This is a genomic window from Sphingobium sp. BS19, from assembly GCF_027925545.1.
Taxonomy (GTDB): domain Bacteria; phylum Pseudomonadota; class Alphaproteobacteria; order Sphingomonadales; family Sphingomonadaceae; genus Sphingobium.
Map to the genome: position 1 here is coordinate 56,269 of NZ_BSEF01000016.1, position 51,288 is coordinate 107,556.

Sequence of the window (51,288 nt, forward strand, 5' to 3'; positions counted from 1 at the left end):
CGCTTGGGAGCGAAGGGCTCTCTGCACGTACGGCGGCGGCATGGATGGTAAGAACGCTCGTAGAGCGGGCCGGAGGCGACGTCATGCTGTCCCAGCCCGGTGATCCGGTACTCCTTTTCGGGGTAAGTTTACCGATGGCAGTTCCGGTTTCCTGACAACACTTTAACGCTGATTTAACTACATTTCTCCAATGATGTGCCCAAGTGGATGCATCGGACGGGGTAGATGGACGAATTACTCGGCGAGTTTATTTCGGAAACGCAGGAAACGCTGGAAGCGTTGGCCGGGGTCGTTGTCGAGTGGGAAGCCGATCCGTCGGATCGCGATCGCCTCGATTCCATATTTCGGTTCTTTCACACCGTGAAGGGAAGCTGCGGGTTCCTGAACCTGCCGCGTTTCGAACGCCTTAGTCACGCGGCCGAAGACGTGCTTTCGGAGATACGTTCCGGCCGCAGCGTCCCTGACCCGGCCACCGTCAATGCTGTGCTTGCAGTAATGGATCGCATCGGTGAGCTGGCAGAAGCGGTGGCCTCCGGCGTTTCTTTGCCATCCGAGAATGACGACCTGCTCATTGCAGCGTTGCGGCAGGATAGTGCGGTGGCGGGAAAGACCGTTCCCACCGTGGGAAGCCCTGCACCGCCACTGCAAAAAAGTGGATCTTCAATCAACTCCCTACGCACGATCCGCTTGCCGCTTACGCTGATCGATCAATTGATGAATGGCGTGTCCGACATGGTGCTGGCGCGCAATGAGCTTTCCCGCAAGTTGCGTGACCATATATCCGATCCCGACATCGACAGCGCATTCGAGCGACTGTCCACCTGCGTTGCCGACATGAGGGACGCAATTTCCAAGACACGTATGCAACGAGTCGATCGTCTGTTTGCTGCTGTTCCTCGGATGGTGCGCGATTTGGGTCGGGAACTGGGTAAGCGCATCGACCTCGACCTGGAGGGCGGCGATGTCGAAATGGATCGCGAAATGGTCGAGATGGTGCTCGATCCGCTTACGCATATCGTTCGAAACAGCATCGATCATGGCATTGAGACGCCCGTTCAGCGAGCTGCATCTGGAAAGCCGGAGCATGGGACGCTTCGTCTGGTGGCGCGTCAATCGGGCAATCAGATCGTCATTGAGATAAGCGACGACGGCAAAGGTATCGATACCGATGCGCTCGTTCGCAAGGCGGTGCAGAATGGCACGGTGACGCCAGACACGGCAGCGCGCATGACCGAGCAGGAAAAACTCGACCTTATATTCCTGCCCGGGTTGTCCACGGCCAAGTCGGTGACGGCTGTTTCCGGGCGTGGCGTCGGGATGGATGTGGTCCGTGCCAATGTCGAGCGGATCGGCGGCGTCATTGCACTTGAGAACCAGCCGGGCCGGGGTTTGAAGATCACTCTGCGTGTCCCTTTGACCCTTACTATCATCCCCGGCCTGATCGTGACTGCTGGCGGACAGCAATTTGCTATTCCGCGCTCTGCGATTGTCGAAATTCTCCATGAAAACAATGCAACATTGTCGATCGCCCGGATCGGAGGGGCGTGTATCGCAACCATTCGTAACACGCGGCATTCGATGATCGATCTTGAAGATGTGCTTGGCCTGCCTCGCCATTATCAGGCTGGCCCCCGCACGGTTATGGTCGTTCGTTCAACGTCTGGTGTCCCGTTCGCAATGGGCGTGGCGAGTGTGGACAATCACGAAGAATTGGTAATTCGGCCTGCCTCTCCGCTCATCATGGCGACAGGTATGTATGCCGGGATGACACTGCCGGATAACGGCCAACCCATGCTGCTGCTCGATGCCGGGGGGTTGGCGAATACCGCCAATCTCTCCAATGTCGACGAAGATAGGGGGAATCAGGCCGTCGATCTGGGCAAGCCCGAAGCCCGTCCTATCGAAATGCTCAGCACCCTGCGGTTCGAGGAACTGACGGGTGAGGAGCGGCTGGTGCGGCTCTCGTTAGTCGAGCGGGTAGAGGATATAGATACTGGATTGTTCGGCCTGTCCGGCGGAAAGGCATTTGTGCACGTCGACGGGCGCTTGCTGCGGGTTGCGAACGGACATCACACATTCGACCAGCCAACGGTAACGGCTCTTCGCCTGCGCGATGGCGACCGGGAAGTGTGCTACCCTGTTGCTCGCGTCACCGATATTGTGCAGGTGCCGTCTACTCCGGACATGGCCCTGTCGGAAGGCTTGATAAGCGGGGTCGTGCTTATCGACGATGCCCATCTGGAAATTCTTGACCCTTTCACTCTGTTTGCTGGCGTTCCCGACGAACCGGTCGCGCCGATCGATGTCCCGCGGTGCATTCTTGCTGAAAGTGACGATGTTTGGGCGAAGGAGATCCTGTCGCCGCTGTTAAAACAAGCAGGATATGATGTGCTGATTGGAATGCCAGAGGGCCATGCTCTTCGGCCAGACGATGTTATCCTGTGTGTGAACGCGGATACTGCCAAGGCTCTGTCTACGGATCGGCCCATCGTTCAACTTCGATCGGCAACGAAACCGCACAGCAATGAAGATCGCAGCATCTACCGCTATGATCGTAACGCAGTGATGGCAGCGATCGATTCCGCTCGGCGTGGGGGCGTGGCATGATGAACCAGCTTTATCTTTTCGCCTGTGTCGCCGGCACTCCAATTGCGGTGCGGACCGAGGAAATAGAGGCAGTCGTCAAACTGACGGATATATCGCCCGTGCCCGGCATGCCGCCTCACATCGCGGGCTTGTCAGCGCTTCGCAGCCGCGTGCTGACGATGATCGACGTCGCTGCGCTGATCAGGGGCGTTCCAACCCCCCACGAGCAACGCGAACTGGCAATTATCGCTGACATCAGCAGTCATAGCTACGGCCTGATCGTCGAGGGCATCAGTGACATTTGCACCGTATCCGAAGGCCCGTTGCCGCTGCGTGGACGTCTTTCGCCAGCATGGATGCCGTTTGCCCAAGCGATTGTGGAAAACGAAGGAGAGCCGCATCTACTGGTATCGTTAGCAAGCTTCATCGATCCCGCGCTCACCCTGGCGGCATAACTGCGAAAGATATGAAGTCGTTTACGATTCTCTCAGTTTTCAACGCTACCCCTCTGTTTACGCATTGAAATGCCATAAAAAGGTCTGGCTCCATGAAGAAATGCCTCGTCGTAGATGACTCAAAGGTTATCCGTAAAGTTGCGCGCCATATACTGGAGTCGCTCGACATCAACGTAACGGAAGCATGCGACGGTCGGGATGCCCTTACCCAGTGCGAAGCATCCATCCCTGACGTGGTTTTGCTGGACTGGAACATGCCGGTCATGTCCGGCATGGAATTCCTCCAGGAACTCTCCAGAACCAAGATGGCGGCGCGGCCCAAGGTGATTTTCTGCACAACCGAAAACGGACTTGGCCATATCAAGGCGGCGGTTGAAGCAGGCGCAGACGAATATGTCATGAAGCCATTCGATCGCGACACGTTGGAAAGCAAGCTGCAGATCGTCGGCATTATCTAACTTGCCTTTGTCGCATTGCTTGTTGCCGCAGTCTTAAGGTTCTCACCCATGTCCTCAGATATCACGGCGATTGCACGGACCAGTAAGGAAGGTTCGCCATACCGCGTTCTGATCGTGGACGACTCTGTGGTCGCTCGAACGGTTCTGGAGCGCATCTTGGCGGCTCATGGCGGCTTTGTCGTAACCCAAAAAACCAGCAACGCCCAACAAGCGCTGGATGCTCTTTCCCGCGAGCCGGTCGATCTTGTTTTGCTGGATGTAGAGATGCCAGGGCAGAGCGGGATCGTTGCTCTTCCTGCTATTCTAAAGGCCGGGCGAGGAGCGAAAGTCATCATATTGTCGGCAATTTGCGAAGAGGGCAGCGCTAAAGCGGTCGAAGCTCTTGCGCTTGGCGCGAGCGATATCCTTTCAAAGCCCGATCACGGATCTTTTGGCGATCAGTTCGCTCGTGCATTGCTCGGGCGGATCGTTCGGATCGTAGGATCGGAACACGAAGACACTCCCGCTTCGATACGTCTACGGGCTGATAACGGGCACAGCAACATTTCCTGTTTGGGCGTAGGCGCGTCTACCGGAGGCATACACGCTCTGGGCCAATTGTTCGCCGGGATGACCGCGCCGCTGGGTGTTCCGATCCTGATCACGCAGCATCTGCCGCCAACGTTCATTCCTTACTTCGCGAAACAACTGGCACGCATGACGAACCTGCCTGTGAAGGTCGCAGAGGATGGCGAGGTGTTGACCCCCGACAAGGTATATATCGCGCCGGGTGAGGCCAACCTGGGATGTCGTCGCAATTGGAATGGACAAATCATCGTCGCGCTTTCCGCCGACCGGACGCCGTTAAGTGCGCTCCCAGCGGTCGATCCTATGTTTATGGCAATGGCGCGATGCTATGGTTCTACGGCCACTGGCGTGGTCCTGACGGGTATGGGGAGGGACGGGACGGTCGGTGCCGGTCATATCGTCGACGCCGGCGGGATGATAATCGCGCAGGACGAACCCACCAGCGTTGTCTGGGGCATGCCCGGATCCGTAGCGCGCGCGGGGTTGGCCACCGCTTTGCTACCGCCGGAGAAAATTATGGCGTTTGTTGCACAGCATTCGATGGTCATGGCGTGAGCGACGCTGCCCCCTGCACCACCTTCACGGGCGCAATGCGCGTTCTTGCGGGCCTGCTCGAATCGCGCACCGGGCAGATCTTGTCTGAAAACCGCATCTGGAGGATCGAAACTGCACTAAAGCCGATACTGCGAGCTAATGGCCTGACCGATCTGGAAGCACTTGTCTCTCGGTTGCTATCGGGGATCGAGCGGCAACTGAGCGACGATGTCGTCAATGCGTTGCTGAACAACGAAAGCAGCTTTTTTCGCGACTTGCAGACTTTCGAGATGATCTCCCGTGAACTGCTGCCCCATATTCAGGCCACTCGTCCGGACAAGGTTTTACGTGTTTGGTGCGCAGGATGCTCGACTGGGCAGGAAGCTTACTCGCTGGCAATTCAGTTTCAGAAGAATGCGGAGTTATGGCGCGGATGGCGTATCAGCATATTGGCCACCGATATTTCGACCGCTGCAATCGCGCGGGCGCAATCGGGTATTTTCTCGCAGATCGATGTGCAGCGCGGACTTGCGATCACCGACCTTCTTGCCTGTTTTGAGCCGGTCGGTGACGATTGGAAGATCAACGAAGACTTACGTCGCATGGTCGATTTCCGCACCGATAACCTTCTAGAGCCCAAAGTACCGGGGGGGCATTATGATCTGATCCTGTGCCGTAATGTGCTTTTGTACTTCTCGCTGGAAATGCGGCGCAAGGTTTTTGATCGACTGGCGCAGTATAGTCGCCCCGGTGGCTATCTCATGCTTGGTGCGGGCGAGACCGTCATTGGCCAGACCGATGATTTCCTGTCCAGCCGCGAATTTCGGGGAAGTTATGAACGCCGTGGCGGCCTTGGCGAGGTGGCTGAACATACTATTCGCCGCGCGCGTTGAATTAGCCTGTCTTACGGAAGCATTTGAGTTAGGGAGAGCGTATGCCTCCTGCTCAAAATCCCGTTTCTCCTCGCAACTTTGGAGCGCGTGACTGGGCCATTATTGTTGCGATGAACGTGGCGTGGGGGCTGAACGTCATCGCGGTCAAGTTCGCCATTGAGATGACATCGCCCTTGACTGCGGCCTTCCTTCGTCAAGCTTTGGTGGCGTTGGTTTGTATCCCATTTCTCCGGTGGGTGCCTGGCAGGATGCGGCTTGTCGGGCTATACGCTGTACTGACCGGCGCGCTTTTCTACATCCCGATCAACGTGGCATTGGCGATTTCGGATAATGTGGGCGCGTTGGTCATTGCGAGCCAATTGGGTGCCCCCTTTGCCGTGGTGCTGTCCGTCATTTTCCTCAAGGAGCAGATACGGCTCCCTCGCATCGTCGGGCTGATCCTCGCGTTTTCCGGTGTTTTGATCGTGGGCTTCGATCCCGCAGTCTTGCATGAGTTGCTTGGCCTTACGCTGATGGCGCTGTCTGCGCTTATGTGGGCGATCAGTTCGCTATTGACGCGCCACATGCGCGATATACGCATCACAACGCTGTTCGCCTGGCTTGGACTTGCAGGCGCCGGGATATTGGGGCCGCTGGCTATGCTATTGGAACCACTGGCAATGGCTAATTTGGCGTCGCTTCCAATCGCTGGATTGGGCTGGATAGCATTCTCAGCAATCGGATCGACACTGATCGGTCATGGCGGACTGTCTTGGCTTGTCCAGAGGCATCCAATTGGCGCCGTAATGCCATATACCTTGATTGCGCCTTTGCTCTCGATCATTGTATCGTCTGTGATATTCGACACGCCGATCACAGGGATGATGATGTTGGGAGGAGTGTTCGTGCTGATAGGTGTAGCGATTCTAACGATCCGTACCGCTAAACGTGGCCAGATAATCGAGGTATCGGCGTGATTGATACCAGCATGATCGACACCCCATCGCCTAACTTCGATGAGCGTAGCGCACCGATATCATTGTTAGTATTGCATTATACAGGCATGCCGGACGCCGCGAGCGCCATCAACTGGCTCGCTAACCCAGAATCCAAAGTGTCCGCGCATTATGTCGTCACGGAAGATGGCAAGATCATCCGAATGGTGGCCGAGGATAAACGGGCGTGGCACGCTGGGAAGTCGCACTGGCGGGGCGTGTCGGACATTAATTCGGCGAGCATCGGCATAGAAATTGTCAATCCGGGCCATGAATGGGGCTATCGACCTTTCCCCGATACGCAGATGCAGGCTCTGGTACCGCTCGTAAACGATATCGTGCAGCGCTATCGGATTACCCGAGGCAATGTCGTCGGCCATAGCGATATTGCCCCTGCGCGAAAGCAAGACCCGGGCGAGCTGTTTCCCTGGCACACACTCGCGCGTCTGCGGCTCGCCTTGCCGAGACCGACTAAGAATTTGATGGACCCGCACTGGACCGACAGCGGGTTTATGCTCGCACTCGAACGCTTTGGCTATGATATCACCGATCAGACGGCGGCGGTTGTTGCGTTTCAGCGACGTTTTCGGCCCGAACTGATCGACGGGATCGTGGATGGCGAATGTCGGGCCATCCTTTTGGCGCTGTTGCTCCCCAAGCCAAGAGGGGATGACTGACACAAAAAACCGCGCTAGGGGCATAGCGGCCAGGGGGCCGGGCGACCGCGGCGTAGGAATACGGCGAGGAAAGTCCGGGCTCCACGAAAAGACGGTGCCAGCTAACGGCTGGCGAGGGTAACCTCAGGGACAGTGCAACAGAGAGCAGGTCGCTAAGACTTCGGTCCAGTGACAGTGAAAGGGTGCGGTAAGAGCGCACCGCGTCCCCGGCAACGGGCGACGGCATGGTAAACCCCACCGGGAGCAAGACCGAATAGGGGCGGCGCGGCGAGCAATCGCCAAGGCATTTTTCGGCCTGGACCGCCCGGGTTGGTTGCTTGAGGCCATGAGCGATCATGGCCCTAGAGGAATGGTCGCCCAGTCATCGCAGGATGATGGACAGAACCCGGCTTACAGGCCCCCTGGCACTTCCTACGAGTTTCTTTTGCGCACTTCCTTTCTTTGAGGTGCCGCAGCGGCTACGTTGGCGCGATGTCCAGAGCAAAACGATCGAACGACTGGGGTTTCCCCCGATGGCGCAGCTATGGTGCGGCATCGGAAGCGCAGCAGGTGCGCATGTGCGATCGCCACGGGTGCGACCGCCCCGGCAATTGCCCCGCACCCAAGTCTCCCAACAGCCCCGAGCGCTGGTATTTCTGTTCCGAACATGCGGGCGAATACAACCGCAACTGGGACTATTTTCAAGGACTGGATGCGGAAGAGCGTGCATCACGCGAGCAAGCCGAACAGCGTGACGCCGGCGGGTTTCAGGGTAGTGCTTTCTACGGCTGGGGCGGCCCTGGGGATGGTACGCGGTCGCGGGACGAGATGCGGGCGCTCGCGGTGCTGGAACTGGAAACCGACGCCGATTTTGAGGCCGTGCGCAAAAGCTGGCGCTGTCTGGCCAAGGTCAACCATCCCGATGTCCGCCCCGGCGACAAAGATGCGGCCGAGCGGTTTCAGGCCATTCAGGCGGCATATGATGTTCTGCGCGTCGCGGAGGAGCGCAGAACGTGGAAACCCACTGGGTCTTCGGCTGGGGACCGCGCGTGAAAGCCAGTGTGCGGTCCAACTGGAAAACCGCCATTCTAGTGTGTCGCAAATGCTCGAAGAAAGTCGATGGTGGCTTTGGACCCAAGGGCAATCAACCTCTCGGCAAGGCGCTCAAGAAGCATCTGTCGCTCAAAAAAGGACGAAAAGGCGACGCCGGTATATTGGACGTCGGTTGCCTTGGCATTTGTCCCAAGGGCGCTGTGACGGTTGTGAACGGTGCAGCCAGCCGAGACTGGCTGCTCGTTAAGCCAGGTACGGATCTTGACGCTCTTGCCGCAGAATTGGGTTTGGTCGAGACCAGAGCATGATCGTCACCTCACCCCTTACGGCGTGACATGAAAGCCAGTCTTTCGAACATCATCACATCCTGCTCATTCTTCAACAATGCGCCGTGCAAGGGGGGAATAGCCTTGCTGCTATCCTGCGACTGAAGCGTATCGAGCGGCAAATCTTCAGCCATAAGCAGTTTGAGCCAATCCAGCAGTTCGGATGTCGAAGGCTTCTTTTTCAAACCCGGCACGTCGCGAATATCGTAGAAGATATCCATCGCGCGGTTCACCAGGATTTTCTGAATGCCGGGGAAGTGAACGTCGATGATCGACTGCATCGTCTCGCGATCGGGAAACTTGATGTAGTGGAAAAAACAGCGGCGCAGGAATGCGTCGGGCAGTTCCTTCTCGTTGTTTGACGTGATGATGACCACTGGGCGTTCCTGCGCCGCAATCGTCTCCCCTGTTTCATAGACATGGAACGCCATCCGGTCGAGTTCCTGCAACAGATCGTTTGGAAATTCGATGTCCGCCTTGTCGATTTCGTCGATTAGCAGAACGGGCAGGGTGGGGGACGTGAAAGCCTCCCACAATTTGCCTTTGCGGATATAGTTGGAAATATCGTGGACGCGCTCGTCGCCCAATTGTCCGTCGCGAAGACGCGCAACTGCGTCATATTCGTATAGGCCCTGGTGCGCCTTCGTCGTGGATTTCACGTTCCACTCGATCAGCGGCGCGCCGAGGGCCGTCGCGATTTCCTGCGCCAATACCGTTTTGCCGGTGCCCGGTTCGCCTTTGACAAGAAGTGGACGGCGAAGGAGAATCGCAGCGTTAACGGCAACCTTCAGGTCAGCCGTAGCCACATAATCGGGAGTGCCTTCAAAACGCATGATCTGTCCGTCCTCCATTGCAACGCATTTGGACTAGGGGCGGAGGCAGCAGCATGCAAGCCTCGCAGGGCTTGCCTCATGCAATTAGCTTTGCTGGCGAATGCTCGCGCGGGCCTGAAGCAAATCCCACAGTCCGCGGTGCTGGCCAAGCAACTGGCGGGCACCGAAGTGCAAGGCACGGGTAATATTTTCATCCGTACCGAGAGCCTTGGCAACCGCGAGGGTCGCAGAGGATGTCGGGATAAGCGAGGGGGGTGGTTCGATGCCGACGCGAAGCGCCGCCACTTCCAGAACTTTACGAACAGCGCGCCAGTCCAGCACGAGTGCGATGGCAGCGCCCATGGCGCAGCCTCGGCGATCCGATTGCGCGAGCATGTCGAGGGCATGACGTTGTTGCAGGACAGTCGCGTCGCATTGATCCTGCCCCGACGTGCTCGGCAGTGGACCGACAGCAACGGTCACCTGCGTCAGAAATGCGCGTTCCGCAGCGAAAGCATCGGAAGCCTGGAGCAACCATGACCGAGCGGCGTTATCCACCGTGCGTGACGCTGCATGATCGATTACGCCAGGGTGCCTGCCATGCAGCATGCACAGATAGTGCGCGGCATCCGCCAGATTGGCGATCGATGCCGCCAGTCGGCTCGCGCTTGCCGGATGAGCATAGACATGTGCGCCCGTGCCGTCTGCGGCAACAAGCGCGGCGATTACGTTGCCGACATCGCCCTCTGAACTGCGCGGAACCGCTGTGCCCATTACTAACCCCAAATTCGCCGGGTCGGACGGGGCGGCAAACAAATAGCCGCCTGCCGACCGGCAATTACCTGCCTAGACTTACGCAGAGGGGGGTAAAGACCAAGTTAAACGGTGTAAAAGAACAGCAATATTTTCAAGCCGGTTTACTGGTCGAGGAAACTGCGCATTTTGCGGCTGCGGGAAGGGTGCTTGAGCTTGCGCAACGCCTTTGCTTCGATCTGGCGAATACGTTCGCGCGTCACGCTGAACTGCTGACCGACTTCTTCCAGCGTATGGTCGGTGTTCATACCGATCCCAAAGCGCATACGTAGCACGCGTTCCTCACGCGGCGTGAGCGATGCCAGAACGCGCGTTACGGTTTCCTTCAAATTCGCCTGAATGGCGGCATCGACGGGGATGATCGCGTTTTTGTCTTCAATAAAGTCGCCCAGATGGCTGTCTTCCTCGTCACCGATTGGGGTTTCGAGAGAGATCGGCTCCTTGGCGATTTTCATCACCTTGCGGACCTTTTCGAGCGGCATCGACAGACGCTCGGCCATTTCTTCCGGCGTTGGTTCGCGGCCCTGCTCGTGAAGGAACTGGCGGCTGGTGCGGACCAGCTTGTTGATCGTTTCGATCATGTGGACAGGGATACGGATCGTCCGTGCCTGATCGGCAATCGACCGGGTGATCGCCTGACGGATCCACCATGTTGCATAGGTCGAGAATTTATAGCCGCGACGATATTCGAACTTATCGACTGCCTTCATCAAGCCGATATTGCCTTCCTGAATGAGATCCAGGAACTGCAGGCCGCGATTGGTATATTTCTTGGCGATCGAAATCACGAGGCGCAGATTGGCCTCGACCATTTCCTTCTTGGCGATACGCGCTTCACGTTCGCCCTTTTGCACCATGTTGACGATGCGGCGGAATTCGCTGAGCGCCATGCCGGTCGCCTGAGCGATTTCGCCGACTTCATTGCGAATGCGATCGACCGCCGCGCCTTCGTTGGTGACGAAAGCCGTCCATTTCTTATCGAGATTGGCAACGCTGGCCATCCAGCCCTCGTCGAGCTCATGGTTGATATAGCGGTCCAGGAAATCCTTGCGCGGCACTTTATGACGCTCGGCCAGACGCAGCATCTGACCGCCCAGCGCGGTCAGGCGGCGGTTATAGGCGTAGAGCTGATCGACCAGATATTCGATCTTCTGCTGATGGAACTGCACGCTCTCGACCTGCGCGGTCAGGTCTTCACGCAGTTGCTGATACTTCGCTTCGTGCTTGGCCGAATAGGCATCGCCGTTGGCCATCGCATTCAGACGCGATTCCTGCGCCTTCGAGAAGGCCCGGAAGATATCGGTGATGGTCGCAAACTTCTCCAGCGCGATAGGCTTGAGCTGCTCTTCCATCTGCGCGAGGCTGAGCGTGTTGTCTTCCTCATCGTCTTCCTCGACGCGCGGCGCGCGGCGTTCGGTCATCGAATCTTCATCTTCGTCCGCATCGGCGGAGGCCTCTTCAGGCTCTTCCTCTTCCTTAAACGAAGGGCCGGCGGTCTTGGCGCTGATTTCGCCGTCGTCGTCCTCTGCGCCTTCTTCCAAGCTCTCCGGCGCTGGGTCTTTCGACAGCATCGCGTCCAGATCGAGAATTTCGCGAAGCTGCATTTCGCCGTTGTTCAGCGCGGTCGACCATTCGATAATGGCGTTGAACGTGGTCGGGCTTTCACAGAGGCCAAGGATCATGGTGTCGCGACCGGCTTCGATCCGCTTGGCGATGGCAATTTCGCCTTCGCGGCTGAGCAGTTCGACTGCGCCCATTTCGCGCAGATACATGCGAACGGGATCGTCGGTACGATCGACCGTTTCCTTCTTCTTTTCCGCTACGGGGCGAGAGCCTTCGTCCTCGCTGTCATCGGCTTCATCGTCGGCGGCATCGTCTTCACGCTGCTTTTCTTCGTCGCCGTCCTCGGACGCTTCTTCGTTTTCGACGATGTTGACGCCCATGTCGTTGAGCGCGGACATCACGTCCTCGATCTGCTCGGAGGACATCTGGTCCTGCGGCAAAGCGTTGTTCAGTTCGTCATAGGTGATGTAGCCGCGCTTCTTGGCACGCGAGAGCAGCTTTTTTACGGATGCTTCGTTGAGGTCGAGCAGCGGTGCATCGCCGGTATCGGTATCTTCGGTGGTAGTGCCTTTATTAGCCTTGCTCGCCATGTACTCGCCTTAACCCCGTGGTTCGCAGAGGAACCGCTAAACTGTGTCTTCGGGCTGCATCAGATCCGCCAGCCGTTGCTCATGGTCCGCTTTCAATTCGCGAAGTTTCTGCTGATGCAGATAACTTGCTTCATCCAGCGTTTCGCCCATGGCACGGGTGGCATCAGCCAATGCCGCATCAATCTCCGGTCCTGCCGCGATTACTCGAATGGCCTCATCGAGATCGCGTCGAGCGCGAATCTCATCGGCCTTCTTTCGGGTAAAAGTGAACGTAAGCGCGTCGGCCCGGAGCAGCCCTTTCGCCCTATTATACAATTCACCTGTCCCCAATATGGTAAGGAGGCCATCTGTTTCAACACTTTCTTCGCGTAATGCGCCCGACAACAGCTTTTCCATAAGCTTAGCCAAGGTCGAATCGCCGATTCGCAGTGTCGAGAGTTCTTCCTGATGCTCTTTTATCCGGTCAGGATAGCGTAACAGTCCGGCAATGACCCCGCACAGAAGCATTCCCTCGGTCCCGCTGGCGCGAATCGCGCGCGTCTCGCTGATGGGCGGAGCGATGGGTGGCTTCCACTGGCCTTTGCGATCCATCGCGCCGCGCTGCGGGCGGGGAGCGTTAGGCGTGAAAGCGCGCCGGGCGAAAAAGAGGGCGTCGTGCCGCTCGCGGAAAATCTGGGCGTAATGCGCGCGCACGTCGCCGTGCGTCATCGCTTCTGTATATTCCGCCAGCTTCTGCTTAAGCGCGGCACGTTGTTCAGGAGTATCCAGCGGACCCGACGCAATGGCGTGATTCCACAGGCGGTCCACCAACGGTTCGGCATCCCCTAGCACGGTTTCGAATGCCGCAGCGCCCGAAGCACGAACCAGATCGTCAGGATCTTGCCCCTGCGGCAAGGTCGCGAACGCCAGGCTGTGGCCAGGGCGCAGAAGGGGCAGGGCGCGCATGGCGGCGCGAATAGCTGCCTTCTGACCTGCCGCGTCGCCATCGAAGCATAGCACCGGCACTTCGACCATTTTCCACAGCCGCTCGATCTGATGCTCGGTCAAAGCGGTGCCCAGCGGCGCGACGCATTCGGCAAACCCGGTCTGCGCCAGTGCGATTACATCCATATAGCCTTCGACCACGATCACGCGGCCCGACTGGCGCGAAGCAGGAGAAGCGCGATCGAGATTGTAGAGCGTGCGGCCCTTGTCGAACAATGGCGTGTCGGGGGAGTTGAGATATTTGGGTTCGCCCGCGCCCAATATGCGCCCGCCAAAAGCGATCACCCGACCGCGCGGATCGCGGATTGGGATCATCAAGCGGCCACGAAACCGATCATAGCTGTCGCGTTTGGCGTCGCCCGTCGCTTCCGGGTCAATCAACAGCCCTGCTTCGATCAGGCGCGGCTCGCCATGCGTTTTGAGCGCCTCTTTCAACCGCCCGCGCGTGTCGGGCGAGTAGCCGAAGCCGAACGCCTTGATCGTATCGGCGCGCATTCCCCGCGTCTTGAGATAGTCCCGCGCGAAATTGCCGTCGGCACCGCCCATTTGCGCGACGAACCAGTCCTGTGCAGCCTGCATTACGTCATGTAGGGTCTGCGCCTTTTCGGCCCGTTTGGCTGCCTGCGGATCGGCGGCAGGGACGTCCATCCCCGCCGTCGCGGCCAGTTCCTTCACGGCGTCCATAAAGGGCAGGCCGCGTTGCTCCGTCATCCAGCGGATCGCATCCCCATGCGCGCCGCAACCGAAGCAGTGGTAGAAACCCTTTTCGTCGTTGATCGTGAAGCTGGGCGTTTTCTCATTATGGAACGGGCAGCAGGCCTTATACTCGCGCCCGGCCTTTTGCACCTTGATGCTTTTGCCGATGAGCGTCGAAAGCGTCGTGCGAGCGCGCAGTTCGTCCAGCCATTGCGGGGTGAGGATCATGGATTGCCACCGGGGGGATTTCCGTCACCCCCTCCGTTCGTCCCGAGCGAAGTCGAGGGGCGCTCGCGCGGCGGTCGACTGAAATGCGACAAGGCTGCCCAATCCTCACGGATCAAAGCCTCCTTCTTAGCCCGTGGCCACGGCTTGATGCGCCGCTCCGATTCTAGCGCTTCGATCCGTGTGGCGAAAGGCTGATTCCACATCAAAGTTATAGGACGTCGCTTACTGGTAAAGGCGCAAAAGCCGCCTGCTTGGTGTTCCCCAATGCGGCGTTCCAGATCATCGGTATGGCCGGTGTAATAGCGCCCATCCGCGCATTTGAGGATGTAGACCCAGAATGCCATCTCGGGAGTATGCGCCAACCTTAATGAGTGTCTAGGGTGTGTGCGAAGTCCCTCGACTTCGCTCGGGACGAACGGAGAGCGGGGGCGCCAAGCGGGAGGGGAGTTTAGATCAGCTCAACGCTGCCTTCACCAGCCCGCTGGCTTTGCTCATGTCGATCACCGTGCCGTGGCGTTCCTTCAGGACGGCCATCACCTTACCCATATCCTTGGGCGTCGTCGCGCCGACTTCTGCCTTGATGCCTTCGATGGCGGCGCGGGTTTCCTCTTCGCTCATTTGCGCAGGCAGGAAGCTTTCGATGACGCTCAGTTCAGCCTGCTCCTTCGCAGCCAACTCATCGCGGCCGCCATCGGTGAACATGGTGATCGATTCGCGGCGCTGCTTCGCCATCTTCTGCAGCACGTCCACGACGATGGCATCGTCCTCCGGCACCTGCGTAGCGGTGCGCAGTTCGATGTCGCGGTCCTTCAATTTCGCGGAAATCAGCCGCACGGCGGCAAGGCGTTCCTTGTCTCCGGCTTTCATCGCTTCGATCTGGGCGGCTTTTATGGCGTCACGAATCATCGGAAAAATAGTTCCTGTCTGGCGGAAACAAACAGCTATAACGAGAAAAGAGATTTTTAACAGGAGTTGACCGAACGGCCCCACCGGCATAGGTGACCGGCCGTTTAACCCGCCGCAGACGGGCCCCTATCAAAAGCAAAAAAGGACCGCTCGCAATGGCAGATGCCAAGACCCTCAACGTGCCCAAAGGAGCGAGCGGGGTATTGGTATTGGCGGACGGCACCTGCGTCTTCGGGCGCGGTTTCGGCGCAGTCGGCGATGCTGTCGGTGAAGTGTGCTTCAACACCGCCATGACCGGCTATCAGGAAGTGATGACCGACCCCAGCTATGCCGGGCAGATCGTGACCTTCACCTTCCCGCATATCGGCAATGTCGGCACCAATCTGGACGATGTGGAAGCGGACACTCCGTTCGCTCTGGGCTGTGTCGTGCGGCAGGACGTGACCGAGCCGAGCAACTTCCGCAACGTGTTACCTTTCGATCAGTGGATGAAGGACAACGGACGCATCGGTATTTCCGGCGTCGATACCCGCGCGTTGACCCGGATGATCCGCGAGAAGGGCGCGCCCAATGCCGTGATCGCGCACGATCCTGAAGGCGCTTTCGACTTGCCCGCGCTGATCGCCAAGGCGCAGGCATGGCCGGGGCTGGAAGGCATGGACCTCGCCATTCAAGTGACGAGCAAGGAAAGCCGCGCATGGGACGGCGGCGAATGGAAGCTGGGCAGCGGATACAGCACCAACGGGGAGGGCAGTGCCAGCCGCCCCCATGTCGTCGCCATAGATTATGGCGCGAAGAACAACATCTTCCGCAATCTCGTAAAGGCCGGTGCGAAGGTCACCGTCTTGCCCGCGACGGCGTCTCTGGATGAAGTGATGGCGCACAATCCCGATGGCGTGTTCCTGTCCAACGGTCCGGGCGATCCCGCCGCGACGGGGCAATATGCCGTGCCGGTGATCGCCAGCCTGCTGGATGCCAACGTGCCGATATTCGGCATTTGTCTGGGGCATCAGTTGCTGGCGCTGGCGGCGGGCGCGAAGACGATGAAGATGCATCAGGGCCATCGCGGTGCGAACCATCCGGTCAAGCGACTGTCCGACGGACTGGTCGAAATCACCAGCATGAACCACGGCTTTGCGGTCGACACCGACACGTTGCCCGCCAATGTTAAGCCGACACATGTATCCTTGTTCGACGGCAGCAATTGCGGGCTGGAACTGACCGACAAGCGCGCGTTCAGCGTGCAATATCACCCCGAAGCCTCACCGGGGCCGCAGGACAGCTTCTACCTGTTCGAGCGGTTCGTGGCAGGCCTCCAGAGCCAGGGCGCGGACGCATGAGCATCAAACTGCCCAAGGTCGATCCTGCGCGGCTGGAAGAGGAATGGGAAGCGGACAAGGACGTCCTCGCCAACCTCGCCGCCAATGGCGACAAGGCAAAGACCCCGCGCGCCGTGGACGTCAGCTTCCGGGGCAGCGAAAAGGACCTGGAGCGCCTTGCCGAAGCCGCCAGCCAGTTCGGTTTCGTCGAACTGGACCGCGAGGAAGGCGAGGATGATGGCGAGCCTTATCTGTTCCTGGAATGCGAACAGGCCGTCGACGAGGAATCGATCCGCGCACTGACCCGCAAATGCCTCCAGATCGAGATCATGTTCGACGTGGAATATGACGGCTGGGGCTGCGAAGCGCAGACGGGGGCGATGCATTGATTATTCCCACTATTTTATCTGCGGTCATGTTCATCCAGGCCGCCGCGACATCGGCTCCCCAATCTCCTGATTCAGTTAAAGTGACAAAGATTTCTGAAGCTGTTGAGATTTGTCATCTATCCGCAGCAGTCGGTCGCTGGGAGCAGAAAGACGAAAATACGATCGCACTTTGGATAGACCAGGCGGACTTGATTCCCGGATCAAAGCTCGATGCGCCATTAAAGCAGTGCTTCTTTCCTTGGGCTTATGATCGAAATGTCAAAGTCGAATTTAACTTGAACTCGAGTGGCGGACAATAATGCCCAAACGCACCGACATATCCTCAATCCTCATCATTGGCGCAGGCCCGATCATTATCGGACAAGCGTGCGAGTTCGATTATTCGGGGACGCAGGCGTGCAAGGCGCTGAAGGAGGAGGGGTACCGGATCATTCTGGTGAACTCCAACCCGGCGACGATCATGACCGACCCGGACATGGCGGACGCGACCTATATCGAGCCGATCACGCCGGAAATCGTCGCCAAGATCATCGAGAAGGAGCGGCCAGACGCGGTGCTGCCGACGATGGGCGGACAGACGGCGCTGAACACGGCGCTGGCGCTGTGGAATGACGGCACGCTGGAGAAATATAGCTGCCAGATGATCGGCGCCGATGCCGAAGCCATCGACAAGGCGGAGGACCGCATCAAATTCCGCGACGCGATGGACAAGATCGGGCTGGAAAGCGCCCGCTCGCGCATCGCCCATACGGTCGAGGAAGCGCTGGAAGGCCTGGAGTTCACCGGCCTGCCGGCGATCATCCGTCCCAGCTTCACGATGGGCGGCACGGGCGGCGGCATAGCCTATAATCGCGAGGAATTCGTCGCGATCGTGACCGGCGGGCTGGACGCTTCGCCGACGACCGAAGTGCTGATCGAGGAATCGCTGCTCGGCTGGAAAGAATATGAGATGGAGGTCGTCCGCGACAAGGCGGACAATTGCATCATCATCTGCTCCATCGAGAATATCGACCCGATGGGCGTCCACACCGGCGACAGCATCACCGTCGCCCCGGCGCTGACGCTGACGGACAAGGAATATCAGATCATGCGCAACGCGAGTATCGCGGTGCTGCGTGAAATCGGCGTAGAAACAGGTGGTTCGAACGTACAGTTCGCAGTCAATCCGAAGGACGGGCGGCTTGTCGTTATCGAGATGAACCCGCGCGTGTCGCGCTCATCGGCTTTGGCATCGAAGGCGACGGGGTTCCCGATTGCCAAGGTCGCAGCGAAGCTGGCCGTCGGTTACACGCTCGACGAAATCACCAACGACATCACCGGTGCGACGCCGGCGTCGTTCGAGCCAACCATCGACTATGTCGTGACCAAGATCCCGCGCTTCGCGTTCGAGAAGTTCAAGGGCGCAGCGCCGCTGCTCGGCACCGCGATGAAGTCTGTGGGCGAAGTGATGGCTATTGGCCGCTCGATCCATGAGTCGCTGCAGAAAGCCCTGCGCGGTCTGGAAACGGGCCTGAGCGGGTTCAACATCGTCGATCATCTGGTCGGCGCGCCCAAAGACGATATCGTCGCGGCGCTGTCTCAGCCGACGCCTGACCGCCTGCTGGTCGCGGCGCAGGCGTTGCGCGAAGGGCTGACCGTCGCGGAAATACACGCCATCGCCAAATATGATCCGTGGTTCCTGGAGCGGATCAAGGAAATCATCGATGCCGAGCAGGAAGTTCTCGACAACGGCCTGCCGCAGGATGCCGATTCCATGCGTCGGCTTAAGGCGATGGGCTTTTCCGATAAGCGGCTGGCATGGCTGGCGCTCAAGTCCGCCAATCTGCGCCCCGGCATGTCGCGCGCGGTGGCTGGCGGGTCGGGTTTGATCCGCGAAGCCGTCGTCGCGATGACCGGCGGGATCACCGAGGCCGAAGTGCGCGCCCTGCGGCACAAACTGGGTGTGCGCCCAGTCTTCAAACGCATCGATACCTGCGCCGCGGAGTTCGAAGCGAAGACGCCGTACATGTATTCGACTTACGAAGCGCCCAGCTTTGGCGAGCCTGAAAATGAGGCGATGCCGAGCGAGCGTAAGAAGGTCGTGATCCTTGGCGGCGGTCCCAACCGGATCGGGCAGGGGATCGAGTTCGATTATTGCTGCTGCCATGCCTGCTTCGCGCTGGAAGAGGCGGGCTATGAGACGATCATGGTCAACTGCAATCCGGAAACGGTTTCCACCGATTACGACACGTCGGACCGCCTCTATTTCGAGCCGCTGACCGCAGAGGACGTTCTAGAAATCCTCGACGTCGAGCGTTCCAATGGAAAGCTCGTCGGCGTGATCGTGCAGTTCGGTGGGCAGACCCCGCTTAAGCTGGCACAGGCGCTGGAAGACGCGGGCATCCCGATTTTGGGCACATCGCCCGACGCCATCGACTTGGCCGAAGATCGCGAGCGTTTTGCCGCGCTGATCGACAAGTTGAAGTTGAAGCAGCCTGCAAACGGGATCGCGCGCAGCCGGGAAGAAGCCATCGCGGTGGCAAATCGCATCGGGTATCCGGTGCTGATGCGCCCCAGCTACGTCTTGGGCGGTCGGGCGATGGAAATCGTCGACGGTCAGGCGCAGCTTGAGGAGTATATTACGACCGCCGTGAAGGTGTCGGGCGACTCTCCGGTCCTCATCGACCAGTATCTGCGCGATGCCATCGAAGTCGATGTCGATGCGCTGTGCGATGGCGAGGATGTCGTCGTGGCGGGTGTGCTTCAGCATATCGAGGAAGCGGGCGTCCATTCCGGCGATAGCGCCTGTTCGCTGCCGCCATACAGCCTGTCTGCGGAGATCATTGCCGAGATCGACCGTCAGGCCGACGTGTTGGCAAGGGCGCTGTCTGTTCGGGGGCTGATGAACATCCAGTTCGCGGTCAAGGATGGCGACGTCTACCTCATCGAAGTCAACCCTCGCGCCAGCCGGACGGTGCCATTCGTCGCCAAGGCCATCGGCACACCCATCGCCAAGATTGCGGCGCGCGTGATGGCCGGCGAAATGCTGCGCGACTTGCCGCAGATCGATCGCCACAAGATCAATTACGTCGCCGTGAAGGAAGCGGTTTTTCCCTTCGCGCGCTTCCCCGGTGTCGATCCCATCCTCTCGCCGGAGATGAAGTCGACCGGCGAAGTCATGGGCATCGATGGTGATTTCGCGACGGCCTTTGCCAAGGCGCAAATGGGGGCGGGGACAATGCTCCCGACTTCGGGCACCGTGTTCATTTCCGTCAAGGACAGCGACAAGGCCGTCATCCTGCCCGCCGCGCGCAAGATTGTGGCGCAGGGCTTTGCCATCATAGCGACCGGGGGAACCGCCCGCTTCCTTGAGGAAAATGGCATTCCTGTCGAAACAGCCAATAAGGTTGCGCAGGGACGTCCGCATATCGTCGACCGCATTACCGATGGCGGCGTGGATTTGATCTTCAATACGACCGAAGGGTGGCAGTCGCTAAAGGACAGTCAGTCGATCCGGGCTTGTGCACTCAAACAAAGGATTCCGAGTTTTACGACGGCTGCGGCCAGCGTGGCGGCTGTCGATGCGATTGAGGCTTTACTGGCCCGTCCCCTTGAAGTTCGGTCCTTGCAATCCTATTATTCCGGGTCGCTGACCTGAATCCCTGCACTTCAGTAAAGCTGCTGACGGCCCGTCGCACGGAGGGGCCGCCAAAGGGAATATTTGACAAAGGAACGTAGATGGCGACCGCCGAAAAGATGCCGATGCTGATGATCGGCTACGAAAAGCTGACGGCGCAGTTGAAGGAACTGAAAGCCGAGCGTCCGTTGATCGTCGATGCGATCGAGGAAGCGCGTGCCCATGGCGACCTTTCTGAAAATGCCGAATATCACGCAGCCAAGGAACGGCAGGGCCAGGTTGAGGCGACAATCGCCGATCTGGAAGACAAGCTTTCGCGCGCGCAGATCATCGACCCCACGACTTTGTCGGGCGACAAGATCGTGTTCGGCGCGACGGTCACGCTGATGGATGAAGACGATAAGCCGGTGACCTATCAGATCGTGGGTCAGGCGGAAGCTGACGCCAAGTCGGGCATGATTTCGTACAACAGCCCGCTGGGTCGTGCGTTGATCGGACGGCAAAAGGGCGATGAGGTCGAAGTGACCGTGCCCGCTGGCGAAAAATTCTATCTGGTCGATAAGATCGCGTTCGTTTGAACCAGCGGGCTAATCTGATCGTGCCGGGTGCAGGGTCGTGAAGCTCCCGTCAGGCCGGATGACGAACTGGCTGGCAGTCGTTACGGTTGGCCTGTTCGTCCTGACCTGGGGGTTGGGGCAGATCGACTATGCCGCGATCGTGGGTGGCTTCATTCCGGCCCGGATTACTAATTCGGGTGCGTTCGCGCATGCATTGGGGCCGGTATATGTTCCGGCGTTTCTGACCCCGGTTACCGCTACGTTGGTCCACGGCGGATGGATGCATATTGGCTTCAATATGTTGATGCTGATGTTTTGCGGCCGGTATGTGGAGCATGTGCTCGGCTCCAAGCTGCTATTGCTGCTGTATATTTTAGGGGCGTACGCTGCGGCGGCTGCGGAATGGGCGCTCAATCCGACCGGCATGGCCCCGATGGTAGGTGCCAGCGGAGCTATCTCGGCTCTGCTGGGAACATATGCGCTGATGTACAGCCATCAGAAGGTGCGCGCCATCGGGCCATTCTCGGCCAATGTAGTGCGTATAGCCTGGCTGGCGGCAGGGTGGACGATCATCCAGTTGATGATCGCCTTGGCCACTTCCGGCAGCGGGGGGACGGAACTGGGCCAGATAGCGGTTGGCGCTCATATCGGCGGATTTATTGCCGGTCTCGTCCTGACCCGACCGATCCTGCATCTGCGTTTTCGCAAGGGACCGATCGGGTTGAACAAACGATAGCTGTTTACTTTGGCTGATCGGGTTCCAGCAACCGATGCAAGTGCACCACGACATACTTCATTTCAGCATCGTCCACGGTACGCTGCGCAGCCGCTCTCCACGCATTTTCTGCACTGGCGTAATCAGGATACACGCCCACCAGATCGATGGCGCTCAAATCTTCAAATTCTAGGGTCTGCGGGTCTTTGACACGACCGCCCATAACCAGATGCATCTTGCTCAATGGCTTTATCCTTGCTTCCCGGGAGAAGACCATGCCGGTAGCAGCCAGCACATGATTTTCCAAGTGCAGCGACCATAAGAAAGGCCGGGTTCACGAGAAACCCGGCCTTGCTAGTCGCGGAATTCGCTCAAAAAAGCGCCTTACTTGCGCAGCTTCTCGGCTGCCTTGCTGGCTGCGGTGAGCGCATCTTTGGCGCGAGAGACGGCGGCATCCGCCACATCGGCTACCTTCGAACCGGCGTGACTGATTGCAGACCGGGTCTCCGATGCGGCACTGCTGGCCGTTGCACGGGCATCATCGGCACGATGTTCGATCACTTCCAGAGCATCATGCGCTGCCTTGTTCACATGAGAACCCATAGCCGCCAGCGCGCCGGGGGCGGAGCGCAAAAGCGCGCGACCTTTTGGAAAGATCACGGCGACGAGGGCGCCTGCTACGGCCGCGGCTGCAGTGGCCGCAATGGGATGCTCCTGTACGAAGGTGTTTGCCCGATCGGCGGCGTGATACGACTTGTCGCGCGCATCGCTGTAAAGCACTGCGGCCTTTTCTTTCGACCGGGCCAGTATTTCGCTGGCTACGTCGCGTGCTTCTTTAAACTTGTCGGAAGCGACTTCGGCGGTGTCCGCCGCATAGCCACGTGCTCGATCGAGCTTCTCGTTAATATCGCTCTTCATCAGAGATCTCCGGTTGAGGCTGTGTTGTTGCGGGATGTGCTGGTACGAAACTCTGGTCGGTCGCTCCGGCGTCGTCGGTGGCACCGGAACGGCGCCCTTTGGCCCAAATAATCAGGGCCCAAAGAGGACGCCGAAAGACAAAAGCAAATAAGCCGACGCCTGCAACGGTTGTTGCAATCGGATGCTCCCGGACGGTGCGTTTGGTTTTGTCTACTGCACTATTTGTTGCGTTTTTGATGCCTGCCTTGGCATCGGACTTCAGGCGCGCGGGGCTGACCCGAAGCCGCGCGATACCGACATTTTCCAAAAACCGCGCCTTTTTGGCATCGGCAAGAGCGGCTACGTCGCGATAGTCCATGCGATCATTCACGACTTCAGTGCCTCTTTTGTTTTCCCAACGCGAGATTTGGCACCAAGGGCCAACAGGATTGCAACGATCAGCGCTCCGCCCACCACTGCCGCCGTTGCACCGATAGGTGACAGCATGGGCGAAAGAGCGATGATCAAGCCAACGAGCAAGGAGACGGTCGAAGCGAAGACGAGGATGATGGCAAGACCCAGAAGAATGGCAACATCCCGTGCCGCTGAACCAATGACACCTGCCTTGAAACGCTGTCGATTGACTTCAGCCTGGGCATAATCCTTGCCGCTATCTACAAGCCTTGCGAATACGACACCGATTGAGTCATCGGTTTCCGAAGGCTGCGATACCCATTCATTCTCCGCATGGGATGACAAATCTTCCGGCGTAATCTCGACGGTCATAATTTCATTCGCACAGTTTTGCTCCGTCGGATTGCAACCAACCCGCTACGTTCAAGCTTTATCGGAAGAATCCGAACCCTTGGCCAAACGCATCAGCACGAAGCCGACAACCGCTGCTGCACCGATGGCCACTGCCGGGCTTTTACGCACGAAATCGCGCGCGTCTCCGACCAGTTGATCGACGTCCTTTTCATCAAGCGATTTCGCCGCACCGGCCACCGCTTCGGCGGCGTAGCGGGCATAATCGCCATATTGTGGACCCAATTTCGCATCGACCGTGCTGGCGGTATCGGAAATCAGTTTAGACAGGTTCTGCATTGCCGAACCGGTCTTTTCCTTGGCCGCGTCAGCGGCGGTGCGCGCCGTCTTGGTCGCCTGATCTTTCAACTGTTCGCCATGCGCCTTCCAGTCGACATTTTCCGTAGCTTTGACCGCCGCCGCCTTGACGGAAGCGGCACTCGCCTTCACGGTTTCCTTCACGCCTTTCTTGCCTGCGGTCCGACTTTCGACGTCGGCAGCAACCTTGCGGGCAGTGGTCTTGGCGTCTGCGGCGATCTTCGTTGCCGCGCCGTCAATCTCTGCTGCTGTGTTGGATGCGGTCCGCTTGGCAGAGGTGGTGACATCGTTGCCGTTCAGGGGGTTCAGCGGATCAGCCATGCTCAATTCCTTTTGCGTATTGCGCCACGCACCTTGGGGTGCATCTTCGCTCGTTCAATGCTTACCATCGGTAACGGTTCCGTAAGTGTTACCACATTCAACATCCCGCGCCATTATCATATCGCTTTCGTTACGAATATCTCGGGCTGATATGTGTTTATCGGGCCATCCTCGATTGCCAATATTGGTCATGCTGGCTAAGCGAAGCGCCAGAAGCGGACTTTATCCTCAGGGGACACTTAATGACTGCCATTCTCGATATCCATGCGCGACAGATCCTCGATAGCCGGGGCAATCCCACGATGGAAGTTGACGTGATGCTGGAGGATGGCAGCTTCGGCCGGGCCGCAGTCCCGTCAGGCGCGTCCACCGGTGCCTACGAAGCCGTCGAAAAGCGGGATGGCGACAAGAGCAAGTATCTAGGTAAAGGCGTCCTGCAAGCAATCGAAGCCGTGAACACGGAAATCGCCGAAACGCTGGTGGGGATCGACGCGGAAGATCAGGGCGAAGTCGATGCGGCCATGATTGCGCTGGACGGCACGGAAAACAAATCCCGCCTCGGCGCCAACGCTATTCTGGGCGTAAGCCTTGCTACGGCCAAGGCTGCTGCCGACGCACGCGGTTTGCCGCTGTACCGCTATGTAGGCGGCGTGTCGGCGCATGTCCTGCCGGTTCCCATGATGAACATCATCAATGGCGGCGAACATGCCGACAATCCGATAGATTTTCAGGAATTCATGATCATGCCGGTGGGTGCGGAAAATCTGGCTGACGCTGTGCGTATCGGCGCAGAAATTTTCCATACGCTGAAAAAAGGCCTGCATGACAAGGGGCTGGCGACTGCAGTAGGCGACGAAGGAGGCTTCGCGCCTAACCTCGCCTCGACCACCGATGCGCTGGATTTCATCATGGCGAGCATCGAAAAGGCAGGCTACACGCCCGGCGACGATGTCGTATTGGCGCTGGACTGTGCCGCGACCGAATTCTTCAAGAACGGCAAATACGAAATGGTTGGCGAAGGCAAGTCGCTCACGCCCGACGAGATGGCTGCCTATCTTGCCGACCTTTGCGCGCGGTACCCGATCAAGTCGATCGAGGACGGGATGAGCGAAGATGACTTTGACGGTTGGAAGGCCATCACCGATCTGGTCGGCGATAAGGTCCAACTGGTCGGTGACGACCTGTTCGTGACCAATCCCAAGCGCTTGTCGATGGGTATCGAAAAGGGGTTGGCCAATTCGCTTCTGGTGAAGGTCAACCAGATCGGCACCCTGACCGAGACACTCGCTGCCGTCTCGATGGCGCAACGCGCAGGTTATACAGCGGTCATGTCGCACCGCTCGGGTGAAACCGAAGATGCGACGATCGCCGACCTCGCCGTCGCCACGAACTGCGGTCAGATCAAGACCGGTTCGCTGGCGCGCTCGGACCGGTTGGCCAAGTACAACCAGTTGATCCGCATTGAGGAAGAACTGGGTGACGTTGCGGTTTTTGCCGGTCGCTCCATTTTCCATTGATCCCGCCGTCCTGCCGATCCGATCCATTTCATGGCTTCGAATGGGGATCGGCAGGTTTTTTTCGTCAATATTGTTCGGTTGATCGCGGATTAACTATTTTTCCGTTGCAAGCGCGAATCGACTGTGATTCAAAAGCCTATGGTTCATATCGCGAAGTTACGAATGCTGCTGTTATCGGCGATGGGACCTGCCTTCGCGATACTGCTGCTTTTGTTGTTCGCTGGCTATGCGGTCTTCGGATCGAGCGGTATCCTTGCCTGGGGCGATTATTCGCGTCAGTTGCATGATAGTCGTGCCGAATTGGCGATGGTGAAGATCGAGCGGGATCGCTTGAAGAATCGCGTGCACCTTCTCGATCCGCGCCGCGCCGATCCCGACATCGTCGATGAATTGGTCCGCAAGGAACTCAATGTCGGACATCCCGACGAAGTTATCGTGCCACTTAAGTAACTCTTGTAACCAGCCGGCTCGAAATAGCGGTCGCTGAAGCATTTTCCCATAGCTTCTACCCTGTTGGGCAAGGTGTGGGCGTTGCATTATGGCTGGGACTGGCTCTATATCGCATCCTCACTCCCCCCGGAACGACAAAGAAGGGTTCCTCCTTTGGCAAAATCAGTTTCGCCGCGCGCAGCATCCGCTAAAGCGCCGGCATCCGCATCTGCCCCTGCTCCCGCAGATCACAATCGTGAACGCCCTGACGCGCCTTCGGACTATAAGGCGAGCAAGGAAGAGCTTCTTGAATTCTATCGCCAGATGGTCCTCATCCGCCGCTTTGAGGAAAAGGCAGGGCAGCTTTACGGCTTGGGCCTGATCGGTGGTTTTTGCCATTTGTATATCGGGCAGGAAGCGGTGGCCGTTGGCATCCAGTCTGCGTTGACGCCCGGCAAGGATAGCGTGATCACGGGCTATCGCGACCATGGGCATATGCTGGCCTATGGCATCGATCCCAACGTCATCATGGCGGAATTGACGGGCCGCGGTGCGGGCATTTCGCACGGCAAGGGCGGTTCGATGCACATGTTCAGCGTCGAGCATAAATTCTACGGCGGGCATGGCATTGTCGGCGCTCAGGTGTCGCTTGGCGCAGGGTTGGGCTTTGCCCACAAATATAATGACGACGGGGGCGTATGCGTCGCCTATTTCGGGGACGGTGCATCCAACCAGGGGCAAGTCTACGAAAGCTTCAACATGGCTGAGCTGTGGAAGCTGCCGATCATCTTCGTGATCGAGAATAACCAGTACGCTATGGGTACGTCGGTCAACCGCTCATCGGCCGAAGATCAGCTATACCGCCGAGGCGAAAGCTTCCGCATTCCCGGTATTCAGGTCAACGGCATGGACGTTCTCGCGGTACGCGGAGCGACTGAAGAGGCGCTTAAGTGGGTGCAGGCCGGAAAAGGCCCGATCCTGCTTGAAATGAAGACGTATCGCTATCGCGGCCACTCCATGTCCGACCCTGCAAAATATCGTTCGCGCGAAGAAGTGCAGGAAATGCGCGATAAGTCCGACCCGATCGAAGGGGCGAAAGCCTATCTGCTGAAGGCAGGCGTGAGCGAAGACGAGATCAAGAAGATGGATCAGGACATCCGCAAAATCGTTAGCGAGGCAGCGGACTTTGCAGAGTCCTCGCCGGAGCCGGATGCGGCCGAACTGTATACTGACGTGCTGGTGGAGCAATACTGATGGGTATCGAAATCAAGATGCCGGCGCTTTCGCCCACGATGGAAGAAGGCACGCTGTCGAAATGGCTGGTCAAGGAAGGCGACGAAGTGAAGTCGGGGGATATCCTGGCGGAAATCGAGACCGACAAGGCCACGATGGAATTTGAAGCGGTCGACGAAGGCAAGATCGGCAAGATCATGATTGCCGAAGGCACCGACGGCGTGAAAGTCGGCACGGTCATCGCGACGATGGCTGGTGAGGACGGCGCGGAAGAAGCGCCCGCGAAAGCTGCTCCAGTGGCGGAGAAGCCCGCTGCTAATGCCGAAGCTGAGGCGCCGAAGAAAGCCGAGTCCGGCACGGCCAAGCTCGCCACCGAGGCGAAGGCACTGGTGTCCGATCCCGCCATTCCCGAAGGCACGGAATATGTGAAGATCACCGTCCGCGAAGCACTGCGCGATGCGATGGCCGAGGAAATGCGGTCCGATGATCGCGTCTTCGTGATGGGTGAAGAAGTCGCCGAATATCAGGGCGCTTACAAGGTGACGCAGGGATTGCTGGCCGAATTCGGCCCGCGTCGCGTGATCGATACGCCGATCACCGAATATGGCTTTGCAGGTGTCGGCACAGGCGCAGCGATGGGCGGCTTGCGCCCGGTCATCGAGTTCATGACGTTCAACTTCGCGATGCAGGCGATTGACCACATCATCAACTCAGCGGCCAAGACCAATTACATGTCCGGCGGCCAGATGCGTTGCCCGATTGTGTTCCGTGGCCCCAATGGTGCGGCAAGCCGCGTCGGCGCACAGCATAGCCAGAACTATGCGCCCTGGTACGCCAGCGTGCCTGGCCTGATCGTCATTGCGCCCTATGACGCTGCCGATGCCAAGGGACTGCTCAAGGCTGCGATCCGTTGTGCTGACCCGGTCGTGTTCCTTGAGAATGAACTGCTCTATGGCCGTACCTTCGACATTCCCAAAATCGACGATTATGTCCTTCCGATCGGTAAGGCGCGGATCGTCCGCGAAGGGAAGGACGTGACACTGGTCAGCTACTCCATCGGCGTAGGCCTTGCGCTGGAAGCGGCGGAGACGCTGGCAGGCGAAGGTATCGACGCCGAAGTGATCGACTTGCGGACCCTGCGTCCGCTCGACACCGCAACGGTGCTGGAGAGCCTGAAGAAAACCAACCGTATCGTTGTGGTTGAGGAAGGCTGGCCGACCTGCTCCATCGCATCGGAAATTGCTGCTGTGGTGATGGAACAGGGCTTCGACGATCTGGACGCGCCTGTCCTGCGTGTCACCAACGAAGACGTGCCATTGCCCTATGCTGCAAATCTGGAAAAGGCCGCCCTGATCGACGCCTCGCGCGTAGTCGTTGCGGCGAAAAAGGTGTGTTACCGGTAAGTATGTTTGCGGGGGAAGCTGATCGCTTTCCCCGCGAACCTAGCATGATGAAATGGTGGCATTTTCAGTATTGTAAATGCCCACGCCATTTGCCGGTCCCACCATATCCCGCGTGTCGCGGACCGTCATTGCCCCGAATTCGATAATTTCCGGTTTCGGGATAAACGCCTGAGCGATGAGCGGACGGTAGGTATAGGATAGCTGCACGACCATGACTGCGCCATCGGCCGGGGCTTTAATGGTCTGCGTTCCAGAAACGAACCCGGTCAAGTTGGTCTGTCCCTGCGTATAGCTGCCGACATATGCCGTCTTCGCGCCGCGGCATCGTTTCCAACGGATTTTATAGCGATCGGTCGTGTTGGGATTGGCAACAGGCTCCAGACTATACAAGATCACGCGCCCATTCGTGTAGAGGTTCATCGCGCCGCCCTGCAGTCCCGCGCCCGTCAGCAAATCGTTAATCTGGGTCTCGCTTATTTGCCTGGCGGACAACAGCGAACCGGACCCAATGCGAGAGGCATTGTCGGCCACTTGCAGACTGATCTGGCTCAAGCGCATCTTTGTCGTGATGAAATTAGCAAGCTCTACGCCACCCATGGTGAAGGCAATAAAGAACGGCAGGCACAGGGCAAATTCCACCATAGCCATGCCGCTGCGATCCGTTTTTAAACGGAGGAGCTCAGCGGCAAGTTGGTGCCTATGCTGCGCCGCTATCATGGGCAGTTCCTCACGGTGGCTGCGGCATATTGCGACTGTTCGCCATAAGGTTGGTTGGCCAGAACGGTGGTGGCGAGCAATTCTACATTCGGGTTCAAACCGGCGAGGTTGTACATCGGGAACATGCGGGGATAGCGCACGGCCGCGGTGTAGATAACGGTGTCCCGGGCGCCGCCTTGTCCGTCATCGCCCCCGTCCGCATCGCGAACGGAGTTGTTGTTTGTGTCCTGATATGGCTCCCCGGCGTTGCATAGTGTGTCGCCATTCGTATCGGTGAAGGGCTCGCCGACCGCTTGGGCCGCCTTGGTAAAGTCCTTGTAATAGCGCCGGGTGATGGTGACATTGGCACCCTTGGCGAGGTACTTCACCTGGGACGATACAATCGTGTCGATCTCCGCCTGGCGCGCGGTTTCCGTACCCGTTTCCAGCGTGGCGTCGCGGCCTGCCTTTTGCAGCACGCCTTGAAGGATGCTCTTCATGTAAACCGAATGGCTCATATCGAATGCGCCAAGCAAAAGCATGAGGAACACCGGAGCGATGAGCGCAAACTCAACCGCTGACATGCCCCGCTGATCCTGGGATAACCAGTGGAGGGAGGTGCGCCGCGCCATCAGTTCGTCAACCTGAGTTGCGAAATATTGTCCGCAATCTGGCGGAACTGATCGATCAACTGGGCGCTGTTTGCAGCGTTATAGAACCGCCCCGTAGACGCGCAGTTCTGCAAGCGCGTTTGCGCCGCGTTGCTGACGCCGCTCCCGAATGAGATAACCCAAAGGGTGATGTTCATGTTCCTGATCGCGGTGCACAGCGCTTGCGTTCGGGCGTTGACGTTATTGGTCAACAACGTGTCGCTTGGCGCATTCGCCGGATTTGTCTGACGACGGTCCCACCAAGGGACGCCATGCGGAGTTATATTTTTATTATTGGTCACCGTGTCGCCATCGGTCATGAAGATCAGATGGCGCTGGATCTCTCCGCCTTCTGGCGTGGTTGCGTTGTCGGCAGCAAAAAGGCCAGTGGGCGAGAGTAGCCGAGCGCCCCATATAAGGCCGATATCATGATAGGTGTTGCCGCCGGGAACCATACTATCGACGTAATTGTCAAAATCCGTGGATGTCGGGTATTCTTGGAGGCGTCGTGCTGCCGCTGCAGGGCAGTTATAAGAATAGTTCCGCGAAAGGTCACTGGTAGTATCTACGTTGGCATACGAGTCGTTGCCGCCGTGGGTTCGTCCCCATACGACTTCATCTAGCATGGGCTTCCATCGTGTGGCGTCGTTCCCAGTCGGCACCATGTCGATATCCATGTCGAAAGCCGACGCGGGAATAGGCGTGTAGTCGTTAGATGGGTCGTTATCGATAACGTAAGGTTGCCGCTCTTCTATGCATCCATCCCAGTTGGCATTGGCGTAAATCCCGCGCGTCCCCCACGGCAAGCTAACGGCATTTGACCAGGTCGTTCCGCCGGTCTTCAGCGCCGAGACGTCAAGTTCTACGGGGCGATAGGTGTAGTAATCGAAAAAGCTATACGTGCGTGTTTGGGTGAACGGCCCTTGGGCACGTTCAATCACACATTGGCCATTGCTTTTGCTATAGCTTTTGACCCTATAGTACCATCCATTCATTGGCGCTGTAACATTAAAGTCGACCAGCGTATCTGATGTGAATGCGTCGCTACGGCCAGTAAATTTGAGGTTAAACCTGTCGCTCTCTGGCGCGGTATCTGTACCGGAAACCATAGAGTTGGCTCGTGCTGTACAAAGTGCGCTGCTAGAATCGTAATATGTTCCGACCGTTGAATAGGTTCCTGACACTGCGGTATTCGACGTAGCAACAATGCTTGGGGTGGCTTTCAGAACCGGTACGCGCGACTGATAGGTGTGGCGGTCCACCATCCAGTCATTCTCTAGAAGACGACCGACCTTGACGTTTACGGCATACGGTACGAACCCAAAACGGAGTTGCACGTCGCTGCCGTTCGCTGTGGAAGGAGTCGATCCGCAGTCCTGGTCCGTATCAACCTTGGCCAATGCTTCGTAAAAGCACTTCACGGCGGCGCGCAAGCCGACGATTTTCGAATTAGGTCCGCTATTGCATTCGTATCCCTCGGGGCATGAACTCATCGAACCTGTATTATCCAGCACGAACATCACATCGGAATTTGGGATGCGCATTTCAGCCTGACAGGTGATGTTCAGCACTTTGCTCTGCCGCCCAAAGACCTTCATGATCGCCATCGGCACCGTTACGGATGTCGTACCTGTGACCGTGCCGGCATTTTCGGCAAATGATCGGGTGCGGCTGGTGGTGCCATAAGCCCCGTTTACGAAATTGGCGTCGAACATGGCGAGGGCTGCAGTGTTCGGGGCGCTGCTGTTTTGCGTCCACGATCCGCCGCCCATCGCCTTTCGTCCCGCCAGCGCGCCAGCGTCGCAGGCTTGCTGCAAGCGTGATTTTGCGAGGTAGATGCGGCTCATGTCGATGCCACCGCCGATCAGGCCCAGCAGAGGGAGCATGCCCGCCGCAACGAGTGCCAAAGTGTTGCCGCGAACATCCTTACGCAAACGGCCTAGAAAACCGATTGAATTGCCCACCCAATTGCTCATAAATCGTCCATGCCCAACAGGCCCGGATCCCCACCGGGTTTGATTCCAATATGTGCCATGCGCTTGCGCTGGTTAGGATCGATACAATCGACATGGTTAATGAGCCGCTAAGCATCGCGCCGCTCCCGCGCCTTCTGGCGAGCTATGCGGGACGCGAGGCGGCGCGGCATCGTTTGGTGTGGGCTTATGACGCGCGGCTGGCCGATGTGGTGCGCACCACGCGGGAGCCGATGGTGGGCCAGATGCGGCTGACCTGGTGGCATGAGGTTTTGAGCGACGATAGCGGCACAAAGGGGCGGGGCGATCCGCTGGTGGACGCCTTGCGTGCCGATCCGGGCCTCTCGGCCATGCGGGATGCCTTATTGGCGATGATCAACGGGTGGGAGATGTTGCTCGATCCGTTGCCACTGGATGAGGATGCCTTGCGCAGCTTTGCCGATGGGCGTGGCGGCGGACTGTTTCGGGCGCTGGATCACAGTGCCGATCCAAAGGCTGGCGCGCTTTGGGCCTTGTGGGACTTGTCCGGCCATATCGGCGATGCCACGACGACGCAGCGGGCGGTGGCACTGGCGCAGAGCTATCTGCCCGTGCCGTCCCGTGGACAAAAGGCGGTCAAGCTGGCGACGGGTTTGGCGCGGCATGATATTGCGCTTGGACACACCGGGCCGCAGGCGTTGACGCCACGGCTATATCTGCGTTTGCTGCGGATGGCGGCTTTGGGGCGATAGGGGGCAGGGCGATGGGACGGTATCTGGCGGGCATTGCAGCAGGCTTGTTGCTGACGGCAGCGGCCTTGTTCTGGTGGCAAAGCAAGACGCAGGCGGCGGCGGAAGCGACGCCCCGGCCCATGCCTGTCGCTGCCGTAGTGGACGACACATTGCCGGAAGGCGATGACAATGCCTTCGGTGCGGCCCCGCCCATGCCCGCCAGCGCGTCACCAGCCAGTCGCGAGCAGCGGCGCTTTGCCCGTTACGATCGCAATCGCGATGGCATCATAACGCGACCCGAAATGCTCTCCAGCCGGACAAAGGCGTTCAAGGCCCTCGATTCCGATGGCAATAATCTGCTGTCGTTCGAGGAGTGGGCAGCGGCGACCGGTGATCGGTTCGCAGCGGCGGATGCGAACAAGGATGGCAAGGTTACGCCGCCGGAGTTCGCGGCCACTGCGCCAAAACCCAAGCCGAAACCCGCCTGCCGCTGTTAGGCGGGTTGCAGCGTCGGTAGCGCGGCGATCCATGACGAGAGCGCTTCACGGGCGCGTGAGGTCATGGCTTCCTTGCGCTGTTTCTTCTTGGTGTCGTTCATGGGCGGAAAGAGGCCGAAGTTGACGTTCATCGGCTGATAGCTGTCCGCGTCCGCGCCGCCAGTGATGTGGCCGAGCAATGCGCCAAGGGCAGTCTCCGCAGGCGGGACAGGCATCGGTCGACCAGTGATCTCAGATGCCGCAAACAGGCCCGCGAGCAAGCCGACGGCGCTGCTCTCGACATAACCTTCGCAGCCGGTGATCTGTCCGGCGAAGCGCACATGCGGCGCGGCCTTCAGGCGCAATTGCGGGTCGAGCAGCTTGGGGCTCTGGATGAAGGTGTTGCGGTGCAGGCCGCCGAGCCGCGCGAACTCTGCGTTCTGCAGGCCGGGGATAGTGCGCAGCAACTCCACCTGCGCGCCATGCTTCATCTTGGTCTGGAAGCCGACCATGTTCCATAGCGTACCGAGCGCATTGTCCTGTCGCAACTGGACGACAGCATAGGGCCAGCGCCCGGTGCGCGGATCGTCCAGCCCTTTGCCCTTCATGGGGCCGTAGCGCAGAGTCTCCGGGCCGCGTTCCGCCATCACTTCGATGGGCATGCAGCCTTCGAAATAGGGCGTGTCCTTTTCCCAATCCTTGAAGTCGGTCTTTTCGGCGTCGATCAGTCCCTGGACGAAGGTCAGATACTGGTCCTTGTCCATCGGGCAGTTGATGTAGTCGCGGCCATCCCATTCGGGATTGTCGGGATCGACGGTGCCCTTGTCCCAGCGGCTTGCCATCCAGCAGATGTCCATGTCGATGCTGTCGCGATAGACGATGGGGGCGATGGCGTCGAAGAAGGCGAGCGCGTCCATGCCGGTGGCGGCACCGATGCTCTTGGCCAGCGTCATCGCGGTCAGCGGGCCGGTGGCGACGATGGTGAGGCCGTCGGTGGGGAGCGTGTCGATGCGTTCGCGGACGATCTCCACATTGGGATGGGCGAGCAGGGCGCGGGTCACGCCATCGGAGAAGGCATCACGGTCAACGGCGAGGGCGGAGCCTGCGGGGACTTTCGCCTTGTCGGCTTCGGACAGGATCAGCGAGCCGAGTGTCCGCATTTCCTGATGCAGCAGGCCAACGGCATTCTTGTCCGGATCGTCGGAGCGGAAGCTGTTCGAGCAGACCATTTCGGCGAGTCCGTCGGTCTGGTGCGCGGGGGTGGTGTCGCCGCTGCCGCGCATCTCCGACAGGCGGACCTTGATCCCCGCCTGCGCCAGTTGCCAGGCGGCTTCCGATCCGGCGAGACCGCCGCCGATGATGTGGACCTGATGCGACATAGTGGTTCTAACTTCTCTATCATCGCCCATATGAAGATAGGCGGGGCTTAGCGGTGTTGGAAATGTAGGACGCCGCCAAATGTTGGATCGGCGTTCAGAAACCCGCAGGAAACTGATGTTTGCCTTCGCTGTCGAGGCGCAGGACGACATGTTTCGTCACCGCGCCCAGCGGCAACGGGCAGTAAAGGTGCGGGAAAAGCTGACCGCCGCGCGATTCCTCCCATTTCACCTGCTCGCCCAGCGGCACCAGATCGACCATGACGAGCACGAGATTGTCCTGCCCCGCAAAATGCTTGGCCGCTGTCTCTGCGGCCTGTTCCTGCGTCGACATGTGGATGTAGCCATCCTCCAGATCGACAGGCGCACCCGCGAAATGGCCATCGCTGCGCAGAGCAGCGAATTGCTCGGTGGTCAGGATCTTGTAGGCGAAAAGATCGGGCATCCGCCCTACTTACGGAAAATGCCGTGCAATTCAACCGGCAGGGGCGGTTCGTCGCGATTGGCTACCTCTTTGATGGCGCTGCTCTGCTCGTCGGGATCGAAGCGAGTCCAGCCGGTGCGGCCCAGACGTTCGAGCGGGCGATAGCGGACTTTATATTCCATCCGCTGCGATCCGGCGACCCAATAGCCAAGATAGACATAGGGAAGCCCGGCGCGGTGCGCGCGCAGGATGTGATCCATGATGATGAAATTGCCCAGGCTGGGGCGCGTTTCCAGCGACGGATCGAAGAAGCTGTAGATCATCGACAAACCGTCGGCCTGTCGGTCGGTCAGGCATGCGCCCACGAGCCGACCGGGGCGACCGTCGATACCCGGTTCGCGATATTCGATGACATGGCTGTCGACGGGCGTCTGCTCGACCATGTCGGCATAGTCCATCTCGTCCATCTCCGCCATGCCGCCACCGGGGTGACGCGACTGGAGGTAATGCTGGAGAAGGCTATATTGTTCTTCTGTCGACCAGGGCTTGCACGCGGTAACGACCAGATCGTCGTTGCGGCGTAGCAACTTGCGCTGGGTGGCGTTCGGGCGAAACTCCCCGGTAACGACACGCACCGATACGCAGGCGGAGCAATCCGCGCAGCTTGGGCGATAGGCGACATTCTGGCTGCGGCGAAAACCTATGCGACCCAGCGCATCGTTCAGTTCCGACGCATGGTCGCCTGATAGCTCGGTAAAGACTTTCCGCTCATGCTTTCCCGGAAGATAGGGGCATGGGCTGGGGTTCGTTACGAAGAAGCGGGGGAAGCGAAATGGGGCGCTCACTGCATCCACCGTCCTGTGTTGGCGTGCCATCCGGCGACGCAGTTGAATCGTTAAGATTCTTATGACGTGCGTCGGCGCGGATTAAAAGCCTGTTTACTACGAAAGAGCGGAGGAAGCGGTAAGATGCGACAGACCGCATCCCTAACGTGTCGACCAAAGATGGTTAAACCGGCTTCCAATGCCACAGATCGCGCTGACGGCCCCAGCGCAGCATCGTGTCGCGGTCGATTTCCAGCGACCATTGCCAATGGCCAGCCTCTTCGATCAGGAAGGTGGCAATGGCGTCGATCGTTTCGCGGTTTTCCGCGATCAGGTCACGCGCGTCGTCCGGCCCGCCAAATGTCTGCCGCAGGAGATCGAGTGCATCCCCGCGGACAAGCATCGGCAAGGCACGACCCTGCGTCTCGAACATCGTATACGTATCTGCGCAACCCATTGCCGCCGCGATATGCGGATCGACGGGGCAATGACAACGCAAATCGTAAAACCGTCGGTTAACCGTGCCTTTTCCGGTGACGATTTGCGTTTGCGCATTGGGTGAGCGCCGCGCGCCGCCCGAGGCTTGCTCCGTTACGCCCACTGTTCCCCCGCGAAAGCGGGGGCCCAGGGTAACAAAGCATTGCGGTTAGACCCTGGACCCCTGCTTTCGCAGGGGAGCAGTGGGTGCATGTCCTAAGGAAATACGCGCTAAAGGATTTTGTTGCGCCGCATACCGGATAACTAGCAGGCGCACTTCGCCTTGCTGCGCGCTGTCTTGCGCCAGTGCCGAACGGGGCGACGCACGGTCACGTAGGACACGGTTTCCGTATAGGTCGGCTGCGACGGCTGGATGGTGATGGTCGTCACCGTTGGCGCGGGATAATAATAGCCGTTGGCGAAATAGCCGCCATTTGCCTGATTCCAGTGCGGCGGGGTGTAAGCGCCTTCCACATCCCCTTCGAACCGGCCCCGATATTCGCCCGTGTAGGTCGATCCGTCTTCGCGGGTCCAGGTGCCGGTCCAGTGGCCGTCATAGGCACCCGCATAGGTCGCGCCGCGATGGGGCGGTGGCTTGCCACGGCGATGAGGGGGCGGTGGGCCGCGATCCGGCCCATGGTCTATGCGGTCAACCCGGTCAAAGTCGCGTTCATCCTCCCAGCGACCCTTGTCGGCCATGCGCGGGTGATCTTCGGCCTTGTCGATGGCCAGACCGGCGGCAGCGCCAGCGGCAGCACCGACCAGCGTGCCGACGGTGCGATTGCCGCGACCGGCGATCACATTGCCCGCAACGCCGCCTGCAACCGCGCCGATGGCTGCGCCACCGATGCCGGTGTCGCGACGCTCTGCGTAGCGCGGCTGATCGGGTTCATAGCCGCCTTCGTAATTCTCCCACCGAACATCGCTGCGGCTGTCATACACGCGGCCATAAGCGTCGGTCATGACGGCATCGTCGTAATAGCGCGACCAGCCATAACCCTGCGGCGGGGTGGGCAGGCCGTAAGTCGCATAGTTGCCGATGTAGAAGCGGGGCTGAATCCAGTAACGCGGAAGGGCATAGCCGCGCACGGGGCGGCGATAGGCAGTGTAGCCACCGGGCGCTTGCACGCCGCCATGCCAGCGTCCGTCGATGCGCTGGCCCCAACGCGGTGCGGTGCGCACGACAGCGGTGGTGCCGGGGCTGGTCTTCACGATGGTAGTTCCTGCGGTCTGCGCAATGGCAGGGGTTGCCGTAGCGGCCATCGCTGCAAGGGCTGGAATCACAAAGGTCCGCATCGTTAACACTCCCTGTCGCGCCGGGCAGGTATTTTTACCCGGACGCAGCGTATAATTAACGCGGAATTTAGCATCGCGAGCCCTGCTTTTCCAAGCGCGAAGGCGTGTGGGAGTGTATCGAAACGATGCAAATGCGCGTTCGGAATTAGCGCGGCGGCGGCGCTTTCTTTCGCAAGATGGTTAACCCGTCAGGCGATGCGCGACGCAATCAGGGCAACCAGCACATCGAGACCCGCCACATCGTCCGAGTCGAAACGCGCGGGAATCGGGCTGTCGAGATCGAGCACGGCGATGACGCGATTGTCGTGGATGACGGGCACGACCACTTCGGATCGCGATGCCGCGTCGCAGGCGATGTGGCCGGGGAAGGCGTGGACATCCTCCACACATTGCGTCTCGCGCGTGGCGGCGGCGGTGCCGCACACACCTTTGCCCAGCGCGATGCGGATGCAGGCGGCTTTCCCCTGAAATGGGCCGAGGACAAGTTCATCGCCGATCATGCGGTAAAAGCCCGCCCAATTGAGATCGGGGAGATATTGCCAGATCAGCGCCGACAGATTGGCCATGTTGGCGATGGCGTCCGGCTCGTCGCGAGTCAGCGCGTCGGCTGCGGAGAGGAGATCGGCATAGAGCGCCGCTTTGTCGGTGGTGCTGGGGGTTTTGAGATCGAACATGGGGGGAATGTAGGGAGCGGGGTGGGGTTCGTCCATCTTCTCCCACAATCGTTATTCCCGCCTTCGCGGGAATGACAGGAGGGAGCTTAATCGAAAGACACCTTTCCCCGCCCCGCCTTCACTGCGGATCGTTTCGTTTTCCCATCTACCCGGCGCGTCTGCGAAGCTCTCGTAGGCCGCGTCGGACGGCGCTTTTTGGGAACGATCGTCGCTTCCGCGATAAGGCTTATCAGTCTTGTGCGAACTTCTTCCCGGTTCAAAAGCTGCGAGCGCGACCCTTCGCTTCGCAGGATCAGAATGCCGCTCTGCGTCATGCGCGACCCCGCCAAAGCGACGAGACGGTTTTTGACCGCATCGGGAAGGTTGGGGGAGTTGGCGACGTCGAAACGCAACAACACCGCGCTGTCAGTGGTGTTCACATGCTGACCGCCAGCGCCGCTCGACCGGGTGTAGCTCTCTATCAGCTCATCGCTATCTATCGATATGGAGCGGGTGATAGCTATGGCGACCATGCTGCTCGTCAGTCAGGCAGCATGTCGGGCGTGAAGCCTGCTTCGATGAAGTGCGGGGGCAGGGGCGCGGTGGCTTCGACGGGCGGTTTGCCTGCGCGGGCGATGGACAGGAACCGGCTGTGCAGCAGCATCGCGCCATCGTCCGGCGTGCCATAGATCGGATCGCCGACAATGCCGAAGCCGATGCCGTGCAGCGCGTGGACGCGGATCTGATGCGTGCGGCCCGTCGTCGGCGCAAAGCCGATGAGCGCGCGGCCTTCGTGGGTGGCGATCAGGGTCCAGCGGGTGAGCGCGGCCTTGCCCTTTGCGTCGGGGACCATGCGCCAGCCTTCTTCGGCGCTGCTGATCTTCTTGAGCGGCAGGTCGATTTCGCCGCTCGTCTCGGTGGGCACGCCTTCGAGGACGGCGAGATAGGTTTTTGCGACCTGGCCATTCTCGAACGCCTGCCCGAAGCGTTTGTGTGCCTTTGGGTTGCGGGCGAGCAGCAGGCAGCCGGAGGTGTCGCGGTCGAGCCGGTGGACGGCCAGCGGCCAGCGCTGAAACCCGAACTTGAGGGAGTCCAGATGGTTTTCGAGGCTGAGCGAGCCGTCGCGCGGGGGATCGACCGGCAGGCCCGCAGGCTTGTCGAGGATGATCGCTTCGCCATCGATGAAGAGGACGCGGTCGGCAAGCAGGGTCACAACGGGTTCCGATGGTCAGGAGTAAGGGGAATTGACGTAAAGTTGCGTTCCTATAGGCATTTGGCATGAGCGGGGGAAGAGCAGCAGCGTCGGCGCCGAAATCGGGCGAACGGCTGGAGTGGATCGACGCGGCCAAGGGGCTGGGGATCCTGGCCGTAGTCGTGGGTCATGTGTGGACGCGCGGGGCGGTGCGCGACGCCGTCTATGCGTTTCACATGCCGTTGTTTTTTCTGGTGTCGGGCTATCTGTTCCGGCCCAAGCCAACGGTTGCGTTCGTCCGCGCGCAGATGGCGACGCAGGGTTTGAGCTATGTGCTGTGGCTGGCGTTGCTGGTTGCGGCGGATGTGCTGATCGAAGGCGCGCGGGGGCATCGGCCGATTTTCCATGACTGGCCGGGCGATGTCGGGCGGATCGCCTTTGGCGGGTCGGAACTGCGCGGGCCGTTTACGGTGTTCTGGTTCGTGCCGTGCCTGATCGTCGCGCGGATCGTCTGCAATGCGATCGGGATGCGCTGGGGCGATCCGCGAAGCTGGGCGTGGGTCGCGATTGCGCTGTGCAGTGCCGCGTTCGCCTATGGCGTGGGCGCAATGACGGATGTGTCGCCGCTGGGCGTGCTGACCGTGCCGATGGCGCTGGTGCTGCTGTGGGCGGGATGGCTGTGGCGGGGCGTCGCATGGCAACCGTGGATGTGGGCGCTGCTGCTGCCGATTGGTGCGGGTGTGCTGACATTCGGGCCGCCGCTCAATATGAAGGCGGGGGATTATGGCTGGCCGGTGGCGTCGATCATTGGCGCGGCGGCGATTTCGTTCGTGATCTTTCGCATTGCACGCTGGCCGGTGCTGGGGTCAGCGCCGGTGCGCTGGCTGGGCGCGGCGTCACTGACGGTCATGTATCTGCATGTGCCGCTGGTGCATTATCTCTCGCCCTATTTTGGCAAGGGGGTGCTGCTGGCGATTGCCGTGATCGTCCCGGTTGCCACGCATTATCTGCTGGATAGCAACAAGGTCACGGCGCGGCTGCTCCTCGGGAAGTAGAACAGCCGCGCCGCTTCAACGTTTACGCTTTTAGCTTGAGCGCGACTTCGGCCACGCGGCGGCCCTGATAGCGCGCGCCGTCGAGTTCCGCTGCGCTCGGCTGGCGGCTACCGTCGCCGCCCGCGATGGTGGTCGCGCCATAGGGTGCACCACCCACGACTTCCTCATGGCCCATCTGGCCAGTGTGGCCATAGTCCAGCCCGACGATGGTCATGCCGAAGTGCAGCAGGTTGGTGATGATCGAGAACAAGGTCGTCTCGTTCCCGCCATGCTGGCTGGCGGAGGAGGTGAATGCGCCGCCGACCTTGCCATTCAGCGCGCCACGCGCCCACAAGCCGCCGCCTTGATCGAGAAACGCCGCCATCTGGCTCGACATGCGACCGAAGCGCGTGCCGGTGCCGACGACGATGGCGTCATAATCGGCCAGTTCGCCGATGGTGGCGATGGGGGCCGCCTGATCGAGCTTGAAGTGGCCCGCCTTCGCCACCTCTTCGGGCACGGTCTCAGGGACGCGCTTTACATCGACGGTAGCGCCAGCGCCGCGTGCGCCCTCTGCAATGGCGTTCGCCATCGTTTCGATGTGGCCATAGCTGGAATAATACAGAACGAGAACTTTTGCCATTGGGAGGCTCCTTCACAAAAGGAGTGGGGGGGAGAGAAACAGTGCCGCCCGCTCCGGCCGGGGGAGGGACCGACGGGCGGGCGGCGGAGAACAGGATCTTACTGGCTATCGACCAGCACGATCTCACTGTCCTCCAAGGCCTTTATAACGACCGAACCGCCGCCACGGATCGCGGCTCCATCGCGTGCTTCGAACGGTTGGCCGTTGATTTCGACGCGACCCGTCGCCGGAACGAGATAGGCAAAGCGGTCATCGTCGAGGTCGTAAGTCAGCGTTTCGCCAGCCTGAACCGTGGCGCCCAGCAACCGTGCATCGGCACGAATGCGCAGTGCATCGGCATCGGCTTCATATCCGCTGGCGAGGACGGCAAAGCGGCCCGACCGGTCACCCTGCGGGAAAGGCTTCGCGCCCCAGCTTGGCGCGCCGCCCGCTGCACGGGGAAGCACCCATATCTGGAACAGCGTCGTCGTTTCGTCCTCCAGATTATATTCGGCATGACGCACGCCCGTTCCTGCGCTCATCACCTGAACGTCACCGGCGGCAGTGCGGCCTTCATTGCCCATGCTGTCCTTGTGGGTGATCGCACCCTTGCGGACATAGGTGATGATTTCCATGTCGCGGTGCGGATGGGGTGGAAAGCCGCTGTTCGCCCCAATCTCGTCGTCGTTCCACACGCGGATGTTGCCCCAGCCCATGCGGGCGGGATCATGATAGTCCGCGAAAGAGAAATGATGACGCGCATTGAGCCATCCGTGATTGGCATGGCCAAGTGACGAAAAGGCCCGGCGTTCTACAGTGGCCAGGCGCGGTGAAGTTGCAATGTCAGACATGAGACCGTCCTTTCAATCTTGATTTCCTCCGATATACGCGCCACCATCGTTTCATAAATAGACAGTGATGAAACGGATTGTTTCCTAATGCGATTGCCAGACTTTGAAGCATGGGCGATGTTTGCGGCGGTAGTAGAGCATCGCAGCTTCACCGATGCCGCGCGTGCCATGTCCGTGTCCAAGGCCACTGTGTCCAAGGCGATCAGCCGTTTGGAGCAGCATCTCGACACCAGCCTTTTCAGTCGCACGAGCCGCAGGCTGGCGCTGACGGAAAGCGGACGGCGGCTCGCCGATCACGCCGCGCGCATCATGAGCGAAGGGGTGGCCGCCGAAGAGGCCGCGCGCGACGAAATATCGGAGCTTGCGGGGATCGTTCGCCTCGGCGCGCCAATGAGCTTTGGCCTGAAGAAGATCGCGCCGGTGCTGGCTGACTTCATGGCGTTGCATCCTGCCATCGTCGTCGACCTGCACCTGTCGGACGAGCGCATCGATCTGGTGGAGAGCGGACTGGACGCCACATTGCGGATTGCCGCCATGCCGGACAGCTCGTTGCGCGCGCGGCGGCTGTGTGACGTGATGACGCATTATGTCGCGTCGCCCGAATATCTGGACCGAAAGGGACGCCCTACGCATCCCTCGCAACTGAGCGAACACGATTGCTTTCTCTACACCAACATTCCCAATCCGGAGACGTGGCGCTTTTCGCGTGCCGGGGGGGAAACGGTGGCGGTGCAGCCGCGCCCGCGGATGATGAGCAACAGTGGCGACGCCATGCTGGCGGCGTTGCGGGCCGGGGTCGGGATAGCGCGCTTGCCCGACTTCATCGTTGGCGAGGACCTCCAGAACAAAACGCTCGAAGCGATATTGCTGGATTGGCCGTCGCCGACCGTGGGCCTGCATCTGGTAACGCCCCCATCGCGTTTGCGGCCCGCCCGTGTGGATGCCTGTCTGGATTATTTGGCGCAAGCGTTGGCGCCGTAAGCCTCTGAAATAGATTCATTTCCAATACGACTCGCCATGTTTGAGTGGGTTAGCGATAAATTAACCTTTTGCGTTCAGATAGTTTGTGGTTAATGAATTGCCTTGGCTGTCGTTCTTGCAGGGGATGGACACCATGAACAGAGGGGCTGCATAATGCGCGTGCTGTTGATTGAAGACGAGCCGACGACCGCACGGGCGATCGAGCTGATGCTGACGACCGAAGGTTTTAACGTCTATACGACGGATCTGGGCGAGGAAGGCCTCGATCTGGGCAAGTTGTATGACTACGACATCATTTGCCTCGACCTCAATCTACCCGACATGCACGGATATGATGTGCTCAAGAAATTGCGGGCGGCCAAGGTGCAGACGCCGGTGCTGATCCTGTCCGGCATTGCCGAAATGGATAGCAAGGTGCGCAGCTTCGGCTTCGGTGCCGACGATTATGTGACCAAGCCTTTCCATCGCGACGAACTGGTGGCGCGCATTCATGCGGTCGTTCGCCGGTCGAAAGGTCACAGCCAGTCGGTCATCCGTACCGGCAAGCTGGCCGTCAATCTGGACGCAAAGACCGTGGAAGTGGATGGCAATCGCGTTCACCTGACCGGCAAGGAATATGCCATGCTGGAGCTGCTCTCGCTCCGCAAGGGTACCACGCTGACCAAGGAAATGTTCCTCAACCACCTGTATGGCGGGATGGACGAGCCGGAACTCAAGATTATCGACGTCTTCATCTGCAAGCTGCGCAAGAAATTGTCGCTGGCCTGCGGTGGCGATAATTATATCGAAACGGTCTGGGGTCGCGGCTATGTGCTGCGCGACGAGGACGAAGATACGGAACTGGAAGCGAAGGTCGCCTGATAGGCGCCACGATTACAGGACCGATGGGCGAAAGGCCCGGCAATCTGGGGGGATTGCCGGGCCTTTCCTTTTTTACGTCCGTTTAGGCGGCGGACCTTTTACCGCCCGACGCCATGATAGGCGAAGCCTGCGCCTTCGATCATTTCACGGGGATAGACATTGCGCAGATCGACCATGATCGGTTCGGTCAGCAGCGTTTTGATCCGGTTGAGGTCAAGCGCACGGAAGGCGTCCCATTCGGTCGCGATTACGATAGCGTCGGCTTTGTCCGCTGCGTCATAAGCGCTGGTGCAATAGACGACCTTGGGCAGCAAGCTCTTGGCCGATTCCATTCCTTCCGGATCATAGGCGCGAACGATGGCGCCTGCGTCTTCCAATGTCTGGGTGATCGCGATGGCAGGGCTGTCGCGCATATCGTCAGTGTTCGGCTTGAACGTCAGGCCCAGCAGAGCGACGGTCTTGCCACGCACATCGCCGCCCATCGCCGCGATGACCTTACGGCCCATGGCGCGCTTGCGGTTGTCGTTGACGGCGACCACGGCTTCGACGATCCGCTGGGGCGCGTCATAATCCTGGCTGGTCTTGAGGAGGGCCAGCGTGTCCTTCGGGAAGCACGAACCGCCATAGCCGGGGCCGGCGTGGAGGAATTTGGAGCCGATGCGGTTGTCCAGGCCGATGCCGCGCGCGACATCCTGCACATCCGCGCCGACCTTTTCGCACAGATCGGCGATTTCGTTGATGAAGGTGATCTTCGTCGCGAGGAAAGCGTTGCCGGCATATTTGGTCAGCTCGGCACCGCGACGGCTCATTTCGATGAGCGGCGACTTGTTGAGGTAAAGCGGGCGATAGACTTGCCGCATGACTTCCAGGCCGCGTGGGTTGTCGCCGCCGATAACGATACGATCGGGCCGCTTGAAATCGTCGATGGCTGCGCCTTCGCGCAGGAATTCGGGGTTGGAGACGACAGCAAAGTCGGCGTCCGGATTGGCTTCGCGGATGATCCGCTCGACTTCGTCGCCGGTGCCGACGGGCACGGTGGACTTGTCGACGATAACCGTGAAGCCCTTGATGGCGTGCGCCACTTCCTTGGCTGCGGCGTAGACATAGGACAGGTCGGCATGACCGTCACCGCGACGCGACGGCGTGCCCACGGCGATGAACACGGCGTCCGCATCCTTCACGCCGTCCGTCAGATCGGTGGTGAAGCGCAGGCGTCCGGCGGCGACATTGCGCGCCACGAGTTCGTCCAGGCCCGGTTCGAAGATCGGCATCCGACCGGTGAGGAGAGCGGCAATCTTGTTCTCATCCTTGTCGACGCAGACGACGTCATGCCCGAAGTCTGCAAAACAAGCACCCGATACCAGGCCCACATAGCCTGAACCAATCATCGTGATATGCATGACAAAACCCCAATTTTATTAGATGTCGATAGGACGAATGGCAGAATGGGCATGGTGACGTCGGTCTGTTACAATCTGAAGGGCATCGTGCCGATGCCGCCGCTGACAGTGCATGCCCCCAAATGCATTTTTGCGCTTCCCACAAGATAAAAATGCTGCAGCGCAAAATACAGCGCGCGTCAGGTAGCACAAGAGCCATTATGGAGATAGTTTTGCAGAAGGTTAACGACATAAGTTTAGGGCAATCTATCCTACTTTTGGGTAAGGTGAGCGCATGATCCGCTTCATTCTTGGTATATGGGCCTTTTTACTGGTGGCGTCGGCTGCCGCTGCGCAAGTGGAAACGGCGAATCCCGTTGCGGTCGAAACGCGGCAGTTGGTGCGCATGGAAACGGGCGAAGGCGCCATCGTGCTGGCGCTGGATGCTGCCCACGCGCCCATCACGACCGCCAATTTCCTGCGCTATGTGGACGAGAAGCGGCTCGACGGGACGGCGTTTTATCGGGCTTTGAAAGTGGCGGGCTGGCCCAATCTGGGCTTCATCCAGGGTGGTACGCGTAACGATCCCAAGCGTGTTCTGCCGCCCATCGCGCATGAACCGACCAACTTCACGGGTCTGACCCACGATGTCGGCACTATTTCTATGGCGCGCTATGCGCCTGGCAGCGCGAACGGGGATTTCTTCATCACGCTCGGGCCTATGCCATCGATGGATGCACAGCCAAGCGGAGAAGGCGATATTGCCGGGTTTGCCGCGTTTGGAACTGTTGTCGAGGGAATGGATGTCGTGCGGAAGATACTGGTCGCACCCACTTCTCCGACCGAAGGGGAAGGCGTGATGAAGGGGCAGATGCTCAGTCCCGTGGTGACGATCCTGACCGCGCGTAGGGTGAAGCCAACGCCCTGAGGTTCAGCCTTAGCCGTCGTACTTGCCGGACGCTTTCAATTTTTCCAGCCAAGCCTGCGCCTGTTTGGGCTCGCCGACGGCGCTCGATTTGACCGGGCCACGATCCGCCATGAAATCCCGGTGCAGCGTGAACGGCGCCATGCCAAGTTGTTCGCGCATGGAATCCACCGTCTGCCCGATCTCATCAAGGGTTTCGATGACCGGGGCGACGGCCGCACGCGCGGCCTTCTCCTGCCGGTGGTCGAACAGACCCCAGCTTCCACCTGCAGTTTTCTCAAGCGCCGCGATCAGCGTTTCGCGATACTCTGCTTCCAGTTCCTCGCGGCGGGTGTCGAGACGTTCGAGACGATCAGCTTTGGCCATGGCGCGTTGTAGTCCGATGGCGTGTCCGGTCAATGGCCCGGTGACTTTACCAGCGTGTCTTACGCTGCGGCATGAACGCGAGCATCATGGCATAATGATCGGCCGGAATGGCCCGCACGAATTCTACGCCTATGCGACCGTCCTCCACCCAGCGCACCACCGATTCGACGCGCCGCACATGGGGAAGATCGAACATCAGCCGTTCGCCAGCGACCAGAGTGGTGGGGACGCGGCCCATCAGGCCTAGCGGGGAAATGTTGACGATCCTGATGTCGTGAATACCCGATGCGTTGGTTGCAGGGGCTCCGAAATCCACCAGATCTCGACGCGCCCGCCGAGCTTCGGCGGGCGCGGACGCCTTTGCAGTCCGCGGCGATCTGTTCACATTATGCCCCTTTTTTCAATGCCTTGTTAGCATGATAGGGGTAGCGATGCTGACGCGATGTGAATGTTCGTGGTTAATCGCGCGTTAGGAAATCAAGCGATTACAAGGCCGTGCTTTTTTGCGCCGAAGCTGACCTTGTCACCCGGCTGCAACGGATGCGCAGGATCGGTCACGACATCGCCGTTGACGCGAATGGCACCCTCGGCGAGCTTGCGACGCGCTTCCTTGTTGGACGAGGCAAAGCCCAGCGCGACATTGGCCTGCGTGACCGTCAACGCGCCTTCCACCAGTGCGACGGTCGGCAGGTTGGCGTCGCTAGCGCCTTCTTCGAACGTCTTGCGGGCGGTTTGCGCGGCGGAGGCGGCTGCTTCCAGCCCATGCGCCATCGTGGTCGCTGCGTCCGCCAGGATTTTCTTCGCGTCGTTGATCTCCGCGCCTTCCAGCGATTCGAGGCGCGCGATCTCATCGAGCGGCAGATCGGTGAACAGGCGCAGGAAGCGGCCTACGTCCGCATCCTGCGTATTCCGCCAGAATTGCCAGTAATCATAAGCAGGCAGCGCATCGGCATTCAGCCACACCGCGCCGTTCATCGTCTTGCCCATCTTGCCACCATCCGCCGTAGTGATGAGCGGGGTGGTGAGCCCATAGACCTGCGTCCCGTCAACCCGGCGCGACAATTCTATGCCGTTGACGATATTGCCCCACTGATCCGATCCGCCCATCTGCAAACGGCACGCGGAGCGCCGCGACAGTTCCAGAAAGTCGTAAGCCTGAAGGATCATGTAGTTAAATTCGAGGAAGGAAAGCGACTGTTCGCGATCCAGCCGGGTCTTCACCGAATCGAAGCTGAGCATCCGGTTGACCGAGAAATGCTGACCGATGTCGCGCAGGAACGGGATGTATTCCAGTTTGTCGAGCCAATCGGCATTGTCCACCATCACCGCGTCGGACGGACCGTCGCCGAAGGTCAGGAACTTCTCGAACACACGCTTGATGCTGGCGACATTGGACGCGATCGTATCGGTCGTCAGCAGCTTGCGGGCTTCGTCCTTGAAGCTGGGATCGCCAATCTTGCCCGTGCCGCCGCCCATCAGGACGATGGGTTTGTGCCCCGCCTGTTGTAGACAGCGCAGCATCATGATCTGGACCAGACTGCCGACATGCAGCGACGGTGCCGTAGGATCGAACCCGATATAGCCGGGTACGATTTCCTTGACCGCAAGCGCATCGAGGCCCGACGCATCGGTTAGCTGGTGGATGTAACCGCGTGTGTCGAGTAAGCGGAGAAGATCGGATGTGTACTGGCTCATAGCGCGGCGCGCTTAGCATGGAGAATGGCGCTTGGGTAGCATGGTTGCAATTGGGCTGATGTCCGGCACGTCGCGCGACGGGATCGACGCGGCATTGATCCGCACCGACGGCGAAGGGCTGGTCGAGCCGCTCGCCTTTCACGGCACAGCCTATAGCGAAGGGTTTCGCGTCCGGCTGGCCGAGGTCTGCGCACGGGCGATGACGATGGACGAACCGACGTTCGAGCCGCTGATCGATTCGGTGGAAACGGAATTGACACAGGCCCATGTAGAGGCCGTGTCCGACCTGCTGGCGCGCGCCGGGTGGCAGGCACAGAACGTCGATGTCATCGGCTTCCACGGGCACACGGTGGCGCACAAGCCGGATCGGGGCTGGACATGGCAGATCGGCGACGCGGACGGGCTGGCCGGAGCATTCGGGATTCCCGTGGTCGCGGACCTGCGCAGCGCGGATGTGGGGGCAGGCGGGCAGGGCGCGCCGCTCTTGCCTGTCTATCATCGCGCCCTGGCCGCCGATCTCGACAAGCCGGTGGCCGTGCTCAATCTGGGTGGGGTGGCGAACATCACTTATATCGGCGCGGATGGATCGCTGGTGGCGTTCGACACCGGCATGGCCAGCGGCCTGATCGACAACTGGATGCAAATGGAAGGCGGCAAACCGTTCGACGAAGATGGCGCAACCGCCGCCGCCGGGCGCGTCGATCAGACGGTGCTGACGGCGATGCTGGATCATCCCTTTTTCGACATGCCCCCGCCCAAGAGCATCGACCGGGAAGATTTCACATTGCAGCCGGTGCGAGGCTTGTCGCTGGCGGACGGCGCAGCGACGCTGACCGCCTTTACCGCCCATTCGGTGGAACTCGCCCTGCGCCAACTCCCCGCACGCCCGACGGCGCTGTATGTCGCAGGCGGCGGTCGCCACAACGCCACGCTGATGCGGATGCTGGGCGAAGTGACGGGGGTGGCGGTGAAATCGGTCGACGGCCTGGGGTGGAACGGCGATGCGATTGAAGCGGAAGGATTCGCCTATATGGCCGTCCGCAGCCTGAAGGATCTGCCGATCAGTTTTCCGGGGACAACGGGAGTGCCGGAACCGATGACCGGCGGTGAATTGTTCGACGTGGATTGAGGGAGGTGCATTGCGCCTCTCCCCAATCGTCCTCTCGCTGCCGCATGAGACCCCAGCTTTCGCGGAAATGACGATTATGGGTGGTTTTCAATCGGCCTGCTTTTGGACAGATAACCGGCGATTGGCACTTCGCTAATCCGGAACCTGTCGATGCACAAATGACGCTCCGGGTGTAAGGCGAGTCAGTAGTTTGCGGTCGGGAATCCGCAGTCCCGCTGGTTAGCTTTCGTACGATTCAGGCAGCAAGTGCGTTGGTATCCGTGTCATGCGTGGCCGAGCTTTTGAAAAACTCGTCAAGATCGCTCGGGCAAACGATTGAGTCCTTAAGGCGAGGATCGCAACACGCGGCAACGAAGTCTTCGTGCTCCGGATGCCCCGGAACAAAGACGGCCTTTTGCTTATATTGCTCGGCCGTGAATGTGCCCCAATTTGTCATTCGGCCGAAATAGACATGGCTCGCACCCACCTGATGGGCCAGATCTACAGCATCTCCCATTTCACGATAATTCTCGGACTGAACGGTGAACGTGATCATGAAATCTTCGATAAGTCCGTCGTTCAGCAATTGCCCTGCAAACTTCAAGTTCTGCTCCATAACTGGCCAACGCGCACCGCGACGGAGGCTTTCATGGGTTGGACCGGTCGCGGCATCGAGACTTATACGAAGGGATTCCACCCGCTTGTGGAGGCTGGGGAAGGCCGCCCACTGTCGCGGCGTAAGCAACATTCCGTTGGTCATGATGATGAACCTCAGGTCCGGATACTCCTTCGCGTCCAACTGCTCCATCAGGCGCCGGAAGTTCTTGCTCGCGAACGGATCGCCCGATCCGGTTACATATACGGTCTTGGCGTTTTTGAGCAGGGGCAGAATCTCGTTCTGCTGCATTACGTCGAAGTTGATCCGCGTCTGTTCGTCAGCGGCATAGGTCGAGCTTCGACAGCTAGGGCAGGAGAGGTTGCACGTCCGGTCATAGGAAAGGTTCAGCACTTCCGGACCGCGTGGCATAATCGTTTCGCTGCTCGTTACGATGTCACTCCATTTGGGATCCGCTTCGAGTTCCTCAACCGACAAGAACTGGCTGCTCTGGATCGTTGGGCAGGTGCGCTTGTTGCAATAGCGATAAGATCCATCGAGCATGCTGCTTCGAATGGCTTGGGCCGCATCCCCATTCCAGATGTCGCGCCAAGGTGTATGGGCAAGATTACCAGTCGAGGTGGGTAGCCAGCTGGCGCAGCAAAGATGCGTGGTGCCTTCTAGTACGTCGAGCTCAATGAAAGGCCTTAAGCAGACCTTTCCCGTCAGCTGATATTTCGGGTTTGTAGGGTCTGCCAGCCCCTCCAGGTAGAACAGTACACCCTGAACTTGGACATTCTGACTTTCACCGGCACTAAGTGGCATGAGGGCATCGAGCGCGTCGCGTGGCGAACCACCTGCGGCGATCGACAGCCCAAGCAGCATTTGCACGCGCAGTCGAACGCTTTTCTCGGTTACGGAACGTTGCTGCAGCGCCTGAGGAACGACCCGGTTCTCGCCGACGATTGCTGGCACCAGAGACCAGAGCTCTGGATGGTCGAGACCATCCGACATAATACTCAACATCATGTCTATCGCTTGATAAGCGGCCGTCGAGGCGTCGATACAGCCGGCTTCGGCAGGCTCCATGGGCTCTTGATGGATCGTCACGGCGTTCCCCTAATCGCGCGTCGTGTCGACCGCATGCCAATTCATTATAGAACGAGGATGGGCCGATCCGGTGGGGTCGCCGAAAGGACGAAACTGATATTGCACGGGGAATGGCCTTCGATCCGAAGGACGGCCTGCATAAACGCCGCCTTCCCCACGCCAATAGCTGACTGACCGTTCCCTACCAAATTAAGTCATTCACCCTTCGACTTGCCATCGGCCTGAGTGACCGGTTTCAGGAAAGCGGATGATCTGGCGGAGCGACCAAGAATGGTCCAGACTGTGTGAAAACGCGTCAGATGTGGTATGGTGGTCCAACGTTTTGGGGGATCATATGGGTCGCTTCATTTCTGGTGCTGATCGCAAACAAACCACGCTATTTCCGCCCTGCGTAGATGACTG

General features: G+C 59.4%; 56 protein-coding genes and 1 other RNA gene (1 of these 57 only partly in view). 28 read left to right on the top strand and 29 right to left on the bottom strand.

What is annotated here, in order from left to right; all coding sequences use genetic code 11:
* The 11 genes from QMG56_RS17350 to QMG56_RS17400 all read left to right on the top strand — a co-directional run.
* Positions 1-155, top strand: the 3' end of a protein-coding gene (locus QMG56_RS17350; protein WP_281823661.1) for a histidine phosphotransferase family protein. 514 nt of this gene lie to the left of the window's left edge; 155 of the gene's 669 nt are visible here — the last part of the coding sequence; its start codon lies beyond the left edge, outside the window; it ends in the stop codon at positions 153-155.
* Positions 156-225: 70 nt separating this feature from the next.
* A complete protein-coding gene (locus QMG56_RS17355; protein ID WP_281823663.1) occupies positions 226-2,607 on the top strand; it encodes a chemotaxis protein CheA in 2,382 nt (793 codons plus the stop codon).
* Positions 2,607-3,041 (top strand): chemotaxis protein CheW, encoded by a 435-nt coding sequence (locus tag QMG56_RS17360; RefSeq protein WP_281823739.1) that lies wholly within the window; start codon positions 2,607-2,609, stop codon positions 3,039-3,041. Before QMG56_RS17355 ends, QMG56_RS17360 begins: the two co-directional genes overlap by 1 nt.
* Positions 3,042-3,133: 92 nt before the next feature.
* Positions 3,134-3,499, top strand: coding sequence for a response regulator (locus QMG56_RS17365; protein ID WP_230187589.1), 366 nt, complete (start codon positions 3,134-3,136; stop codon positions 3,497-3,499).
* A gap of 48 nt (positions 3,500-3,547) precedes the next feature.
* Positions 3,548-4,621: a chemotaxis protein CheB gene (locus QMG56_RS17370; RefSeq protein WP_281823665.1), complete on the top strand. Its 1,074-nt coding sequence runs from the start codon at positions 3,548-3,550 to the stop codon at positions 4,619-4,621.
* A gap of 35 nt (positions 4,622-4,656) precedes the next feature.
* The gene (locus tag QMG56_RS17375) at positions 4,657-5,493 is read left to right on the top strand and encodes a protein-glutamate O-methyltransferase CheR (RefSeq protein WP_230187779.1); all 837 of its coding nucleotides are present in this window, start codon (positions 4,657-4,659) and stop codon (positions 5,491-5,493) included.
* A 41-nt stretch (positions 5,494-5,534) separates the two neighbouring features.
* Positions 5,535-6,449, top strand: a complete 915-nt coding sequence (locus QMG56_RS17380; RefSeq protein ID WP_281823667.1) for a DMT family transporter — start codon at positions 5,535-5,537, stop codon at positions 6,447-6,449.
* Entirely contained in the window at positions 6,446-7,144 is a 699-nt protein-coding gene (locus tag QMG56_RS17385; protein ID WP_281823669.1) for an N-acetylmuramoyl-L-alanine amidase, read from the top strand. Before QMG56_RS17380 ends, QMG56_RS17385 begins: the two co-directional genes overlap by 4 nt.
* Positions 7,145-7,173: 29 nt before the next feature.
* Positions 7,174-7,553, top strand: an RNA gene (gene rnpB / locus QMG56_RS17390) — RNase P RNA component class A.
* 62 nt (positions 7,554-7,615) lie between these two features.
* Positions 7,616-8,176, top strand: coding sequence for a J domain-containing protein (locus QMG56_RS17395; RefSeq protein ID WP_281823671.1), 561 nt, complete (start codon positions 7,616-7,618; stop codon positions 8,174-8,176).
* Positions 8,173-8,484 (top strand): (2Fe-2S) ferredoxin domain-containing protein, encoded by a 312-nt coding sequence (locus QMG56_RS17400; protein WP_281823742.1) that lies wholly within the window; start codon positions 8,173-8,175, stop codon positions 8,482-8,484. Before QMG56_RS17395 ends, QMG56_RS17400 begins: the two co-directional genes overlap by 4 nt.
* An 8-nt stretch (positions 8,485-8,492) precedes the next feature.
* Here the strand turns inward: QMG56_RS17400 and QMG56_RS17405 are convergent, their stop codons facing one another.
* The 6 genes from QMG56_RS17405 to QMG56_RS17430 form a co-directional block, all read right to left on the bottom strand.
* Positions 8,493-9,335 (bottom strand): MoxR family ATPase, encoded by an 843-nt coding sequence (locus QMG56_RS17405; RefSeq protein ID WP_230187595.1) that lies wholly within the window; start codon positions 9,333-9,335, stop codon positions 8,493-8,495.
* An 84-nt stretch (positions 9,336-9,419) separates the two neighbouring features.
* Positions 9,420-10,088, bottom strand: coding sequence for a DUF6975 family protein (locus QMG56_RS17410; RefSeq protein ID WP_230187596.1), 669 nt, complete (start codon positions 10,086-10,088; stop codon positions 9,420-9,422).
* A 143-nt stretch (positions 10,089-10,231) separates the two neighbouring features.
* Positions 10,232-12,280, bottom strand: a complete 2,049-nt coding sequence (gene rpoD, locus QMG56_RS17415) for an RNA polymerase sigma factor RpoD (RefSeq protein WP_281823674.1) — start codon at positions 12,278-12,280, stop codon at positions 10,232-10,234.
* Between the two features lie 36 nt (positions 12,281-12,316).
* On the bottom strand, positions 12,317-14,188 hold the full coding sequence (gene dnaG, locus QMG56_RS17420; protein WP_281823676.1) for a DNA primase: 1,872 nt from the start codon (positions 14,186-14,188) through the stop codon (positions 12,317-12,319).
* Complete coding sequence (locus QMG56_RS17425) at positions 14,185-14,532, bottom strand: GIY-YIG nuclease family protein (RefSeq protein ID WP_281823678.1); 348 nt, start codon at positions 14,530-14,532, stop codon at positions 14,185-14,187. The genes dnaG and QMG56_RS17425 overlap by 4 nt, the downstream gene beginning before the upstream one ends.
* A 109-nt stretch (positions 14,533-14,641) precedes the next feature.
* The gene (locus tag QMG56_RS17430; protein ID WP_230187599.1) at positions 14,642-15,094 is read right to left on the bottom strand and encodes a GatB/YqeY domain-containing protein; all 453 of its coding nucleotides are present in this window, start codon (positions 15,092-15,094) and stop codon (positions 14,642-14,644) included.
* A 155-nt stretch (positions 15,095-15,249) separates the two neighbouring features.
* On the opposite strand from QMG56_RS17430, the gene carA reads away from it, so the two are divergent.
* The 6 genes from carA (at position 15,250) to QMG56_RS17460 (ending at position 21,711) form a co-directional block, all read left to right on the top strand.
* On the top strand, positions 15,250-16,434 hold the full coding sequence (carA, locus tag QMG56_RS17435) for a glutamine-hydrolyzing carbamoyl-phosphate synthase small subunit (protein ID WP_281823680.1): 1,185 nt from the start codon (positions 15,250-15,252) through the stop codon (positions 16,432-16,434).
* Positions 16,431-16,802: a ribonuclease E inhibitor RraB gene (locus tag QMG56_RS17440; protein ID WP_230187601.1), complete on the top strand. Its 372-nt coding sequence runs from the start codon at positions 16,431-16,433 to the stop codon at positions 16,800-16,802. Before carA ends, QMG56_RS17440 begins: the two co-directional genes overlap by 4 nt.
* Positions 16,799-17,101, top strand: coding sequence for a hypothetical protein (locus tag QMG56_RS17445; protein ID WP_281823683.1), 303 nt, complete (start codon positions 16,799-16,801; stop codon positions 17,099-17,101). Before QMG56_RS17440 ends, QMG56_RS17445 begins: the two co-directional genes overlap by 4 nt.
* Positions 17,101-20,439: a carbamoyl-phosphate synthase large subunit gene (gene carB, locus QMG56_RS17450; protein ID WP_281823684.1), complete on the top strand. Its 3,339-nt coding sequence runs from the start codon at positions 17,101-17,103 to the stop codon at positions 20,437-20,439. Before QMG56_RS17445 ends, carB begins: the two co-directional genes overlap by 1 nt.
* Positions 20,440-20,519: 80 nt before the next feature.
* Positions 20,520-20,996 (top strand): transcription elongation factor GreA, encoded by a 477-nt coding sequence (greA, locus tag QMG56_RS17455; RefSeq protein WP_230187604.1) that lies wholly within the window; start codon positions 20,520-20,522, stop codon positions 20,994-20,996.
* A gap of 37 nt (positions 20,997-21,033) precedes the next feature.
* The gene (locus tag QMG56_RS17460) at positions 21,034-21,711 is read left to right on the top strand and encodes a rhomboid family intramembrane serine protease (protein ID WP_281823685.1); all 678 of its coding nucleotides are present in this window, start codon (positions 21,034-21,036) and stop codon (positions 21,709-21,711) included.
* Between the two features lie 4 nt (positions 21,712-21,715).
* On the opposite strand, the gene QMG56_RS17465 is transcribed toward QMG56_RS17460, so the two are convergent.
* From QMG56_RS17465 to QMG56_RS17485, 5 genes are all read right to left on the bottom strand, one after another.
* Positions 21,716-21,934, bottom strand: a complete 219-nt coding sequence (locus tag QMG56_RS17465) for a DUF4170 domain-containing protein (RefSeq protein WP_230187781.1) — start codon at positions 21,932-21,934, stop codon at positions 21,716-21,718.
* 140 nt (positions 21,935-22,074) lie between these two features.
* A complete protein-coding gene (locus tag QMG56_RS17470; RefSeq protein WP_281823687.1) occupies positions 22,075-22,608 on the bottom strand; it encodes a hypothetical protein in 534 nt (177 codons plus the stop codon).
* Positions 22,592-22,978 (bottom strand): hypothetical protein, encoded by a 387-nt coding sequence (locus tag QMG56_RS17475; protein ID WP_281823688.1) that lies wholly within the window; start codon positions 22,976-22,978, stop codon positions 22,592-22,594. Before QMG56_RS17475 ends, QMG56_RS17470 begins: the two co-directional genes overlap by 17 nt.
* Positions 22,975-23,373, bottom strand: coding sequence for a phage holin family protein (locus QMG56_RS17480; protein ID WP_281823690.1), 399 nt, complete (start codon positions 23,371-23,373; stop codon positions 22,975-22,977). The genes QMG56_RS17475 and QMG56_RS17480 overlap by 4 nt, the downstream gene beginning before the upstream one ends.
* A gap of 51 nt (positions 23,374-23,424) precedes the next feature.
* Complete coding sequence (locus tag QMG56_RS17485; RefSeq protein WP_281823692.1) at positions 23,425-24,030, bottom strand: hypothetical protein; 606 nt, start codon at positions 24,028-24,030, stop codon at positions 23,425-23,427.
* Between the two features lie 242 nt (positions 24,031-24,272).
* Between QMG56_RS17485 and eno the strand changes: the two genes are divergently transcribed.
* The 4 genes from eno to QMG56_RS17505 all read left to right on the top strand — a co-directional run bounded on the left by eno (position 24,273) and on the right by QMG56_RS17505 (position 28,612).
* The gene (eno, locus tag QMG56_RS17490) at positions 24,273-25,547 is read left to right on the top strand and encodes a phosphopyruvate hydratase (protein ID WP_281823694.1); all 1,275 of its coding nucleotides are present in this window, start codon (positions 24,273-24,275) and stop codon (positions 25,545-25,547) included.
* 138 nt (positions 25,548-25,685) lie between these two features.
* Positions 25,686-25,997 (top strand): septum formation initiator family protein, encoded by a 312-nt coding sequence (locus QMG56_RS17495; protein ID WP_230187611.1) that lies wholly within the window; start codon positions 25,686-25,688, stop codon positions 25,995-25,997.
* A gap of 153 nt (positions 25,998-26,150) precedes the next feature.
* Entirely contained in the window at positions 26,151-27,230 is a 1,080-nt protein-coding gene (gene pdhA / locus QMG56_RS17500; RefSeq protein WP_230187612.1) for a pyruvate dehydrogenase (acetyl-transferring) E1 component subunit alpha, read from the top strand.
* Positions 27,230-28,612, top strand: a complete 1,383-nt coding sequence (locus QMG56_RS17505; protein WP_281823698.1) for a pyruvate dehydrogenase complex E1 component subunit beta — start codon at positions 27,230-27,232, stop codon at positions 28,610-28,612. The genes pdhA and QMG56_RS17505 overlap by 1 nt, the downstream gene beginning before the upstream one ends.
* Before the next feature lie 39 nt (positions 28,613-28,651).
* Here QMG56_RS17505 and QMG56_RS17510 read toward each other — a convergent pair whose 3' ends face one another.
* From QMG56_RS17510 to QMG56_RS17520, 3 genes are read right to left on the bottom strand one after another with little or no spacing between them, the layout of a single operon-like run.
* Positions 28,652-29,329, bottom strand: a complete 678-nt coding sequence (locus QMG56_RS17510) for a TadE/TadG family type IV pilus assembly protein (protein WP_281823700.1) — start codon at positions 29,327-29,329, stop codon at positions 28,652-28,654.
* Positions 29,326-29,892: a TadE/TadG family type IV pilus assembly protein gene (locus QMG56_RS17515; RefSeq protein WP_281823702.1), complete on the bottom strand. Its 567-nt coding sequence runs from the start codon at positions 29,890-29,892 to the stop codon at positions 29,326-29,328. Before QMG56_RS17515 ends, QMG56_RS17510 begins: the two co-directional genes overlap by 4 nt.
* A gap of 47 nt (positions 29,893-29,939) precedes the next feature.
* Positions 29,940-31,934: a Tad domain-containing protein gene (locus QMG56_RS17520; RefSeq protein ID WP_281823704.1), complete on the bottom strand. Its 1,995-nt coding sequence runs from the start codon at positions 31,932-31,934 to the stop codon at positions 29,940-29,942.
* 92 nt (positions 31,935-32,026) lie between these two features.
* On the opposite strand from QMG56_RS17520, the gene QMG56_RS17525 reads away from it, so the two are divergent.
* A complete protein-coding gene (locus QMG56_RS17525) occupies positions 32,027-32,662 on the top strand; it encodes a hypothetical protein (protein ID WP_281823706.1) in 636 nt (211 codons plus the stop codon).
* 11 nt (positions 32,663-32,673) lie between these two features.
* The gene (locus QMG56_RS17530) at positions 32,674-33,138 is read left to right on the top strand and encodes an EF-hand domain-containing protein (RefSeq protein WP_281823707.1); all 465 of its coding nucleotides are present in this window, start codon (positions 32,674-32,676) and stop codon (positions 33,136-33,138) included.
* Here QMG56_RS17530 and trmFO read toward each other — a convergent pair.
* From trmFO to QMG56_RS17570, 8 genes are all read right to left on the bottom strand, one after another.
* Complete coding sequence (gene trmFO, locus QMG56_RS17535) at positions 33,135-34,496, bottom strand: methylenetetrahydrofolate--tRNA-(uracil(54)-C(5))-methyltransferase (FADH(2)-oxidizing) TrmFO (protein WP_281823708.1); 1,362 nt, start codon at positions 34,494-34,496, stop codon at positions 33,135-33,137. The genes QMG56_RS17530 and trmFO overlap by 4 nt on opposite strands.
* A gap of 94 nt (positions 34,497-34,590) precedes the next feature.
* A complete protein-coding gene (locus tag QMG56_RS17540; RefSeq protein ID WP_281823710.1) occupies positions 34,591-34,938 on the bottom strand; it encodes a DUF952 domain-containing protein in 348 nt (115 codons plus the stop codon).
* 5 nt (positions 34,939-34,943) lie between these two features.
* Complete coding sequence (locus tag QMG56_RS17545; RefSeq protein ID WP_230187620.1) at positions 34,944-35,762, bottom strand: arginyltransferase; 819 nt, start codon at positions 35,760-35,762, stop codon at positions 34,944-34,946.
* 163 nt (positions 35,763-35,925) lie between these two features.
* On the bottom strand, positions 35,926-36,342 hold the full coding sequence (locus QMG56_RS17550; protein ID WP_281823712.1) for a hypothetical protein: 417 nt from the start codon (positions 36,340-36,342) through the stop codon (positions 35,926-35,928).
* A gap of 140 nt (positions 36,343-36,482) precedes the next feature.
* Entirely contained in the window at positions 36,483-37,514 is a 1,032-nt protein-coding gene (locus QMG56_RS17555) for an RcnB family protein (protein ID WP_281823714.1), read from the bottom strand.
* A gap of 188 nt (positions 37,515-37,702) precedes the next feature.
* The gene (locus tag QMG56_RS17560; RefSeq protein WP_281823716.1) at positions 37,703-38,188 is read right to left on the bottom strand and encodes a GAF domain-containing protein; all 486 of its coding nucleotides are present in this window, start codon (positions 38,186-38,188) and stop codon (positions 37,703-37,705) included.
* Positions 38,189-38,274: 86 nt separating this feature from the next.
* The gene (gene arfB / locus QMG56_RS17565; RefSeq protein ID WP_230187623.1) at positions 38,275-38,700 is read right to left on the bottom strand and encodes an alternative ribosome rescue aminoacyl-tRNA hydrolase ArfB; all 426 of its coding nucleotides are present in this window, start codon (positions 38,698-38,700) and stop codon (positions 38,275-38,277) included.
* Positions 38,701-38,708: 8 nt separating this feature from the next.
* Positions 38,709-39,380, bottom strand: a complete 672-nt coding sequence (locus QMG56_RS17570) for an RluA family pseudouridine synthase (protein WP_230187624.1) — start codon at positions 39,378-39,380, stop codon at positions 38,709-38,711.
* Positions 39,381-39,445: 65 nt separating this feature from the next.
* Between QMG56_RS17570 and QMG56_RS17575 the strand changes: the two genes are divergently transcribed.
* Complete coding sequence (locus tag QMG56_RS17575; RefSeq protein WP_281823719.1) at positions 39,446-40,414, top strand: acyltransferase family protein; 969 nt, start codon at positions 39,446-39,448, stop codon at positions 40,412-40,414.
* 22 nt (positions 40,415-40,436) lie between these two features.
* On the opposite strand, the gene wrbA is transcribed toward QMG56_RS17575, so the two are convergent.
* Entirely contained in the window at positions 40,437-41,036 is a 600-nt protein-coding gene (gene wrbA / locus QMG56_RS17580; protein ID WP_281823721.1) for an NAD(P)H:quinone oxidoreductase, read from the bottom strand.
* A 98-nt stretch (positions 41,037-41,134) separates the two neighbouring features.
* The gene (locus QMG56_RS17585) at positions 41,135-41,866 is read right to left on the bottom strand and encodes a pirin family protein (RefSeq protein WP_281823723.1); all 732 of its coding nucleotides are present in this window, start codon (positions 41,864-41,866) and stop codon (positions 41,135-41,137) included.
* Between the two features lie 87 nt (positions 41,867-41,953).
* Here QMG56_RS17585 and QMG56_RS17590 point away from each other — a divergent pair, with 87 nt between their 5' ends.
* The gene (locus tag QMG56_RS17590; protein ID WP_281823725.1) at positions 41,954-42,847 is read left to right on the top strand and encodes a LysR family transcriptional regulator; all 894 of its coding nucleotides are present in this window, start codon (positions 41,954-41,956) and stop codon (positions 42,845-42,847) included.
* Between the two features lie 153 nt (positions 42,848-43,000).
* A complete protein-coding gene (ctrA, locus tag QMG56_RS17595) occupies positions 43,001-43,708 on the top strand; it encodes a response regulator transcription factor CtrA (RefSeq protein WP_230187629.1) in 708 nt (235 codons plus the stop codon).
* A 98-nt stretch (positions 43,709-43,806) separates the two neighbouring features.
* On the opposite strand, the gene QMG56_RS17600 is transcribed toward ctrA, so the two are convergent.
* Positions 43,807-45,108 carry a UDP-glucose/GDP-mannose dehydrogenase family protein gene (locus QMG56_RS17600; protein ID WP_281823727.1) on the bottom strand — a complete coding sequence of 434 codons (1,302 nt, stop codon included), beginning with the start codon at positions 45,106-45,108 and terminating at the stop codon, positions 43,807-43,809.
* A gap of 274 nt (positions 45,109-45,382) precedes the next feature.
* Here QMG56_RS17600 and QMG56_RS17605 point away from each other — a divergent pair, with 274 nt between their 5' ends.
* Complete coding sequence (locus QMG56_RS17605; protein ID WP_281823729.1) at positions 45,383-46,015, top strand: peptidylprolyl isomerase; 633 nt, start codon at positions 45,383-45,385, stop codon at positions 46,013-46,015.
* Positions 46,016-46,024: 9 nt separating this feature from the next.
* On the opposite strand, the gene QMG56_RS17610 is transcribed toward QMG56_RS17605, so the two are convergent.
* The 3 genes from QMG56_RS17610 to tyrS form a co-directional block, all read right to left on the bottom strand.
* On the bottom strand, positions 46,025-46,378 hold the full coding sequence (locus tag QMG56_RS17610; RefSeq protein WP_281823731.1) for a hypothetical protein: 354 nt from the start codon (positions 46,376-46,378) through the stop codon (positions 46,025-46,027).
* A 46-nt stretch (positions 46,379-46,424) separates the two neighbouring features.
* Positions 46,425-46,763: a PilZ domain-containing protein gene (locus tag QMG56_RS17615; protein ID WP_230187633.1), complete on the bottom strand. Its 339-nt coding sequence runs from the start codon at positions 46,761-46,763 to the stop codon at positions 46,425-46,427.
* Positions 46,764-46,855: 92 nt separating this feature from the next.
* Positions 46,856-48,073, bottom strand: coding sequence for a tyrosine--tRNA ligase (gene tyrS, locus QMG56_RS17620; RefSeq protein WP_281823734.1), 1,218 nt, complete (start codon positions 48,071-48,073; stop codon positions 46,856-46,858).
* 40 nt (positions 48,074-48,113) lie between these two features.
* On the opposite strand from tyrS, the gene QMG56_RS17625 reads away from it, so the two are divergent.
* Positions 48,114-49,202, top strand: coding sequence for an anhydro-N-acetylmuramic acid kinase (locus QMG56_RS17625; RefSeq protein ID WP_281823744.1), 1,089 nt, complete (start codon positions 48,114-48,116; stop codon positions 49,200-49,202).
* A gap of 235 nt (positions 49,203-49,437) precedes the next feature.
* Here the strand turns inward: QMG56_RS17625 and QMG56_RS17630 are convergent, their stop codons facing one another.
* Positions 49,438-50,886, bottom strand: coding sequence for a radical SAM protein (locus tag QMG56_RS17630; protein ID WP_281823736.1), 1,449 nt, complete (start codon positions 50,884-50,886; stop codon positions 49,438-49,440).
* Between the last annotated feature and the right edge of the window lie 402 nt (positions 50,887-51,288).

Bases quoted from the DNA above. Each gene is read 5' to 3' on its own strand.
- QMG56_RS17355 (WP_281823663.1), top strand. From the start codon at position 226: ATGGACGAATTACTCGGCGAGTTTATTTCGGAAACGCAGGAAACGCTG.
- QMG56_RS17360 (WP_281823739.1), top strand. From the start codon at position 2,607: ATGAACCAGCTTTATCTTTTCGCCTGTGTCGCCGGCACTCCAATTGCG.
- QMG56_RS17365 (WP_230187589.1), top strand. From the start codon at position 3,134: ATGAAGAAATGCCTCGTCGTAGATGACTCAAAGGTTATCCGTAAAGTT.
- QMG56_RS17370 (WP_281823665.1), top strand. From the start codon at position 3,548: ATGTCCTCAGATATCACGGCGATTGCACGGACCAGTAAGGAAGGTTCG.
- QMG56_RS17375 (WP_230187779.1), top strand. From the start codon at position 4,657: ATGCGCGTTCTTGCGGGCCTGCTCGAATCGCGCACCGGGCAGATCTTG.
- QMG56_RS17380 (WP_281823667.1), top strand. From the start codon at position 5,535: ATGCCTCCTGCTCAAAATCCCGTTTCTCCTCGCAACTTTGGAGCGCGT.
- QMG56_RS17395 (WP_281823671.1), top strand. From the start codon at position 7,616: ATGTCCAGAGCAAAACGATCGAACGACTGGGGTTTCCCCCGATGGCGC.
- QMG56_RS17405 (WP_230187595.1), bottom strand. From the start codon at position 9,335: ATGCGTTTTGAAGGCACTCCCGATTATGTGGCTACGGCTGACCTGAAG.
- QMG56_RS17410 (WP_230187596.1), bottom strand. From the start codon at position 10,088: ATGGGCACAGCGGTTCCGCGCAGTTCAGAGGGCGATGTCGGCAACGTA.
- rpoD (WP_281823674.1), bottom strand. From the start codon at position 12,280: ATGGCGAGCAAGGCTAATAAAGGCACTACCACCGAAGATACCGATACC.
- dnaG (WP_281823676.1), bottom strand. From the start codon at position 14,188: ATGATCCTCACCCCGCAATGGCTGGACGAACTGCGCGCTCGCACGACG.
- QMG56_RS17425 (WP_281823678.1), bottom strand. From the start codon at position 14,532: ATGGCATTCTGGGTCTACATCCTCAAATGCGCGGATGGGCGCTATTAC.
- QMG56_RS17430 (WP_230187599.1), bottom strand. From the start codon at position 15,094: ATGATTCGTGACGCCATAAAAGCCGCCCAGATCGAAGCGATGAAAGCC.
- carA (WP_281823680.1), top strand. From the start codon at position 15,250: ATGGCAGATGCCAAGACCCTCAACGTGCCCAAAGGAGCGAGCGGGGTA.
- QMG56_RS17440 (WP_230187601.1), top strand. From the start codon at position 16,431: ATGAGCATCAAACTGCCCAAGGTCGATCCTGCGCGGCTGGAAGAGGAA.
- carB (WP_281823684.1), top strand. From the start codon at position 17,101: ATGCCCAAACGCACCGACATATCCTCAATCCTCATCATTGGCGCAGGC.
- greA (WP_230187604.1), top strand. From the start codon at position 20,520: ATGGCGACCGCCGAAAAGATGCCGATGCTGATGATCGGCTACGAAAAG.
- QMG56_RS17470 (WP_281823687.1), bottom strand. From the start codon at position 22,608: ATGAAGAGCGATATTAACGAGAAGCTCGATCGAGCACGTGGCTATGCG.
- QMG56_RS17480 (WP_281823690.1), bottom strand. From the start codon at position 23,373: ATGACCGTCGAGATTACGCCGGAAGATTTGTCATCCCATGCGGAGAAT.
- QMG56_RS17485 (WP_281823692.1), bottom strand. From the start codon at position 24,030: ATGGCTGATCCGCTGAACCCCCTGAACGGCAACGATGTCACCACCTCT.
- eno (WP_281823694.1), top strand. From the start codon at position 24,273: ATGACTGCCATTCTCGATATCCATGCGCGACAGATCCTCGATAGCCGG.
- QMG56_RS17495 (WP_230187611.1), top strand. From the start codon at position 25,686: ATGGTTCATATCGCGAAGTTACGAATGCTGCTGTTATCGGCGATGGGA.
- QMG56_RS17505 (WP_281823698.1), top strand. From the start codon at position 27,230: ATGGGTATCGAAATCAAGATGCCGGCGCTTTCGCCCACGATGGAAGAA.
- QMG56_RS17510 (WP_281823700.1), bottom strand. From the start codon at position 29,329: ATGATAGCGGCGCAGCATAGGCACCAACTTGCCGCTGAGCTCCTCCGT.
- QMG56_RS17515 (WP_281823702.1), bottom strand. From the start codon at position 29,892: ATGTCAGCGGTTGAGTTTGCGCTCATCGCTCCGGTGTTCCTCATGCTT.
- QMG56_RS17520 (WP_281823704.1), bottom strand. From the start codon at position 31,934: ATGAGCAATTGGGTGGGCAATTCAATCGGTTTTCTAGGCCGTTTGCGT.
- QMG56_RS17525 (WP_281823706.1), top strand. From the start codon at position 32,027: ATGGTTAATGAGCCGCTAAGCATCGCGCCGCTCCCGCGCCTTCTGGCG.
- QMG56_RS17530 (WP_281823707.1), top strand. From the start codon at position 32,674: ATGGGACGGTATCTGGCGGGCATTGCAGCAGGCTTGTTGCTGACGGCA.
- trmFO (WP_281823708.1), bottom strand. From the start codon at position 34,496: ATGTCGCATCAGGTCCACATCATCGGCGGCGGTCTCGCCGGATCGGAA.
- QMG56_RS17540 (WP_281823710.1), bottom strand. From the start codon at position 34,938: ATGCCCGATCTTTTCGCCTACAAGATCCTGACCACCGAGCAATTCGCT.
- QMG56_RS17555 (WP_281823714.1), bottom strand. From the start codon at position 37,514: ATGCGGACCTTTGTGATTCCAGCCCTTGCAGCGATGGCCGCTACGGCA.
- QMG56_RS17560 (WP_281823716.1), bottom strand. From the start codon at position 38,188: ATGTTCGATCTCAAAACCCCCAGCACCACCGACAAAGCGGCGCTCTAT.
- arfB (WP_230187623.1), bottom strand. From the start codon at position 38,700: ATGGTCGCCATAGCTATCACCCGCTCCATATCGATAGATAGCGATGAG.
- QMG56_RS17575 (WP_281823719.1), top strand. From the start codon at position 39,446: ATGAGCGGGGGAAGAGCAGCAGCGTCGGCGCCGAAATCGGGCGAACGG.
- wrbA (WP_281823721.1), bottom strand. From the start codon at position 41,036: ATGGCAAAAGTTCTCGTTCTGTATTATTCCAGCTATGGCCACATCGAA.
- QMG56_RS17585 (WP_281823723.1), bottom strand. From the start codon at position 41,866: ATGTCTGACATTGCAACTTCACCGCGCCTGGCCACTGTAGAACGCCGG.
- QMG56_RS17590 (WP_281823725.1), top strand. From the start codon at position 41,954: ATGCGATTGCCAGACTTTGAAGCATGGGCGATGTTTGCGGCGGTAGTA.
- ctrA (WP_230187629.1), top strand. From the start codon at position 43,001: ATGCGCGTGCTGTTGATTGAAGACGAGCCGACGACCGCACGGGCGATC.
- QMG56_RS17600 (WP_281823727.1), bottom strand. From the start codon at position 45,108: ATGCATATCACGATGATTGGTTCAGGCTATGTGGGCCTGGTATCGGGT.
- QMG56_RS17605 (WP_281823729.1), top strand. From the start codon at position 45,383: ATGATCCGCTTCATTCTTGGTATATGGGCCTTTTTACTGGTGGCGTCG.
- QMG56_RS17610 (WP_281823731.1), bottom strand. From the start codon at position 46,378: ATGGCCAAAGCTGATCGTCTCGAACGTCTCGACACCCGCCGCGAGGAA.
- tyrS (WP_281823734.1), bottom strand. From the start codon at position 48,073: ATGAGCCAGTACACATCCGATCTTCTCCGCTTACTCGACACACGCGGT.
- QMG56_RS17625 (WP_281823744.1), top strand. From the start codon at position 48,114: ATGGTTGCAATTGGGCTGATGTCCGGCACGTCGCGCGACGGGATCGAC.